This is a genomic window from Salmonella sp. GDC200615, assembly GCF_050574145.1.
Taxonomy (GTDB): Bacteria; Pseudomonadota; Gammaproteobacteria; order Enterobacterales; family Enterobacteriaceae; genus Salmonella; species Salmonella enterica.
In genome coordinates, this window is sequence record NZ_CP192247.1 from 1,149,504 (window position 1) to 1,207,174 (window position 57,671).

Annotated in this window: 52 protein-coding genes, 1 tRNA gene, 3 rRNA genes and 3 pseudogenes (1 of these 59 only partly in view); 37 read left to right on the forward strand and 22 right to left on the reverse strand. The window is 52.8% G+C overall.

From position 1 onward, the window contains the following. The first annotated feature begins 80 nt into the window (after positions 1-80). The 4 genes from ACQ29O_RS05350 to tilS all read left to right on the forward strand — a co-directional run bounded on the left by ACQ29O_RS05350 (position 81) and on the right by tilS (position 5,861). Positions 81-1,844, forward strand: coding sequence for a chitinase (locus ACQ29O_RS05350; protein WP_000524172.1), 1,764 nt, complete (start codon positions 81-83; stop codon positions 1,842-1,844). A gap of 75 nt (positions 1,845-1,919) precedes the next feature. Continuing rightward, the gene (ldcC, locus tag ACQ29O_RS05355) at positions 1,920-4,061 is read left to right on the forward strand and encodes a lysine decarboxylase LdcC (protein WP_001021054.1); all 2,142 of its coding nucleotides are present in this window, start codon (positions 1,920-1,922) and stop codon (positions 4,059-4,061) included. A 55-nt stretch (positions 4,062-4,116) separates the two neighbouring features. Beyond that, the gene (locus ACQ29O_RS05360; RefSeq protein ID WP_000901088.1) at positions 4,117-4,506 is read left to right on the forward strand and encodes a VOC family protein; all 390 of its coding nucleotides are present in this window, start codon (positions 4,117-4,119) and stop codon (positions 4,504-4,506) included. Positions 4,507-4,568: 62 nt separating this feature from the next. After that, the gene (gene tilS / locus ACQ29O_RS05365; protein ID WP_000210052.1) at positions 4,569-5,861 is read left to right on the forward strand and encodes a tRNA lysidine(34) synthetase TilS; all 1,293 of its coding nucleotides are present in this window, start codon (positions 4,569-4,571) and stop codon (positions 5,859-5,861) included. Between the two features lie 83 nt (positions 5,862-5,944). On the opposite strand, the gene rof is transcribed toward tilS, so the two are convergent. Together rof and ACQ29O_RS05375 are read right to left on the reverse strand one after the other, a co-directional pair. Then, on the reverse strand, positions 5,945-6,205 hold the full coding sequence (rof, locus tag ACQ29O_RS05370) for a Rho-binding antiterminator (RefSeq protein ID WP_000062330.1): 261 nt from the start codon (positions 6,203-6,205) through the stop codon (positions 5,945-5,947). Beyond that, positions 6,192-6,392: a YaeP family protein gene (locus tag ACQ29O_RS05375; RefSeq protein WP_001518678.1), complete on the reverse strand. Its 201-nt coding sequence runs from the start codon at positions 6,390-6,392 to the stop codon at positions 6,192-6,194. Before ACQ29O_RS05375 ends, rof begins: the two co-directional genes overlap by 14 nt. 197 nt (positions 6,393-6,589) lie before the next feature. Here ACQ29O_RS05375 and ACQ29O_RS05380 point away from each other — a divergent pair, with 197 nt between their 5' ends. Genes ACQ29O_RS05380 through nlpE form a run of 3 tightly spaced genes read left to right on the forward strand, consistent with a single transcriptional unit; the run spans position 6,590 to position 8,287 of the window. Continuing rightward, positions 6,590-7,135, forward strand: a complete 546-nt coding sequence (locus ACQ29O_RS05380) for a YaeQ family protein (RefSeq protein ID WP_001185319.1) — start codon at positions 6,590-6,592, stop codon at positions 7,133-7,135. Beyond that, entirely contained in the window at positions 7,132-7,554 is a 423-nt protein-coding gene (gene arfB / locus ACQ29O_RS05385) for an alternative ribosome rescue aminoacyl-tRNA hydrolase ArfB (protein ID WP_020936836.1), read from the forward strand. The genes ACQ29O_RS05380 and arfB overlap by 4 nt, the downstream gene beginning before the upstream one ends. Before the next feature lie 31 nt (positions 7,555-7,585). Further along, positions 7,586-8,287 (forward strand): envelope stress response activation lipoprotein NlpE, encoded by a 702-nt coding sequence (gene nlpE / locus ACQ29O_RS05390; protein WP_000252576.1) that lies wholly within the window; start codon positions 7,586-7,588, stop codon positions 8,285-8,287. Between the two features lie 73 nt (positions 8,288-8,360). On the opposite strand, the gene proS is transcribed toward nlpE, so the two are convergent. The 6 genes from proS to metN form a co-directional block, all read right to left on the reverse strand. Then, complete coding sequence (gene proS / locus ACQ29O_RS05395; RefSeq protein WP_001260683.1) at positions 8,361-10,079, reverse strand: proline--tRNA ligase; 1,719 nt, start codon at positions 10,077-10,079, stop codon at positions 8,361-8,363. A gap of 110 nt (positions 10,080-10,189) precedes the next feature. Next, a complete protein-coding gene (gene tsaA / locus ACQ29O_RS05400) occupies positions 10,190-10,897 on the reverse strand; it encodes a tRNA (N6-threonylcarbamoyladenosine(37)-N6)-methyltransferase TrmO (protein WP_000093988.1) in 708 nt (235 codons plus the stop codon). Further along, positions 10,894-11,298 carry an Rcs stress response system protein RcsF gene (rcsF, locus tag ACQ29O_RS05405; RefSeq protein WP_001202315.1) on the reverse strand — a complete coding sequence of 135 codons (405 nt, stop codon included), beginning with the start codon at positions 11,296-11,298 and terminating at the stop codon, positions 10,894-10,896. The genes tsaA and rcsF overlap by 4 nt, the downstream gene beginning before the upstream one ends. 118 nt (positions 11,299-11,416) lie before the next feature. Next, a complete protein-coding gene (metQ, locus tag ACQ29O_RS05410; RefSeq protein ID WP_000874215.1) occupies positions 11,417-12,232 on the reverse strand; it encodes a methionine ABC transporter substrate-binding lipoprotein MetQ in 816 nt (271 codons plus the stop codon). Positions 12,233-12,270: 38 nt separating this feature from the next. Beyond that, positions 12,271-12,924, reverse strand: coding sequence for a methionine ABC transporter permease MetI (locus tag ACQ29O_RS05415; protein WP_001287488.1), 654 nt, complete (start codon positions 12,922-12,924; stop codon positions 12,271-12,273). Continuing rightward, positions 12,917-13,948, reverse strand: coding sequence for a methionine ABC transporter ATP-binding protein MetN (gene metN, locus ACQ29O_RS05420; RefSeq protein ID WP_000594025.1), 1,032 nt, complete (start codon positions 13,946-13,948; stop codon positions 12,917-12,919). The genes ACQ29O_RS05415 and metN overlap by 8 nt, the downstream gene beginning before the upstream one ends. A gap of 189 nt (positions 13,949-14,137) precedes the next feature. Between metN and gmhB the strand changes: the two genes are divergently transcribed. From gmhB to ACQ29O_RS05455, 7 genes are all read left to right on the forward strand, one after another. Next, the gene (gmhB, locus tag ACQ29O_RS05425) at positions 14,138-14,704 is read left to right on the forward strand and encodes a D-glycero-beta-D-manno-heptose 1,7-bisphosphate 7-phosphatase (protein WP_001140158.1); all 567 of its coding nucleotides are present in this window, start codon (positions 14,138-14,140) and stop codon (positions 14,702-14,704) included. A gap of 370 nt (positions 14,705-15,074) precedes the next feature. After that, positions 15,075-16,616: ribosomal RNA gene (locus ACQ29O_RS05430) — 16S ribosomal RNA — on the forward strand. An 85-nt stretch (positions 16,617-16,701) separates the two neighbouring features. After that, positions 16,702-16,777, forward strand: a tRNA-Glu gene (locus ACQ29O_RS05435). Between the two features lie 193 nt (positions 16,778-16,970). After that, positions 16,971-19,959, forward strand: a 23S ribosomal RNA gene (locus ACQ29O_RS05440). 196 nt (positions 19,960-20,155) lie between these two features. Beyond that, positions 20,156-20,271: ribosomal RNA gene (rrf, locus tag ACQ29O_RS05445) — 5S ribosomal RNA — on the forward strand. The 16S, 23S and 5S rRNA genes sit together here with 1 tRNA gene alongside, the layout of an rRNA operon. A 208-nt stretch (positions 20,272-20,479) precedes the next feature. After that, positions 20,480-20,935, forward strand: coding sequence for a DUF4385 domain-containing protein (locus ACQ29O_RS05450; protein ID WP_000985653.1), 456 nt, complete (start codon positions 20,480-20,482; stop codon positions 20,933-20,935). Between the two features lie 103 nt (positions 20,936-21,038). Continuing rightward, positions 21,039-22,340 (forward strand): MFS transporter, encoded by a 1,302-nt coding sequence (locus ACQ29O_RS05455; protein ID WP_000807816.1) that lies wholly within the window; start codon positions 21,039-21,041, stop codon positions 22,338-22,340. On the opposite strand, the gene ACQ29O_RS05460 is transcribed toward ACQ29O_RS05455, so the two are convergent. The 5 genes and pseudogenes from ACQ29O_RS05460 to trxC all read right to left on the reverse strand — a co-directional run bounded on the left by ACQ29O_RS05460 (position 22,337) and on the right by trxC (position 28,060). Continuing rightward, positions 22,337-22,660: a YfiM family lipoprotein gene (locus tag ACQ29O_RS05460; protein WP_001264474.1), complete on the reverse strand. Its 324-nt coding sequence runs from the start codon at positions 22,658-22,660 to the stop codon at positions 22,337-22,339. The genes ACQ29O_RS05455 and ACQ29O_RS05460 overlap by 4 nt on opposite strands. A 44-nt stretch (positions 22,661-22,704) precedes the next feature. Then, positions 22,705-24,060: a CDP-diacylglycerol--serine O-phosphatidyltransferase gene (gene pssA, locus ACQ29O_RS05465; RefSeq protein WP_000949289.1), complete on the reverse strand. Its 1,356-nt coding sequence runs from the start codon at positions 24,058-24,060 to the stop codon at positions 22,705-22,707. Between the two features lie 114 nt (positions 24,061-24,174). Continuing rightward, positions 24,175-26,835 carry a protein lysine acetyltransferase gene (gene pat / locus ACQ29O_RS05470; RefSeq protein ID WP_020936838.1) on the reverse strand — a complete coding sequence of 887 codons (2,661 nt, stop codon included), beginning with the start codon at positions 26,833-26,835 and terminating at the stop codon, positions 24,175-24,177. Positions 26,836-26,888: 53 nt separating this feature from the next. Continuing rightward, positions 26,889-27,569, reverse strand: a complete 681-nt coding sequence (gene tapT / locus ACQ29O_RS05475) for a tRNA-uridine aminocarboxypropyltransferase (protein WP_000183650.1) — start codon at positions 27,567-27,569, stop codon at positions 26,889-26,891. A 72-nt stretch (positions 27,570-27,641) separates the two neighbouring features. Beyond that, a pseudogene (gene trxC / locus ACQ29O_RS05480) lies at positions 27,642-28,060 on the reverse strand (thioredoxin TrxC). A 203-nt stretch (positions 28,061-28,263) separates the two neighbouring features. On the opposite strand from trxC, the gene ACQ29O_RS05485 reads away from it, so the two are divergent. Beyond that, positions 28,264-29,301 carry a tRNA/rRNA methyltransferase gene (locus ACQ29O_RS05485; RefSeq protein ID WP_000997369.1) on the forward strand — a complete coding sequence of 346 codons (1,038 nt, stop codon included), beginning with the start codon at positions 28,264-28,266 and terminating at the stop codon, positions 29,299-29,301. Positions 29,302-29,416: 115 nt separating this feature from the next. Here ACQ29O_RS05485 and ung read toward each other — a convergent pair whose 3' ends face one another. Continuing rightward, positions 29,417-30,106 (reverse strand): uracil-DNA glycosylase, encoded by a 690-nt coding sequence (gene ung / locus ACQ29O_RS05490; protein WP_000179978.1) that lies wholly within the window; start codon positions 30,104-30,106, stop codon positions 29,417-29,419. Positions 30,107-30,424: 318 nt separating this feature from the next. Here ung and grcA point away from each other — a divergent pair, with 318 nt between their 5' ends. Further along, a complete protein-coding gene (gene grcA, locus ACQ29O_RS05495; protein WP_000627811.1) occupies positions 30,425-30,808 on the forward strand; it encodes an autonomous glycyl radical cofactor GrcA in 384 nt (127 codons plus the stop codon). 61 nt (positions 30,809-30,869) lie between these two features. Here grcA and eamB read toward each other — a convergent pair. After that, positions 30,870-31,457 (reverse strand): annotated as a pseudogene (eamB, locus tag ACQ29O_RS05500) (cysteine/O-acetylserine transporter). Between the two features lie 102 nt (positions 31,458-31,559). Between eamB and ACQ29O_RS05505 the strand changes: the two are divergent. After that, complete coding sequence (locus tag ACQ29O_RS05505; protein ID WP_001675040.1) at positions 31,560-32,459, forward strand: LysR family transcriptional regulator; 900 nt, start codon at positions 31,560-31,562, stop codon at positions 32,457-32,459. 17 nt (positions 32,460-32,476) lie between these two features. Here ACQ29O_RS05505 and srmB read toward each other — a convergent pair whose 3' ends face one another. Further along, positions 32,477-33,811 carry an ATP-dependent RNA helicase SrmB gene (gene srmB / locus ACQ29O_RS05510; protein WP_000219174.1) on the reverse strand — a complete coding sequence of 445 codons (1,335 nt, stop codon included), beginning with the start codon at positions 33,809-33,811 and terminating at the stop codon, positions 32,477-32,479. A gap of 129 nt (positions 33,812-33,940) precedes the next feature. On the opposite strand from srmB, the gene trmN reads away from it, so the two are divergent. After that, entirely contained in the window at positions 33,941-34,678 is a 738-nt protein-coding gene (trmN, locus tag ACQ29O_RS05515) for a tRNA(1)(Val) (adenine(37)-N(6))-methyltransferase TrmN (protein ID WP_000083345.1), read from the forward strand. Here the strand turns inward: trmN and nadB are convergent. Next, positions 34,663-36,285, reverse strand: a complete 1,623-nt coding sequence (gene nadB / locus ACQ29O_RS05520; protein WP_000989172.1) for an L-aspartate oxidase — start codon at positions 36,283-36,285, stop codon at positions 34,663-34,665. The two genes, trmN and nadB, sit on opposite strands and share 16 nt — an antisense overlap. Before the next feature lie 264 nt (positions 36,286-36,549). Between nadB and rseD the strand changes: the two genes are divergently transcribed. From rseD to acpS, 12 genes are all read left to right on the forward strand, one after another. Continuing rightward, the gene (gene rseD, locus ACQ29O_RS05525; RefSeq protein ID WP_122038272.1) at positions 36,550-36,714 is read left to right on the forward strand and encodes a rpoE leader peptide RseD; all 165 of its coding nucleotides are present in this window, start codon (positions 36,550-36,552) and stop codon (positions 36,712-36,714) included. Further along, positions 36,711-37,286 (forward strand): RNA polymerase sigma factor RpoE, encoded by a 576-nt coding sequence (gene rpoE, locus ACQ29O_RS05530; protein WP_000003307.1) that lies wholly within the window; start codon positions 36,711-36,713, stop codon positions 37,284-37,286. Before rseD ends, rpoE begins: the two co-directional genes overlap by 4 nt. Positions 37,287-37,317: 31 nt before the next feature. Next, entirely contained in the window at positions 37,318-37,968 is a 651-nt protein-coding gene (gene rseA, locus ACQ29O_RS05535; RefSeq protein ID WP_001168374.1) for an anti-sigma-E factor RseA, read from the forward strand. Continuing rightward, positions 37,968-38,927, forward strand: coding sequence for a sigma-E factor regulatory protein RseB (gene rseB / locus ACQ29O_RS05540; RefSeq protein ID WP_000812016.1), 960 nt, complete (start codon positions 37,968-37,970; stop codon positions 38,925-38,927). The genes rseA and rseB overlap by 1 nt, the downstream gene beginning before the upstream one ends. Next, entirely contained in the window at positions 38,920-39,399 is a 480-nt protein-coding gene (gene rseC, locus ACQ29O_RS05545) for a SoxR-reducing system protein RseC (protein WP_000589049.1), read from the forward strand. The genes rseB and rseC overlap by 8 nt, the downstream gene beginning before the upstream one ends. 250 nt (positions 39,400-39,649) lie before the next feature. Continuing rightward, positions 39,650-41,449 (forward strand): translation elongation factor 4, encoded by a 1,800-nt coding sequence (gene lepA / locus ACQ29O_RS05550; protein ID WP_000790154.1) that lies wholly within the window; start codon positions 39,650-39,652, stop codon positions 41,447-41,449. Positions 41,450-41,465: 16 nt separating this feature from the next. Beyond that, positions 41,466-42,440, forward strand: a complete 975-nt coding sequence (gene lepB, locus ACQ29O_RS05555; RefSeq protein ID WP_000002559.1) for a signal peptidase I — start codon at positions 41,466-41,468, stop codon at positions 42,438-42,440. A gap of 273 nt (positions 42,441-42,713) precedes the next feature. Continuing rightward, entirely contained in the window at positions 42,714-43,394 is a 681-nt protein-coding gene (gene rnc, locus ACQ29O_RS05560; RefSeq protein WP_001747286.1) for a ribonuclease III, read from the forward strand. Continuing rightward, complete coding sequence (era, locus tag ACQ29O_RS05565; protein ID WP_020936840.1) at positions 43,391-44,296, forward strand: GTPase Era; 906 nt, start codon at positions 43,391-43,393, stop codon at positions 44,294-44,296. The genes rnc and era overlap by 4 nt, the downstream gene beginning before the upstream one ends. Positions 44,297-44,307: 11 nt before the next feature. Continuing rightward, positions 44,308-45,036: a DNA repair protein RecO gene (recO, locus tag ACQ29O_RS05570; RefSeq protein WP_000399381.1), complete on the forward strand. Its 729-nt coding sequence runs from the start codon at positions 44,308-44,310 to the stop codon at positions 45,034-45,036. Between the two features lie 11 nt (positions 45,037-45,047). Further along, positions 45,048-45,779, forward strand: a complete 732-nt coding sequence (pdxJ, locus tag ACQ29O_RS05575; protein WP_000818972.1) for a pyridoxine 5'-phosphate synthase — start codon at positions 45,048-45,050, stop codon at positions 45,777-45,779. Further along, positions 45,779-46,159 carry a holo-ACP synthase gene (gene acpS / locus ACQ29O_RS05580; RefSeq protein ID WP_000986049.1) on the forward strand — a complete coding sequence of 127 codons (381 nt, stop codon included), beginning with the start codon at positions 45,779-45,781 and terminating at the stop codon, positions 46,157-46,159. Before pdxJ ends, acpS begins: the two co-directional genes overlap by 1 nt. A gap of 111 nt (positions 46,160-46,270) precedes the next feature. Here the strand turns inward: acpS and ACQ29O_RS05585 are convergent, their stop codons facing one another. Together ACQ29O_RS05585 and ACQ29O_RS05590 are read right to left on the reverse strand one after the other, a co-directional pair. Further along, complete coding sequence (locus ACQ29O_RS05585; RefSeq protein ID WP_001196291.1) at positions 46,271-46,531, reverse strand: YfhL family 4Fe-4S dicluster ferredoxin; 261 nt, start codon at positions 46,529-46,531, stop codon at positions 46,271-46,273. Positions 46,532-46,568: 37 nt separating this feature from the next. Continuing rightward, positions 46,569-47,495, reverse strand: coding sequence for a LysR family transcriptional regulator (locus tag ACQ29O_RS05590; protein ID WP_001747287.1), 927 nt, complete (start codon positions 47,493-47,495; stop codon positions 46,569-46,571). 115 nt (positions 47,496-47,610) lie between these two features. Here ACQ29O_RS05590 and ACQ29O_RS05595 point away from each other — a divergent pair, with 115 nt between their 5' ends. Both ACQ29O_RS05595 and ACQ29O_RS05600 read left to right on the forward strand, forming a co-directional pair. Continuing rightward, entirely contained in the window at positions 47,611-48,807 is a 1,197-nt protein-coding gene (locus ACQ29O_RS05595) for an L-lactate MFS transporter (RefSeq protein WP_001276372.1), read from the forward strand. 21 nt (positions 48,808-48,828) lie between these two features. Further along, on the forward strand, positions 48,829-49,746 hold the full coding sequence (locus tag ACQ29O_RS05600; RefSeq protein ID WP_000684029.1) for an oxidoreductase: 918 nt from the start codon (positions 48,829-48,831) through the stop codon (positions 49,744-49,746). A gap of 38 nt (positions 49,747-49,784) precedes the next feature. Here the strand turns inward: ACQ29O_RS05600 and ACQ29O_RS05605 are convergent. Then, a pseudogene (locus ACQ29O_RS05605) lies at positions 49,785-50,632 on the reverse strand (MurR/RpiR family transcriptional regulator). A 115-nt stretch (positions 50,633-50,747) separates the two neighbouring features. On the opposite strand from ACQ29O_RS05605, the gene murQ reads away from it, so the two are divergent. Genes murQ through tadA form a run of 4 tightly spaced genes read left to right on the forward strand, consistent with a single transcriptional unit; the run spans position 50,748 to position 54,228 of the window. Continuing rightward, positions 50,748-51,641, forward strand: coding sequence for an N-acetylmuramic acid 6-phosphate etherase (murQ, locus tag ACQ29O_RS05610; RefSeq protein WP_001048537.1), 894 nt, complete (start codon positions 50,748-50,750; stop codon positions 51,639-51,641). A gap of 10 nt (positions 51,642-51,651) precedes the next feature. Next, positions 51,652-52,983: a PTS transporter subunit EIIC gene (locus ACQ29O_RS05615; RefSeq protein ID WP_000361650.1), complete on the forward strand. Its 1,332-nt coding sequence runs from the start codon at positions 51,652-51,654 to the stop codon at positions 52,981-52,983. A gap of 33 nt (positions 52,984-53,016) precedes the next feature. Beyond that, positions 53,017-53,652, forward strand: coding sequence for a phosphatidylglycerophosphatase C (yfhb, locus tag ACQ29O_RS05620; RefSeq protein WP_000253558.1), 636 nt, complete (start codon positions 53,017-53,019; stop codon positions 53,650-53,652). A 24-nt stretch (positions 53,653-53,676) separates the two neighbouring features. Next, positions 53,677-54,228 (forward strand): tRNA adenosine(34) deaminase TadA, encoded by a 552-nt coding sequence (gene tadA, locus ACQ29O_RS05625; protein ID WP_001134563.1) that lies wholly within the window; start codon positions 53,677-53,679, stop codon positions 54,226-54,228. Positions 54,229-54,278: 50 nt separating this feature from the next. On the opposite strand, the gene mltF is transcribed toward tadA, so the two are convergent. Both mltF and ACQ29O_RS05635 read right to left on the reverse strand, forming a co-directional pair. Further along, positions 54,279-55,823: a membrane-bound lytic murein transglycosylase MltF gene (mltF, locus tag ACQ29O_RS05630; protein ID WP_020936841.1), complete on the reverse strand. Its 1,545-nt coding sequence runs from the start codon at positions 55,821-55,823 to the stop codon at positions 54,279-54,281. Beyond that, a complete protein-coding gene (locus tag ACQ29O_RS05635; RefSeq protein WP_001747289.1) occupies positions 55,824-56,057 on the reverse strand; it encodes a hypothetical protein in 234 nt (77 codons plus the stop codon). A 21-nt stretch (positions 56,058-56,078) separates the two neighbouring features. Between ACQ29O_RS05635 and purL the strand changes: the two genes are divergently transcribed. Beyond that, positions 56,079-57,671, forward strand: partial view of a phosphoribosylformylglycinamidine synthase gene (gene purL, locus ACQ29O_RS05640; protein WP_000970026.1) — the 5' end (the start) only. 2,295 nt of this gene lie beyond the right edge of the window; only the first 1,593 of its 3,888 coding nucleotides appear in the window; its start codon is at positions 56,079-56,081; its stop codon lies off the right edge, out of view.

Sequence of the window (57,671 nt, forward strand, 5' to 3'; positions counted from 1 at the left end):
GGCATGTTCTCCCTGACACTGTATCAACTGCCAGGCGTGTGGCCAGGGCAGGCAGTGAACTACCCTTCAAGGAGAAAATTATGGGATTGCAAAAAACACTGGCGCTCAGCGCCGTAGCGGCAGGGATCATGTTGAGCTTATCCGGTGCGCAGGCCGCGCCGCTGCTTAGCAGTAGTGAGCCAATGACCATTAACGCCAGCGATCTGGCGGCGAAAGAGAAAGCGCTGACGGATTTTCCGTTAATGGAGGCCGTGAAATCCTCTATTCAGACGTTGGATAACAGCGCGGTTGAACAAATTGAACCGGGGCGCGCCGCTAACCCGGCAAACGTAAAACGCGTTGAAAGTATTCTGAAAGAGGCCGACTGGGATTATCTGTTCCCGATGCGCGCGCCGGAATACACTTACTCTAACTTCCTGAAAGCGATAGGTAAATTCCCGGCGGTTTGTGGTACCTACACCGATGGACGCGATAGCGACGCTATCTGCCGTAAAACCCTGGCTACTATGTTTGCGCATTTTGCCCAGGAGACGGGCGGTCACGAAAGCTGGCGTGACATTCCGGAATGGCGTCAGGCGCTGGTCTATCTGCGCGAAGTCGGCTGGACAGAAGGGCAGAAAGGCGGCTACAACGGCGAATGTAACCCGGATGTATGGCAGGGCCAGACCTGGCCGTGCGGTAAAGATAAGGACGGCGATTTCCTCAGCTATTTTGGTCGCGGGGCAAAACAGCTTTCTTATAACTACAACTATGGGCCTTTCTCTGACGCGATGTATGGCGACGTTCGCCCTCTGCTGGATAAACCCGAGCTGGTGGCGGATACCTGGATGAACCTGGCGAGCGCCGTCTTCTTCTTTGTGTATCCGCAGCCGCCGAAGCCGTCTATGCTACATGTGATTGACGGTACCTGGCAGCCAAACGATCGCGATAAAGCAAACGTCCTGGTATCAGGTTTCGGCGTCACCATTCAAATCATCAATGGCGGCGTGGAGTGCGGCGGCGCAGATGAGAATGCGCAGTCGCTTAACCGTATCGCCTACTACAAAGAGTTTGCCAACTACCTGAAAGTGCCGGTGCCGGCGGACGAAGTGTTGGGCTGTAAAAAGATGAAGCAGTTCGATGAAGGCGGCGCTGGCGCGTTACCGATCTATTGGGAACAAGACTGGGGCTGGAGCGCCGATACTGCGGACGGTAAAACCTATTCCTGCCAGTTAGTGGGATATCAGACGCCGTATACCGCCTTTAAAGAGGGCGACTACACGAAATGTGTACAGCATTATTTCAACGTTAATGTCGTCGATGATAACGGAACCACTGAACCGGATGTCACGCCAACTCCGGCGCCAGTGACGGATGAAAACGTGGCGCCAGTCGCGCGCATTGCCGGGCCGGTCGGGGCGGTGGAAGCTGGTAGCCCGGTTTCACTCAGCGCGGAAGGATCGACCGACGCGAATGGCGACAAGCTCACCTATACCTGGATGTCGCAGGATGGCAAAACGCTGAGCGGCCAGGATAAAGCCGTTGTGATTTTCAACGCGCCGGATGTCACTCAGAACACCCAGTATGTGGTGAATCTGACCGTTAGCGACGGTACGCTCTCCAGCACTGCGGTTTATACGCTGAATGTGAAAGCGAAGGCCGCCGCTGCGGATGACGAAGATAAGACCACCAGCTATCCTGCCTGGAGCAGCAGCCAGAAATGGAATCCGGGCGACATCGTCAACAGTAATGGCGCATTGTACCAGTGCAAACCGTTCCCGGAAGGCTCATGGTGTAATGTTGCGCCTGCCTACTATGAGCCCGGCGTAGGGATTGCCTGGGCCGATGCATGGAACGCATTGTAATAAGATAAATCCTGTCGGTGCTTTGCATCGGCAGGATTGTTACTATGCTTATCTCAGGTTTTTTCAGGAGAAAGCATGAACATCATCGCCATTATGGGGCCGCACGGGGTTTATTATAAAGATGAACCCATCAAGGAGCTTGAGCGTGCATTACAATCCCTGGGATTTCAAATTATCTGGCCGCAAAATAGCGTTGACTTGTTGAAGTTTATTGAACATAACCCGCGCATCTGCGGCGTTATTTTTGACTGGGATGAATACAGTCTCGACCTTTGTAGCGAAATCAACCAGCTAAATGAATACCTTCCTCTCTACGCCTTTATCAATACCAACTCCACGCTGGACGTTAGCGTTCACGATATGCGCATGGCGCTGTGGTTTTTTGAGTATGCGTTGGGGCTGGCTGAAGATATCGCGACGCGCATTCATCAATATACAAACGAATATCTCGATAATATTACGCCGCCGTTTACCAAAGCGCTGTTTACCTACGCCAAAGAAGGAAAATATACCTTTTGTACGCCGGGTCATATGGCGGGAACGGCGTATCAGAAAAGCCCGCCAGGCTGCCTGTTTTATGACTTTTTTGGCGGCAATACCTTAAAAGCTGATGTGTCGATTTCGGTGACTGAACTGGGATCGCTGCTGGATCACACCGGGCCGCATCTGGAAGCGGAAGAGTATATCGCCCGTACTTTTGGCGCCGAGCAGAGCTATATGGTGACGAACGGTACGTCGACCTCGAATAAAATTGTCGGTATGTATGCCGCGCCTGCGGGAAGTACGCTACTCATTGATCGTAATTGTCATAAATCGCTGGCGCATTTGCTGATGATGAGCGATGTGGTGCCTCTCTGGTTGAAGCCGACGCGCAATGCGCTCGGCATTCTCGGCGGTATTCCCCGAAGGGAATTTACCCGTGCAAGCATCGAAAGCAAGATAGAGGAGACCCCTCAGGCGCAATGGCCGGTTCATGCGGTTATCACCAATTCGACTTACGATGGTCTGCTGTATAACACTAACTGGATCAAGCAGATGCTGGACGTTCCCTCGATCCATTTTGATTCCGCCTGGGTACCCTATACCCATTTCCATCCGATCTACCAGGGGAAAAGCGGGATGAGCGGCGATCGGGTGCCTGGAAAAGTGATTTTCGAAACGCAATCCACCCATAAAATGCTGGCGGCTTTTTCGCAGGCGTCGCTTATTCATATCAAAGGGGAATATGACGAAGAGACGTTTAACGAAGCGTTTATGATGCACACTTCTACATCGCCGAGCTATCCCATTGTCGCCTCTATCGAGACCGCGGCGGCGATGCTGCGCGGCAATCCAGGGAAAAGATTGATTAATCGTTCGGTGGAACGGGCGCTCCATTTTCGTAAAGAAGTACAGCGGTTACGTGAAGAGTCCGATAGCTGGTTCTTTGATATCTGGCAGCCGGAAGAGGTTGATGAGGCCGAATGCTGGCCGGTCACGCCGGGAGAAACCTGGCATGGCTTCACCGATGCTGATGACGATCATATGTTCCTCGATCCGGTTAAGGTGACAATCCTGACGCCGGGGATGGATGAACAGGGCAACATGAGCGAAGAGGGGATACCCGCCGCGCTGGTGGCGAAGTTCCTTGATGAGCGAGGCGTGGTGGTGGAAAAAACCGGGCCGTATAATCTGCTGTTTTTGTTCAGCATAGGGATTGATAAGACCCGTGCGATGGGGCTGCTGCGCGGACTGACGGAATTTAAACGCGCCTACGATCTTAACCTGCGCGTCAAAAATATGTTGCCGGATCTGTATGCGGAAGATCCGGATTTTTATCGCAATATGCGCATTCAGGATCTGGCGCAGGGGATCCATAAACTGATCCGCCAGCACGATCTTCCGGGGCTGATGCTGCGGGCGTTCGAGGTTTTACCGGAGATGATCATGACCCCGCACCAGGCCTGGCAGCGTCAGATCAAAGGCGAGGTGGAAACCGTGGCGCTCGATCAACTGCCAGGGCGCGTTTCCGCGAATATGATCCTGCCTTATCCGCCAGGCGTTCCGCTGTTGATGCCCGGCGAGAGGATCACGCAACAGAGTCGGGCCGTGCTCGATTTTCTGCTGATGCTCTGCTCGATTGGCCAGCATTATCCCGGTTTTGAAACGGATATTCACGGCGCGAAACGGAATGAAGACGGGGTGTACCAGGTACGAGTCTTAAAACACGCCTGTTAGCTTGCCTGACGGGAATGTGACGAGTAACGTACTGATAATCAATAAAGGAGACGCTATGCTGGGATTAAAACAGGTTCATCACATCGCGATCATTGCGACAGACTATGCGGTGAGCAAGGCGTTTTATTGCGATATTCTGGGGTTCGATCTGTTAAGCGAAGTCTGGCGGGAAGAGCGTGACTCGTGGAAGGGCGATTTGGCGCTAAACGGGCAGTATGTGATTGAGCTTTTCTCTTTTCCCTTCCCTCCGGCGCGTCCAAGCCGACCTGAAGCCTGTGGCCTGCGCCATCTGGCTTTCAGCGTGGAAAATGTGGAAAACGCCGTTGCGCATCTGGAAAAGCATCAGGTTAAGTGCGAACCGATACGCATCGATCCGTATACCGGGAAGCGCTTTACTTTTTTCAACGATCCGGACGGTTTACCGCTTGAGCTGTATGAGCAGTAAGGCTTGTCATTAAGACGCTCGCCAGGTAACGTTGCCGGGCTAAGTCACTATAAGCATGGATCATGACCACTCTCACGTTGAATACCTCGTTACTCTCTTCTCGCCGTATTCTGGCTGCCTTTAGCGGCGGCCTGGATTCTACGGTGCTTCTGCATCAACTGGTGTTGTGGCGAGAACGCCATCCTGACGTCACGCTGCGTGCTATCCATATTCATCACGGTTTAAGCCCTCATGCTGATAGCTGGGTGCGGCATTGCGAAACCGTATGCGAACGCTGGCAGGTTCCGCTGGTAGTGGAACGGGTGACGCTGGCGGATAATGGCCTGGGTATCGAGGCCCATGCGCGTGAAGCGCGCTACCGGGCGTTCGCACAGACGCTATTGCCTGGCGAAGTGCTGGCAACCGCGCAGCACCTTGACGATCAGTGTGAAACATTCCTGCTGGCGTTAAAGCGCGGCAGCGGTCCGGCCGGACTTTCCGCGATGGGAGAGTGCTCGCCTTTTGCCGGAACTCTGCTTCTTCGCCCGCTGTTGAGAGAAACGCGGAAGACGCTGGAACAGTGGGCTGTGCGTCATGGCTTATGCTGGATTGAAGATGAAAGCAATCAGGATGACGCCTACGATCGCAATTTTTTACGCCTGCGCGCGCTTCCGCTCTTGCAGCAGCGCTGGCCGCATTTTCCTGCGTCGGTAGCCCGTAGCGCGACGCTCTGCGCCGAGCAAGAAAGGCTGCTGGACGAGCTTCTGGCCAGCGATCTTACGGACTGTACCACGGCGGAGGGAACATTGCGGCTCTCTCCATTAATGTCGATGAGCGATGTACGGCGGGCGGCGATTTTGCGTCGCTGGCTGGCGATGCGTAATGCGCCGATGCCCTCTCGCGACGCGCTGGAACGTATCTGGCAGGAGGTGGCGCTGGCGCGCGACGATGCCTCTCCCTGTTTACGCTTTGGCGATCACGAGATTCGCCGTTATCAGTCGCAACTGTGGTGGATTAAATCCGTGGCCGGACAACACGAAACGACGGTCGCCTGGCCCGTCTGGCAAACACCGCTGGCGCTGCCTGCCGGCTTAGGGACGGTACAGCTCGTTCCTGGCGGCGAACTGCGCCGACCGCGAGAGGAAGAATCCGTCAGCATTCGGTTTAAAGCGCCAGGCGTATTACATATTGTTGGGCGTAACGGTGGACGTAAGTTAAAGAAAATCTGGCAGGAGCAGGGGATCCCGCCCTGGCGACGAGATACCACGCCGTTGTTGTTTTACGGCGAAACGCTGATTGCGGCTGCGGGTGTTTTTGTGACGCGTGAGGGAGCAGCAGAAGATAAAGAAGGGGTGAGTCTGGTTTGGCATGCCTGATGGCGCTGCGCTTATCAGGCCTGCGTATCGCATGGAACGTAGGCCTGATAAGGTGCTTGCACCACCATCCGGCAACAAAATACTCAGGATTCGCTAACTACCACGGTACCAATTTCCGGGTGGCTGAAACTGGCGATTTTATCGAGACGAAGTTCACAAGACTCGCCGGAAACTTCGGCAAGCAGATATTCTACGTTTTTACGTAAGATCAAATCGTTCGCTTTTGCCTGCAAAACCTCGCCATCTTTTAACGTTAGCGTCAGTATTAAATGATGCATGCAGGCAAGCTCAAGACTATCGTAGTCATCGCAATTAATGGGTTGATACGTTTCATTCATTGACATAATCGCTCACCAGTAAGTTCGCGGCAGCATAAGCTGCCTTTTCCCTGACCGACTCTGAAAGGGCGCTATCTGCCGCCACTTCATTAAGCACTTTCAATACACAACCCAGCGCATCCGGGACATACCCTAAGTCTCCGCTGGCGATTTCCGCATACCGCTTGCGTACTAACTCACAATATTTTTCCACACGCCCTCCTGTCAGCATTCTGACTTAACCGTGGATGCAAGTCTAAGCCTACGAAGTTAAATCTTGTTTAGCAAGGTGACTATACCATACTCATTTGCGCAATATCAGCGCCTGACGCGAGTGGATAAAAGATTCGTTAACAGCCTTTTAGTGCGGTTTTCGCTACAATGGGCGCCTGATTCGAAAGGAGTTTTCTCATGGCGCTTAAAGCGACAATTTATAAAGCCGTCGTCAATGTGGCTGACCTTGATCGCAACCGGTTTCTGGATGCGGCATTGACGCTGGCGCGTCACCCTTCTGAAACGCAGGAGCGCATGATGCTGCGCCTGTTGGCATGGATAAAATATGCTGATGAACGGTTGCAGTTTACACGCGGCCTCAGCGCGGAAGATGAGCCGGAGGCTTGGCTGCGTAACGATCATCTGGGCATCGATCTCTGGATTGAGCTGGGGCTGCCGGATGAGCGCCGTATTAAGAAAGCCTGTACTCAGGCGAGCGACGTCGCGCTCTTTGCTTATAACTCCCGGGCGGCGCAAATCTGGTGGCAGCAGCATCAAAGCAAGTGCGCGCAGTTCGCTAACCTGTCCGTCTGGTATCTGGATGACGGGCAACTGGCGCAGCTCAGTGAATTTGCCGATCGTACCATGACGCTACAGGCGACGATTCAGGACGGCGCAATCTGGCTTTCTGATGCTCGGAATAATCTGGAAATACAGCTAACCGCCTGGCAACAGCCCTCATGATTGCCATCTCCCAGACGGTCTCCATAGCCGATAATGAGCTGGAAATTACGGCCATTCGCGCGCAGGGCGCGGGTGGTCAGCACGTAAATAAGACCTCTAGCGCGATTCATTTGCGCTTTGACATTCGGGCCTCTGGCCTGCCAGAGTATTATAAACAGCGTTTGCTGACGGCCAGCCACCATCTGATAAGCGATGATGGCGTCATTATCATTAAGGCGCAGGAGTTCCGGAGCCAGGAGCTCAACCGGGAAGCGGCTATCGCCAGGCTGGTTGCCGTCATAAAAGAATTAACCGCGGAGCAGAAAAGCCGTCGCGCAACCCGTCCGACGCGTGCCTCGAAAGAGCGCCGCTTGTCCTCAAAGGCGCAAAAATCTTCTGTAAAGGCGCTTCGCGGCAAAGTTCGTCGTCCACTGGATTGACGGGCAGGAATAGCAATTTCATAAGGATTTTATGGTGAGAACAGCAATATTGTCAGTAGCGGCAGCCTGTACGCTATTTGCATTGATAGGGTGTAATAACCGTGCGGAAGTTGACGCCCTGCAACCTGCGCAGGCGGCGGAATTAAAACCCATGCAGCAAAGCTGGCGCGGCGTGCTGCCCTGTGCGGATTGTGAAGGTATTGAAACGTCGCTGTTTCTGGAAAAAGACGGCACATGGGTGATGAACGAGCGCTATCAGGGCGTGCGCGAAGAACCTTCCTCTTTTGCGTCATACGGTACCTGGGCGCGGACGGCAGATAAACTGGTGTTAACCGACAGCAATGGCGAGAAATCGTATTATCGCGCGAAAGGCAATGCGCTGGAGATGCTCGACAGAGAAGGCAATCCGGTGGCTTCGCAGCTTAATTATACGCTTGTGCCTGTTACCGCCAGCCTGCCGGTAACGCCAATGCCGTTGCGTGGTATGTATGTATACAGGGCCGATGCGGCGACCTTTACCGATTGTGCGACCGGAAAACGGTTGCCGGTCGCCAGTAACGCCCAGCTTGAGCGCGGCTATTTGACGGCGAAAGGTGAAGCGGAAAAACCGGTGCTGCTGACGGTAGAAGGGCATTTTGTGTTTGCCGCGAACCCGGACACGGGCGAGCCGGTAAAAATGCTAATAGCCGATAAAAATGCGAAGTTTGCGCCGGGTAAAGATTGCACTCACTAATAAAAGGCCTCGCAGGGTGCGAGGCCTTTACATATCTGCCGGGTGGCGCCGGGCAATCCCAACAAAATGTCGTTTAGCCTTTAATCGCCTTGACCAGATAATCAACGATATCGCCGGTTTTAATCAGCGATTTTTCACCGCTGCGACGGTATTTATACTCAATATCGTCGTTATCCAGGTTGCGATCGCCAATCACGATAGTATGTGGAATACCAATCAGCTCCATATCGGCAAACATCACGCCCGGGCGCTCTTTACGGTCGTCCATCAGCACTTCAATGCCCTGCGCGCGCAATTCGCTGTACAGCTTTTCCGCCAGCTCCTGCACACGGAAGGATTTGTGCATATTCATCGGCAGAATAGCGACCTGGAAAGGCGCAATGGCGTCAGGCCATACAATGCCGCGCTCGTCAAAGTTCTGCTCGATAGCTGCGGCAACGACACGTGTTACGCCGATACCGTAGCAGCCCATTGTCAGGATCTGGTTACGGCCATCTTCACCCTGAACGGAGGCTTTCAGCGCTTCTGAGTACTTGGTACCTAACTGGAAGATGTGACCCACTTCGATACCGCGTTTGATAAGCAACGTTCCCTGACCATCCGGACTCGGATCGCCGGCGACTACGTTACGGATGTCGGCAACAACAGGCGTCGCCACATCGCGATCCCAGTTAATACCAAAGTAGTGTTTACCGTCGATGTTGGCGCCAGCGGCAAAATCGCTCATGGCGGCAACGGTACGATCGATGATGACCGGAATCGGCATATTGACCGGGCCGAGGGAGCCAGGGCCGGCATTAATTACGGCGCGAATCTCTTCTTCGGTAGCGAAGGTCAGCGGGCTGGCAACGTGCGGCAGTTTTTCCGCTTTAACTTCATTCAGTTCATGATCGCCGCGAACCAGCAGAGCCACCAGCGGAGACTTGCTGTCTTTCACCGCTTTCACCAGCAGCGTTTTTACCGTTTTTTCAATTGGCAGGTTGAATTGTTCCACCAGCTCCGCGATGGTTTTGGCATTTGGCGTATCGACCAGAGTCATTTCCTGCGTCGCCGCTGCGCGCGGTGTTTGCGGCGCGATAGCTTCTGCCAGTTCAATGTTAGCCGCGTAATCAGAAACATCAGAGAAAACGATATCGTCTTCGCCGCTTTGCGCCAGCACCTGGAATTCATGCGAGGCGTTGCCGCCGATAGAACCGGTATCGGCCTGTACCGCGCGGAAATCCAGCCCCATACGGCTGAAGATACGGCTATACGCGGCGTACATGGCGTCATAGGTTTCCTGCAACGACTCCTGAGAGGTGTGGAAAGAGTAAGCATCTTTCATCAGGAATTCGCGCGAACGCATCACGCCAAAGCGCGGACGCACTTCATCACGGAATTTGGTCTGGATTTGGAAGAAGTTCAGCGGCAACTGCTTATAAGAGCTGAGTTCATTACGCACCAGATCGGTGATAACTTCTTCGTGGGTCGGGCCGAGTACGAACGGACGCTCGCCACGGTCGACAAAACGCAGCAGTTCCGGACCGTACTGTTCCCAACGACCACTCTCTTGCCACAGGTCGGCTGGCTGAACGACTGGCATCGACACCTCGATAGCACCGGCGTTGTTCATCTCTTCACGCACGATGTTTTCGACTTTTTTCAGGACGCGCAGGCCGGTCGGCAGCCAGGTATATAACCCGGAGGCGAGCTTGCGGATCATCCCGGCGCGCAGCATCAGCTGGTGGCTGATAACCTCGGCGTCGGCAGGTGTCTCCTTCAGAGTGGAGAGCAGGTATTGGCTAGTACGCATGTTGTTACGGTTCCAGTTGAACGATCGAACAGGCTCAATGTGAGCCTGATACAAAAAAAGTGATTTAGTTTACCAGCGTGCAAGAGATGTCAAAAGAGAAGGGCGTGAAATTACCGTGGTTCCAGCGCAAACACTTCAAATCCGGTGTTAACTACACGCCAGCGCACGTTAAAATCATGCAGCCAGACGGCATAGGTTTTGCCCGTCTCTTCACCCTTACGATAAGCCGGGCGAGGATCTTGCGCCAGCACATCGCAAATAAATGTCCGTAGCTGCGGATAACGCCTTTCCAGCGTCGTAAGCTGTTGAGCCACCTCAGCGGTAAAACTCACGGGCATTTCAGCTATTGGCGCCTGTTGCGCATAGCTGGCGGCGGCGTCCGGTAAGGCCTCGGCAAACGGTAAATACGGTTTAATATCCACGACCGGCGTGCCATCCACCAGATCCAGACTGCCTAATTTCAGAATTACGCTCTCTTTCCGGCACTCGATACCTTTTAGCGCAACGAGCGACATGCCAATCGGATTGGGGCGGAACGTGGAGCGCGTGGCAAAAACGCCCATTCTGGCGTTACCGCCAAGACGGGGCGGACGAACTGTTGGCCGCCAGCCGCCGTCCATCGTCTGATGAAAAACGAAAAGTACCCACAAATGGCTGAACGCCTCCAGGCCGCGAACGGCATCGGCCTGGTTGTAAGGCGCTATCAGATGCAGTTCGCCGCAGGCGCTTTTGACCAGACCAGGCTGGCGCGGAACGGCGAATTTTTCTTTATAGGGGGAGCGAATAACGCCGATTTGTTCAAACTGAAAGCTGCTCATTTCGCCGAAATATTCAGGGCGGACCCGATACAAACCGCCTGACGGTAGCAGCCTGGCGTGCCGCTGGTAATTTCACAGCTGTGTAGCAGGACGGCGTTGGCTTTCATTTTAGATGCATTAATCTGCATACGCTTGCGCGCAGTTGGAATGTTAGGCGGAGAGTCTTGATTTGTCGCCTGGCAGGATTCGCCGCTAACTTCGCCAAGATCGCGGAAAGGTTTGCCGACTAAGTCTTCAGCATTGGTGTAAATCCTGACGGGAGCGGCACGCGGCGCTTTAGGTTTCTCCGGCTCCGCTTTTGGCGGGGTTGCGGTGCTTTGAACGGGTTCAACAGGGGATCTGCTTAGCATGGAACAACCGCCCAGCATGAGTGCCAATAAACAGATCGGTAAAGCACGCATAATATTTCCTCAATGAATGTTCTAATTGCCAGATATTGAATCAGGAGCTTGCATAAATGACAAGACGGGCAATAGCCCGTCCTGAATAATATTACAGATTGTGGAATCAGCCTAAAACTTACCAGCCTTTCACCGCACCGCCATTAAAAACTTTATTTGCGGCTTCGTACACTTCATCAGACTGGTAAGCCTGAACGAATTTTTTCACATTCTCGGCGTCTTTGTTATCTTCACGCGTCACGATCAGGTTAACGTACGGAGAATCTTTATCTTCAACGAAGATACCGTCTTTCGCTGGCGTCAGGCCAATCTGGCTGGCATAAGTCGTATTGATGACCGCTAACGCGATCTGAGCGTCATCCAGCGAACGCGGCAACTGCGGCGCTTCCAGCTCAACAATTTTCAGATTTTTCGGGTTTTCGACGATATCCAGCGAGGTAGGAAGCAGACCGACGCCGTCTTTCAGTTTAATTAGCCCTACTTTTTGCAGCAGCAGCAGGGAACGACCAAGGTTGGTCGGGTCGTTAGGCACAGCGACCTGGGAACCGTCCTTGAGCTCATCCAGAGATTTGATTTTTTTGGAATATCCTGCAATGGGATAGACAAAAGTCTTACCAACGGAAACCAGTTTGTAACCGCGATCTTTGATTTGCTGATCCAGATACGGTTTGTGCTGGAAGGCATTGGCATCGATATCGCCTTTGCTCAGCGCTTCATTAGGCAGAACATAATCATTAAAGGTCACCAATTCCACGTCCAGGCCGTATTTTTCTTTCGCGACTTTCTGCGCGACTTCGGCAACTTGCTGCTCTGCGCCAACGATTACGCCGACTTTAATATGATTCGGATCTTTTTCATCCTGACCGCAACCCGCAAGTGCCAGAGAACCAATCAGAGCACCCACTGCCGCAAAGGTTTTGAATTTGAACGCCATGCTTATTTCCTTAATGAGTATTTGTGTTGTGTTTAACGTTACTTATGCGTGACAGCCCTGACGATGCGATCGCCGGATAACTGAATTAAATAAACCAGAACGACAAGTAATACCAGCACCGTATTCATCACGGTAGCATTGTATCCAATATAACCGTACTGATAGCCGATTTGACCGAGGCCGCCTGCGCCGACAGCGCCGCCCATTGCGGAGTAACCGACCAGGGTGATCAGTGTAATGGTTGCCGCATTCACCAGACCAGGCAGCGCTTCCGGTAAAAGGATTTTACGTACAATTTGCAGCGGCGTGGCGCCCATCGCTCGCGAGGCTTCAATCAGCCCGGCAGGGATCTCTAACAACGCATTTTCCACCATACGGGCGATAAAAGGCGCGGCGCCGACGGTCAGCGGTACAATCGCGGCCTGCAAACCAATGGAGGTGCCGACAATTATTTGGGTAAAAGGAATCATCCACACCAACAGGATGATAAAGGGAATCGAGCGGAAAATATTGACCACCGCAGAGAGGGTGCGATACAGCCTGGCGTTCTCCATAATCTGCCCCGGGCGCGTAACATACAGCAATACGCCGACCGGCAGGCCAATCACGAAACCGAAGAAACCGGAGACAAAGGTCATCGCCAGCGTTTCCCAGACGCCACGAACCAGTAACCACATCATTGCCTCAGACATAACCCAGTACCTCTACTTTCACATGGTGATCCTGCAGCCAGGCAATTGCGGCTTGCGTCTCTTCTTGTGTGCCGTGCATTTCCGTTAGCATAATGCCGAACTTCACACCGCCCGCGTAATCCATCTGCGCGCTAATAATATTATTGTTCACGGTGAAACGACGCGCGGTTTCAGAAAGCAGCGGGGCATCCACAGACTGTCCGGTGAACTCCATGCGCAGCATCGGCACGCTGTCAGTTTCCGGCGACGCTTTCAAACGCGCCTGGTAATCTTCCGGAATGTCCAGATGCAGAGTGGACTGAATAAACTTCTGCGCCAGCGGTGTTTTAGGATGCGAGAAGACTTCGCTGACCGTATCCTGCTCAATAAGCTCGCCATTACTGATGACGGCAACGCAGTCGCAGATACGTTTTACGACATCCATTTCATGAGTGATAAGCAGAATCGTCAACCCCAAACGACGGTTGATATCTTTCAGCAATTCCAGAATCGAACGGGTCGTTGCGGGATCAAGCGCGCTGGTGGCTTCATCGCACAGCAACACTTTTGGATTACTGGCTAACGCGCGGGCAATCGCGACACGCTGTTTCTGACCGCCGGAAAGATTTGCCGGATAGCTGTCGTGCTTGTCGCCAAGACCGACTAAATCCAGCAGCTCTGTGACACGGCGTTTGATCTCTTCCTTTGGTGTGTTATCCAGTTCCAGCGGCAACGCGACGTTGCCAAGCACGGTACGGGAAGAGAGCAGGTTAAAATGTTGGAAAATCATGCCGATTTGACGGCGAGCTTTGGTCAACTCAGACTCTGAAAGCGTTGTCAGCTCCTGACCGCCGACCTGAACGCTACCTTCGGTTGGGCGTTCAAGTAAGTTAACGCAGCGGATAAGCGTACTTTTACCGGCGCCGGAGGCGCCAATGACGCCATAAATCTGCCCGGCAGGCACGTGCAGGCTGACATTATTTAGCGCCTGAATGGTGCGCGTCCCCTGCTGGAACACTTTGGTAATATTCGAAAGTTTAATCATTGGTTATTTATTATCGTAATTAAGTTAGCCGTGGCATTTTCGTCTGTCTAATACGGTCAACGCCGTCAACAGAATGGATGTTAAGGCATCCAGACGTCTAAATCAATCAGGCTTTATACGATGAGCACTTTCTTGCCTGCTGAAACATGCGATACTAGCGCCACTTGCTTTACTCAGGAGCTATAAAAGGTGGCAAAGTCTGTACCCGCAATTTTTCTCGACCGTGACGGCACCATTAATGTGGATCACGGCTACGTACATGAAATCGATGCATTTGAGTTTATAGACGGCGTTATTGACGCGATGCGCGAGCTAAAAAAAATGGGCTATGCGTTGGTGGTGGTGACGAACCAGTCCGGAATCGCGCGCGGCAAATTCACTGAGGCGCAGTTTGAAACGTTAACCGAATGGATGGACTGGTCGTTGGCGGATCGCGATGTTGATTTGGACGGCATCTATTATTGTCCTCACCATCCGCAGGGCAGTATAGAAGAGTTCCGTCAGGTATGTGATTGCCGCAAGCCGCATCCAGGAATGCTTATCTCGGCGCGTGATTTCCTGCATATCGATATGGCGGCTTCTTATATGGTGGGAGACAAGCTGGAAGATATGCAGGCGGCTGCGGCGGCAAATGTCGGGACAAAAGTGCTGGTGCGTACGGGCAAACCGGTCACGGCAGAAGCAGAAAACGCGGCGGACTGGGTGTTAAACAGCCTTGCCGACCTGCCATCGGCGATAAAAAAGCAGCAAAAATAAGCGTTATGGATAAAAGATGAGCGGTTAAAACAAAAATGCATTTTTCCGCTTGTCTTCCTGAACCGACTCCCTATAATGCGCCTCCATCGACACGGCGGATGTGAATCACTTCACACAAACAGCCGGTCGGTTGAAGAGAAAAATCCTGAAATTCAGGGTTGACTCTGAAAGAGGAAAGCGTAATATACGCCACCTCGCGACGGTGAGCTGTAAGCCGCGTCGCACCTGCTCTTTAACAATTTATCAGACAATCTGTGTGGGCACTCGAAGATACGGATTCTTGACGTCCTCGGACGAAAAATGAATACCAAGTCTCAAGAGTGAACACGTAATTCATTACGAAGTTTAATTCATTGAGCATCAAACTTTTAAATTGAAGAGTTTGATCATGGCTCAGATTGAACGCTGGCGGCAGGCCTAACACATGCAAGTCGAACGGTAACAGGAAGCAGCTTGCTGCTTTGCTGACGAGTGGCGGACGGGTGAGTAATGTCTGGGAAACTGCCTGATGGAGGGGGATAACTACTGGAAACGGTGGCTAATACCGCATAACGTCGCAAGACCAAAGAGGGGGACCTTCGGGCCTCTTGCCATCAGATGTGCCCAGATGGGATTAGCTTGTTGGTGAGGTAACGGCTCACCAAGGCGACGATCCCTAGCTGGTCTGAGAGGATGACCAGCCACACTGGAACTGAGACACGGTCCAGACTCCTACGGGAGGCAGCAGTGGGGAATATTGCACAATGGGCGCAAGCCTGATGCAGCCATGCCGCGTGTATGAAGAAGGCCTTCGGGTTGTAAAGTACTTTCAGCGGGGAGGAAGGTGTTGTGGTTAATAACCGCAGCAATTGACGTTACCCGCAGAAGAAGCACCGGCTAACTCCGTGCCAGCAGCCGCGGTAATACGGAGGGTGCAAGCGTTAATCGGAATTACTGGGCGTAAAGCGCACGCAGGCGGTCTGTCAAGTCGGATGTGAAATCCCCGGGCTCAACCTGGGAACTGCATTCGAAACTGGCAGGCTTGAGTCTTGTAGAGGGGGGTAGAATTCCAGGTGTAGCGGTGAAATGCGTAGAGATCTGGAGGAATACCGGTGGCGAAGGCGGCCCCCTGGACAAAGACTGACGCTCAGGTGCGAAAGCGTGGGGAGCAAACAGGATTAGATACCCTGGTAGTCCACGCCGTAAACGATGTCTACTTGGAGGTTGTGCCCTTGAGGCGTGGCTTCCGGAGCTAACGCGTTAAGTAGACCGCCTGGGGAGTACGGCCGCAAGGTTAAAACTCAAATGAATTGACGGGGGCCCGCACAAGCGGTGGAGCATGTGGTTTAATTCGATGCAACGCGAAGAACCTTACCTGGTCTTGACATCCACAGAAGAATCCAGAGATGGATTTGTGCCTTCGGGAACTGTGAGACAGGTGCTGCATGGCTGTCGTCAGCTCGTGTTGTGAAATGTTGGGTTAAGTCCCGCAACGAGCGCAACCCTTATCCTTTGTTGCCAGCGATTAGGTCGGGAACTCAAAGGAGACTGCCAGTGATAAACTGGAGGAAGGTGGGGATGACGTCAAGTCATCATGGCCCTTACGACCAGGGCTACACACGTGCTACAATGGCGCATACAAAGAGAAGCGACCTCGCGAGAGCAAGCGGACCTCATAAAGTGCGTCGTAGTCCGGATTGGAGTCTGCAACTCGACTCCATGAAGTCGGAATCGCTAGTAATCGTGGATCAGAATGCCACGGTGAATACGTTCCCGGGCCTTGTACACACCGCCCGTCACACCATGGGAGTGGGTTGCAAAAGAAGTAGGTAGCTTAACCTTCGGGAGGGCGCTTACCACTTTGTGATTCATGACTGGGGTGAAGTCGTAACAAGGTAACCGTAGGGGAACCTGCGGTTGGATCACCTCCTTACCTGAAAGAAGCGTACTTTGCAGTGCTCACACAGATTGTCTGATGAAAAGTAAATAGCAAGGCGTCTTGCGAAGCAGACTGATACGTCCCCTTCGTCTAGAGGCCCAGGACACCGCCCTTTCACGGCGGTAACAGGGGTTCGAATCCCCTAGGGGACGCCACTTGCTGGTTTGTGAGTGAAAGTCACCTGCCTTAATATCTCAAAACTGACTTACGAGTCACGTTTGAGATATTTGCTCTTTAAAAATCTGGATCAAGCTGAAAATTGAAACACAGAACAACGAAAGTTGTTCGTGAGTCTCTCAAATTTTCGCAACACGATGATGAATCGTAAGAAACATCTTCGGGTTGTGAGGTTAAGCGACTAAGCGTACACGGTGGATGCCCTGGCAGTCAGAGGCGATGAAGGGCGTGCTAATCTGCGATAAGCGCCGGTAAGGTGATATGAACCGTTATAACCGGCGATACCCGAATGGGGAAACCCAGTGTGATTCGTCACACTATCATTAACTGAATCCATAGGTTAATGAGGCGAACCGGGGGAACTGAAACATCTAAGTACCCCGAGGAAAAGAAATCAACCGAGATTCCCCCAGTAGCGGCGAGCGAACGGGGAGGAGCCCAGAGCCTGAATCAGCATGTGTGTTAGTGGAAGCGTCTGGAAAGGCGCGCGATACAGGGTGACAGCCCCGTACACAAAAGCGCATGTGCTGTGAGCTCGATGAGTAGGGCGGGACACGTGGTATCCTGTCTGAATATGGGGGGACCATCCTCCAAGGCTAAATACTCCTGACTGACCGATAGTGAACCAGTACCGTGAGGGAAAGGCGAAAAGAACCCCGGCGAGGGGAGTGAAAAAGAACCTGAAACCGTGTACGTACAAGCAGTGGGAGCACAGGTTTACCTGTGTGACTGCGTACCTTTTGTATAATGGGTCAGCGACTTATATTCTGTAGCAAGGTTAACCGAATAGGGGAGCCGGAGGGAAACCGAGTCTTAACCGGGCGTTAAGTTGCAGGGTATAGACCCGAAACCCGGTGATCTAGCCATGGGCAGGTTGAAGGTTGGGTAACACTAACTGGAGGACCGAACCGACTAATGTTGAAAAATTAGCGGATGACCTGTGGCTGGGGGTGAAAGGCCAATCAAACCGGGAGATAGCTGGTTCTCCCCGAAAGCTATTTAGGTAGCGCCTCGTGAATTCATCTCCGGGGGTAGAGCACTGTTTCGGCTAGGGGGCCATCCCGGCTTACCAACCCGATGCAAACTGCGAATACCGGAGAATGTTATCACGGGAGACACACGGCGGGTGCTAACGTCCGTCGTGAAGAGGGAAACAACCCAGACCGCCAGCTAAGGTCCCAAAGTCATGGTTAAGTGGGAAACGATGTGGGAAGGCCCAGACAGCCAGGATGTTGGCTTAGAAGCAGCCATCATTTAAAGAAAGCGTAATAGCTCACTGGTCGAGTCGGCCTGCGCGGAAGATGTAACGGGGCTAAACCATGCACCGAAGCTGCGGCAGCGAACGTATCACTTAAAGCGATTCAGCGGGTTACGATTGACGGAGCGAAGCGACGTCAAAGCGTATACAAAGTCGAGTCGGTTTAAGGATACGTTCGTTGGGTAGGGGAGCGTTCTGTAAGCCTGCGAAGGTGGCCTGTGAGGGTTGCTGGAGGTATCAGAAGTGCGAATGCTGACATAAGTAACGATAAAGCGGGTGAAAAGCCCGCTCGCCGGAAGACCAAGGGTTCCTGTCCAACGTTAATCGGGGCAGGGTGAGTCGACCCCTAAGGCGAGGCCGAAAGGCGTAGTCGATGGGAAACGGGTTAATATTCCCGTACTTGGTGTTACTGCGAAGGGGGGACGGAGAAGGCTATGTTGGCCGGGCGACGGTTGTCCCGGTTTAAGCGTGTAGGTGTGTGTTCCAGGTAAATCCGGTTCACTTTAACACTGAGGCGTGATGACGAGGCACTACGGTGCTGAAGTAACAAATGCCCTGCTTCCAGGAAAAGCCTCTAAGCATCAGGTAACATCAAATCGTACCCCAAACCGACACAGGTGGTCAGGTAGAGAATACCAAGGCGCTTGAGAGAACTCGGGTGAAGGAACTAGGCAAAATGGTGCCGTAACTTCGGGAGAAGGCACGCTGACACGTAGGTGAAGTGATTTACTCACGGAGCTGAAGTCAGTCGAAGATACCAGCTGGCTGCAACTGTTTATTAAAAACACAGCACTGTGCAAACACGAAAGTGGACGTATACGGTGTGACGCCTGCCCGGTGCCGGAAGGTTAATTGATGGGGTCAGCGCAAGCGAAGCTCCTGATCGAAGCCCCGGTAAACGGCGGCCGTAACTATAACGGTCCTAAGGTAGCGAAATTCCTTGTCGGGTAAGTTCCGACCTGCACGAATGGCGTAATGATGGCCAGGCTGTCTCCACCCGAGACTCAGTGAAATTGAACTCGCTGTGAAGATGCAGTGTACCCGCGGCAAGACGGAAAGACCCCGTGAACCTTTACTATAGCTTGACACTGAACATTGAGCCTTGATGTGTAGGATAGGTGGGAGGCTTTGAAGTGTGGACGCCAGTCTGCATGGAGCCGACCTTGAAATACCACCCTTTAATGTTTGATGTTCTAACGTGGACCCGTTACCCGGGTTACGGACAGTGTCTGGTGGGTAGTTTGACTGGGGCGGTCTCCTCCTAAAGAGTAACGGAGGAGCACGAAGGTTGGCTAATCCTGGTCGGACATCAGGAGGTTAGTGCAATGGCATAAGCCAGCTTGACTGCGAGCGTGACGGCGCGAGCAGGTGCGAAAGCAGGTCATAGTGATCCGGTGGTTCTGAATGGAAGGGCCATCGCTCAACGGATAAAAGGTACTCCGGGGATAACAGGCTGATACCGCCCAAGAGTTCATATCGACGGCGGTGTTTGGCACCTCGATGTCGGCTCATCACATCCTGGGGCTGAAGCAGGTCCCAAGGGTATGGCTGTTCGCCATTTAAAGTGGTACGCGAGCTGGGTTTAGAACGTCGTGAGACAGTTCGGTCCCTATCTGCCGTGGGCGCTGGAGAACTGAGGGGGGCTGCTCCTAGTACGAGAGGACCGGAGTGGACGCATCACTGGTGTTCGGGTTGTCATGCCAATGGCACTGCCCGGTAGCTAAATGCGGAAGAGATAAGTGCTGAAAGCATCTAAGCACGAAACTTGCCCCGAGATGAGTTCTCCCTGAGACTTAGAGTCTCCTGAAGGAACGTTGAAGACGACGACGTTGATAGGCCGGGTGTGTAAGCGCAGCGATGCGTTGAGCTAACCGGTACTAATGAACCGTGAGGCTTAACCTTACAACGCCGAAGATGTTTTGGCGGATGAGAGACGATTTTCAGCAGTGATTCAGAGTTGAGTACGCAATAATTTGCGCAGCAGCAAGGCGGCAAGCGAAGGAAAGGAAGGAGCATACAGAAGTATGTGACTGAGTTTACGAGCGCAGGCAACGCCGCTGATGCGATAAAGAATTGCGTACAGAGCACAAAGAATTTGCCTGGCGGCAGTAGCGCGGTGGTCCCACCTGACCCCATGCCGAACTCAGAAGTGAAACGCCGTAGCGCCGATGGTAGTGTGGGGTCTCCCCATGCGAGAGTAGGGAACTGCCAGGCATCAAATAAAACGAAGGGCCCTGTCGGAAGACAGGGCCTTTTGTTTTTGTCTGTTTCTGCCGGATGGCGGCTCCGCCTTATCCGGCCTACAGGAATTATCCCGCCTACGAAGCTGGTGTTCTTGTAGAACCGACAAGAGTACATCCCACCCAATCGTTAACGATGAACTATCCTTTACACGTGCTTATATAAGCAGTGAGGATTTTCATTGGCTATCAAACCTTTTAACTACCAGCAGGACTTTTCCAGCATTGACTTCCGCCAGCAGCCTGAATTGTATCAGGTTGGACGAGGCGAGCAGGGGGTGCTACTGGTTGAACCCTACAAAAGCGAAATTCTTCCTTTCTGGCGCTATAAAGATGAAGCATCGGCGATGAAATCCGCAGAACAGATCTACCAGTTGTTCGAAGCTTACCGGCAGCAGGATGATTTCGTTGGTATGGACATGGCGCGTAAATTTATTCAGATGGGATACACCCGCGCCAGGCGATACGCTAACTATAAAGGCGGTAAAAAGTATGCAGAAGACGGCAGCCTGAATACACGGGGTAATGATCCTATTAAGGCCGCGGCGGCAACGGTTTTCAAAGGTTGGTGGGATAAAATCCGTCAGGACGAAGACTATCTGAAACGGAAACGCCAGCATCAGGCACGGTGGGGATAAAAATTAGCAAACAAATAATTAACACTTTATTTACTTTTGGGTCTCGCGTAATCTGAATCTCCAAAATAAAAGGCCGATTAAGCCTGGCAACAAGGAGAACAGTATGGCAGAAATTATTCAGCGTATAGATAAAAATAACGCTGAGGCTCCGGAGATGCGGCGACGCATATGGGCTATCGTGGGGGCCTCTTCCGGAAACTTAGTGGAATGGTTTGATTTCTACGTCTACTCTTTCTGCTCGCTCTATTTTGCACATATCTTCTTTCCTTCTGGTAATACCACTACTCAGCTTTTGCAAACGGCAGGCGTCTTTGCCGCCGGTTTTTTAATGCGGCCTATCGGTGGTTGGCTGTTTGGACGCATTGCCGATCGACGCGGGCGCAAAGCCTCAATGTTGATTTCGGTGTGCATGATGTGCATGGGGTCGCTGGTGATTGCCTGCTTACCTGGTTACGATACCATCGGCACCTGGGCACCGGCGCTGCTACTTATTGCAAGGTTATTTCAGGGGCTCTCGGTAGGGGGAGAGTATGGGACCAGCGCGACATATATGAGTGAAGTTGCGCTTGAAGGTCGTAAGGGATTTTTCGCGTCGTTTCAGTACGTTACGCTTATCGGTGGCCAACTACTGGCATTGCTGGTCGTTGTGATTTTGCAGCAGGTTCTGGAGGATGCTGAGCTTCGTGCCTGGGGATGGCGTATTCCCTTTGCGCTGGGCGCCGTGCTGGCGGTTGTGGCGTTATGGCTACGTCGCCAGCTGGATGAAACCTCGAAGCATGAGACTCGCGCATTAAAAGAAGCCGGTTCGTTGAAAGGTTTGTGGCGTAATCGCAAAGCCTTTTTGATGGTGCTTGGTTTCACCGCGGCAGGCTCGCTGTGCTTTTATACCTTCACCACCTATATGCAGAAATATCTGGTAAATACAGCAGGTATGCATGCCAATGTCGCCAGCGGCATTATGACGGTCGCGCTGTGTGTTTTCATGTTTGTGCAGCCGTTATTCGGCACGTTATCCGATAAGATTGGCAGGCGCACCTCTATGCTATGTTTTGGCGCACTCGCGACGCTTTTCACCGTTCCAATTCTCTCCGCGTTGCAGAATGTGACGTCGCCTTATGCCGCATTTGCTTTAGTGATGTGCGCGCTATTGATTGTGAGTTTCTATACCTCGATTAGCGGGATCCTGAAAGCAGAGATGTTTCCGGCGCAGGTTCGCGCCCTGGGCGTCGGTTTATCTTACGCGGTAGCAAACGCGTTATTTGGCGGCTCTGCGGAATATGTCGCGCTGTCGCTAAAATCTGTCGGTATGGAGAGTTCGTTCTTCTGGTATGTTACCGCGATGGCCGTTCTGGCTTTCCTGGTTTCGTTGATGTTGCACCGTAAAGGAAAGGGCTTACGCCTTTAGTATCGCGCCATTTGCCAGATAGCGTAACCGGTTGTCGCGCCAGCGACATCCCAGACAAAATCTTTCCAGCTCCAGCTGCTGCCTTCCGGGCGGCTGTCCCAGAGTTCTTTTGAGGCTCCGAGACTCAAAGAAAACATCAGCCCTATCGCTGCGCTGCGGTCAGGGCTTACTCCCTGGTGACGCGCATACTCATTACCGGCTGCCGATAGCATCGCTGATGCCATAAAATGCTGGGCTTTATCCTGACCGCTCCAGTGGTCGTTAGCCAGATGGCTGCACCCGGAGAGAAACAACACCGTAAAAGGAATCAACACGCGCACCAGTTCACTCCTAAGAGAAAACCCCGTACAGGACGGGGCTTCGATTACAGGATACGGCTAATTAATCTGTCGATGCGGATCCGGCGCAGACGGCGAATCAATTTACGCACTTTTATCGGATAGTCGGCAATGCTCTGCAGGTCACGATAATGTTTTACGATGGTTGTGTGCGTTCGGATAAGTTCCAGCTCTTTTTCCCGCTGAGGGGCAAGCTCCTGCTTAGGATCGTGGATCAGAATGGCGTTTTCCAGATCCAGACGCCAGGCGCGGGGATTCAGATTGTTGCCGGTGAGTAGCATCCATTTATCATCTACCCACATCCCCTTCAAATGATAGGTATTGTCGTCATCTTTCCACAGACGCACCACAAGCTGATCGGTATTGACGTAATACTGTAAACGGCTCAGGAAGCGGCGCAGGTTAATCTCATAGAGATAGGGCAACGCGCCAATGATCTTGAACGGTTCATCTTCCGGAATGTAAAAATCATTCGCGGTTTTATCGCCAACAATGATTTCGACTTTCTTTCCGTCGCGCAGTAGCTGAATAATATTCCGCACCAGCACCGCTGGTAGATTGAAATAAGGGGTACAAATGGTGAGCTTATGCTCCGCACAGGGCATGAGATGGAAAATGGTTTTGTTCAGCAGACTGGATTTGCCAAGCCCGACCAGCGGCGTAACGGAGAGTTGCTCGTCATTAGCGTCACCCTGAAAATGATATGACGCATCACGCAGCTCCTGACGGTATAAGCGGATATCGTTTTTAATCTCCGGGCTTTTCGGCCGCTGGGTATTATCCAGACGATTCACACCACGGCCATTCATCAGATTTTGCGTCACCCAGTCAAACATGATGTCTGCCATTTGCCGATTGCGAATCAGCTGGTAGCGATCGTAGCGATATTTGTCATGCTGATGGAGATAGACATCGTTCAGGCTGGCGCCGCTGTACAGGACGCTATCATCAATGATAAAGCCTTTAAAATGCAGTACGCCAAGCGCTTCTCGCGTATTAATCGGTACGCCGTAAACCGGGACATCAATGCCGGGGTTTTCCTGCGCCAGTCGGCAATACCAGTCTGCATTGGTATTCGAGTCCGCTGCGCCAATACGCCCGCGTTGCGCGCGATGCCAGTCGACCAGCACCCTCACGTCCAGTTCAGGACGCTGCCGTTTAGCCGCATAGAGCGCGTCGAGTATACCTTTACCCCCATCGTCCTGTTCCAGATACAGGGCAACGATACAAATACGCTGCGTCGCGCTGGCGATTTTCTCCAGCAGTGTCTCCCGAAAAGTAGCAGGAGTATAAAAGAAATCTACATCATCAACTGACTGAGAAATCTTAGGGAGTTGGGCAAGGTGTTGTTGATGTTTATTACGCTTAAATTTTGACAACATCACAGTGCATTTCTTCTCTGTTCATTGAAGGGTCCTCTGTGCTATGCAGACGACATAAGCGAGCAATAATAACATCAGTACCCGTTAAAGTGGTCAACATTTCCAGTACATTACTCACGATTCATCACATTTGGCCAGATTCAGCGTCAATCCCACGATGCCCTCTTCGAGCTGAATATCGACCTGAAATCCCAGTTTTCTGGCCAGCGCGACCATGCCGCGATTGTTTGGCATCGTAATACCGTTCAGCCGCTTCAATCCGTGATCGCGAGTATAGGCAATCAATTTCTCCATTAAACGGCGTCCTAAACCCAACCCTTTGAGATCTGAACGTACCAATACGGCAAATTCGGTATCTACGTTGTCAGGATCGGAGATCGCGCGCGTTACGCCGAGGATCTCTTCAGCATTGTCCATCCGCCTCACGGCCACAAAGGCCATTTCTCGATCGTAGTCGATCTGCGTCATGTTGGCTAAATCTTCATGGGTGAATTCGTTGATCTCGCTGAAATAACGGTAGTAAAGATCCTCTTTGGTGACCTGTGCGATGAATTGTCGCAGTTGGGGCTCATCTTCCGGCAGGATAGGACGGAACAGGCAGCGATCGCCATTTTTCATCTCCACCCACTCTTCAAGCTGGTGGGGATAGGGGCGTACCGCAAGTCGACTTTCGTTATCGCCATCAAACGGGGCAATATCCAGCGTCACATCCAGCGCGGTAAACTCACTGGCGGAAGCCAGCAGCGGATGGATATCCAGACGCTGAATTTCCGGGCAGTCGACAATCAGGTTTGAAACCTGGACCAGCAATTGGCTTAAACCGACAATATCCAGCGGACGCAGCGCGCTACGGGCGCGAATTTTCCGCTGTTTAATGCCCTGAATCACCAGATAGCGCGCCAGGTTCATGTTGAGCGGCGGCAGCGCGACGACAGCCTGCTCTTCCGGACGCCACTCTACGCCGCCTTCACCCAACATAATCAAAGGACCAAACACCGGATCGTGCTCGACCACCACACGAAGCTCCTGCGCGCCGGCGCGGTTAGCCATGCTTTGTACCAGCAAACCGTGAATCCGCGCTTGCGGCCAGGCCATCTTTACACGATCAAAAATGGCGTTCGCGGCCTGTTGTACCTCGCTTGCGGTCCGCAGGTAAAGCATGACCCCCTGAACTTCAGATTTATGCGGAATGTCGGGCGAGCGCAGCTTGAGAGCTACCGGATAGCCTATCTGTTCGGCGATATGCACCGCTTCAGCGCTGTCGCTGGCAATCCAGGTTGGGAGCGTGTGCAGCCCATAGGCGTGTAAAATCGGCTGTACTTCATGGGTATCCAGTGAGGCGGCGCCTTCCGCAATCGCCCGCTGTAACAGATTATGCGCCTCAGCGGTATTGGACGTCAGGTTACTCGGCAACGCTGGCGTTTCTCGCAGTTGCTTCTGGTTACGCCGGTATTCCACCATATGCATAAACGCGGTAATCGTGCCTTCCGGCGTACGGTAGGTTGGTAATCCGGCTTCGCTGAATAGCCGTCTTGCCTCCTGAGACGAGAACTCGCCGCACCAGTTTGTCAGCAGTGTAACAAGCTTGCCTCTGGGGTGGCGCTTAATCGTCTCGATCAGGGCATGGGCGCTTTCCGTACCCGGCGCGGCAGCGCTGGGAGAGTGGATAACCATAAGCGCGTCAAAATCCTGACTGGCGAGCAGGATATCCAGCGTTTTGACGTAATGTTCGCTGCTGGCGTCATCACACAGATCCAGCGGATTGGAAATATCAATGTGCGCGGGAAGCGCCTGCCGTAGTTGCAGGCAGGTCTCTTCGCTCAACGTCGCCAGCTTGCCGTTACGCGACCACAACTCATCTAACGCCAGCGCGGCAGGCGCGGCGCCATTGCTGATGATCATCAGTCTGTCGCCGCGTAGCGGACGCATATGGCTCAGTGTTTCGACGGCGGAAAAAAGCTCGTGCGTATCCTGGACTCGCAGCAGGCCTGCGCGCTGGATGGCCGCATCCCACGCAGGGTCCATTCCCGCGCTGGTATTAAGTAAACGCTGGGCTGCCGGGCTTCGGCCGCTTTTAATCACCAGAATCGGTTTGTTACGTGAAGCGCTACGGGCGGCGGAAACAAAACGGCGGGCGTCGCTTAACTGTTCCAGATAGAGCAAAATCGCGCTGGTCTTGCTGTCGCGCGCCAGATAGTCCAGTAGTTCATCGACATCAATATCCAGGCTATCGCCCGGCGCGATAAAGTAGGAAAAGCCCATTTCACGCTGTTGCGCCCAGTCAAGAATAGTATTGGAAACGGCGGCAGACTGGGAAATAAAAGCGAGCTTGCCCTGTTTAATCGGGACGGGAGAAAAGCTGGCATTCAGCCCTTGCCACGGCGCGAGGAGCCCAAGACTGTTTGGACCCAGCAGACGCATTTTATAATGCCGGGCACAGGCAAGAAGTTCTTCATGTTGCGACGTGGGAGCAGAAAGGATAATGCACGTTTTACACCCTTTCGCGCCAAGCGCGTCCAGTAATGCCAGGTTACGGCTGGCGTTAGTGCATAAAATAGCCAGATCGGGGGTGAAAGGGAGACTGGCGATATCCGGCCAGGCCATGACGCCTAAAACGGCTTTCCAGGCGGGCGTCACGGGAAGGACGGGGCCATTGAATCCGCCCGCCAACAAGTTACGCATCATCAGGTAACCCGCGCGGTGGGGCTTCATTGATGCGCCAATCACCGCGATCGATTTTGGCCGCAGTAGCGCTTCCAGTCCTTGCTGGCTCATACCGGTTTCCCTTACACAGAAGTGACCGGATAATTTTAAACGCTTTCGCTATTTTATGCTGTGACGTTTCCCGGATGTTGCGTTTTTCCTGCCAGATAGCGCGTTTTAAAACGGGTGAAATGTTCACCTAAACTGGTTGCCGCCTCGGTATCTCCCGCCAGATCTAACAACGCTATCGCGACTTCGGCGGTACAATATTGCCCTTCGGCATGGATTTCACGCAGACGATAAGCTGAAAGACGCGATAAATCGACGTAAATGACCGGCAGATGATCCAGATAAGGGCTTTTACGAAACATTTTACGTGCTTCGGGCCAGGTGCCGTCCAGCATAATAAACAGCGGCGGTTTCCCGGCGGGCGGGGTGGAAATGACCTCGCGCGCTTCGCCGGCGTAGGACGCAGGAAAGACCACTATCGGTTGATAATCCGGATGCTGTACCAACTCCAGCAACGCCTGTGGCGGCTCGGTACGCGACCACTGAAACGCCGCGGTATCCGGCAAAATATCGGCTATCAGCCGGCCGGTATTGCTGGGTTTCATCGGTTCAGTGTCAAACATGACCAGACAAAAACGGCTTTTCGCCTGAGAAGGCGTTAACGTATCACACAGGCAAGATTTTAGCGGCAGCAGGCAGCGTTGACAGCGGCGAACCCGATTGCCTCTGGCAAGAAAAGGGCGAGTAGCGCGCGCAAGCCGTTCGGAGCGTAACTGAAGGACAGCGTTATTGGTCATAGAAAGCGTTTGCGGAGAAAAACGCTATTGTGGCAGAGGTGAAAACGGGGCACAAGATGCGCCCCGTGGCGTTTACAGCGCTTCGTTCAGCCAGCTGTCGAAAGGCGCTTTAGGCACTGCGCCATTAAGCATATCGACCACCTGTCCATGTTTAAAAATCATAATCGTCGGGATGCTGCGGATACCGAAACGGGCGCTGAGTTCCCGTTCCGCCTGGTATTCACTTTGACGAAACGGACTTTACCGCTGCGCTCTTCTGCGACATCCTCGAAGATTGGCGCAAAGTTACGGCAAGGGCTGCACCAGGGGGCCCAAAAGTCGATCACCACTGGAAGATCGTCCTTCAACAGTTTGTCCAGCGTTTCGCCGGTCGCATTAATGACTTCTCCGTCAAACAACTCATGACCGCAGCGTCCACATTTTGCCGCATCCTGAAGCCGATCGTCGGGGATGCGGTTAATGGCCTGACAATGGGTACAAACGGTGTTCATAGCTAACCTCTGAATACGTCGGAAGACGTCCCGCTACGCGCGGGATGTTTCTATAATGTTACATATTATCGAGGAGTCTGTGCTAAACAACAATGTGTTTTATTCAATGAGTACAATAGTCGCAAGCTTTTAAACGAAATCATGGCTAACCGGATGCACATCGGGTAATCTTCGCGCTTCGCGCAGCGCTGGTGGAGAAAAGCATGAACGATGAATTAAAAAACAAAAGCGGCAAAGTCAAAGTGATGTATGTCCGTAGTGATGATGACTCTGATAAACGCACCCATAACCCGCGTACCGGGAAAGGGGGAGGCCGCCCAGCAAAGTCTCGCACTGACGGTGGACGTCGCCCCGCCCGTGATGAGCGAAATAATCAGAGCCGTGACCGTAAACATGAAACTTCGCCGTGGCGCACCGTGTCCCGCGCGCCAGGCGATGAAACGCCTGAGAAAGTCGATCATGGTGGTATTAGCGGTAAAAGTTTTATTGACCCTGAAGTTTTGCGTCGCCAGCGTGCGGAAGAGACGCGCGTCTACGGTGAAAACGCCTGCCAGGCGCTATTCCAGAGCCGTCCTGACGCCATCGTGCGCGCATGGTTTATCCAAAGCGTAACGCCGCGTTTTAAAGAGGCGCTGCGCTGGATGGCGGCGAATCGTAAAGCCTACCATGTGGTGGATGAAGCCGAACTGGCAAAAGCTTCCGGGACTGAGCACCACGGTGGCGTGTGTTTCCTGATTAAAAAGCGTAACGGTACGACCGTTAAGCAATGGGTAAAGCAGGCGGCGGATCAAGACTGCGTGCTGGCGTTGGAAGATGTCGCTAACCCGCATAATCTGGGCGGCATGATGCGTAGCTGCGCGCACTTCGGCGTGAAAGGCGTGGTGGTACAGGATGCGGCGTTGCTGGAGTCCGGTGCGGCGATTCGTACTGCGGAAGGCGGGGCGGAGCATGTCCAGCCGATTACTGGTGAAAGCATTGTTGACGTACTGGATGATTTTCGTCAGGCGGGGTACACCGTGGTGACGACGTCCAGCGATCGCGGTCAGGCGCTCTTTAGTACGACCCTGCCGGAAAAGATGGTGCTGGTCTTAGGCCGTGAATATGACTACCTGCCGGAAGCGGCGCGCGAACCCGACGATCTGTGCGTGAAAATTAACGGCACCGGGAGCGTGGAAAGCCTGAATGTGTCGGTTGCGACAGGCGTGCTGCTCGCCGAGTGGTGGCGACAGAATAAAGCGTAAGGGCTGCAGCCCGGTGACGCAACGCGCGCCGGGCCGATTATGTACTTCCTACCGCCCGGTCAGACAAGGCGCTTTCGCGCTGTTATCCGGGCGATAAAACGGCGAGCCGCCAACGTTATTCACTCTCAGCCGGTAATACTGGCGTCCAGTCGATAGTTTTCTCGCCGTGTTGTTCCAGCCATTGGTTCGTTAGCGCAAAATGGTTACAGCCAAAAAATCCGCGGTGCGCAGAGAGTGGCGAGGGATGCGGAGCTTTCAGAATATGGTGGCGCTGTGGATCAATAATCGCGCCTTTTTTCTGGGCGTGCGAGCCCCACAGCAAGAAGACGACCCCTTCGCGGTGTTGGTTAATCAGGCTTATCACTTTATCCGTAAAGGTTTCCCACCCCAGGCTGGCATGAGAGTGCGCCTGGCCTGCCCGTACCGTGAGCACCGTATTCAGTAACAGTACGCCCTGGCGCGCCCAGCTTTCCAGATAACCGTGCGCTGGGCGAACAAAGCCGGGAATGGAGGCTTCCAGCTCTTTGTACATATTCACTAATGACGGCGGGGGAGCGATCCCAGGGCGCACGGAAAACGCCAGACCATGTGCCTGGCCGGGGCCGTGGTAAGGATCTTGTCCCAGGATCACCACCTTAACGTCGCCCAGTTCCGTGAAGCGAAAGGCGTTAAACACATCTTTTTGCGGCGGGTAGACCGTGATACCCGACTGACGCTCGCCAGCAACAGTGTGAAGCGTATTGATAAAGTAAGGTTGCTGTTTCTCATCAGCCAGCACATCGTGCCAGGTTAACTCAGTCGCCATCTCGCTCTCCTGCGAATTTCCAGTTCCCTTAGCTTAACTGCTTCTTTCTGCAGTGCAAAATCCTGCGTGCTACAAAAACGGTTACCTACAAAAGATAGTTGAAAATTTATGTAAAAAGTTTATAGGTCTGAATGGTGTAAGTTGATGTAAAACAATAAATTCCCTTCATCACCCTTTTTATGGTGTGGTTTTTATTGATTTAAATCAAAGAATGAAGGGTGATCGAAGGGTATATATACACTCAAGCAACAATGGTTTTACCAATTGGCCGGGATTAGGCCGACCGAAATCAAATAATTTTGCCTGGGGAGGCATCACATGATTACAGGTATCCAGATTACTAAAGCCGCTAACGACGACCTGCTGAATTCCTTCTGGCTGCTGGACAGCGAAAAAGGCGAAGCGCGCTGCATCGTTGCAAAATCCGGCTTTGCTGAAGATGAAGTTGTGGCTGTCAGCAAACTGGGCGAGATTGAATACCGGGAAATTCCGATGGAAGTTAAACCGGAAGTACGCGTTGAAGGCGGTCAGCATCTGAACGTTAACGTTCTGCGTCGTGAAACTCTGGAAGACGCGGTTAAGCATCCGGAAAAATACCCGCAGCTGACTATTCGTGTTTCTGGTTATGCGGTGCGTTTTAACTCCCTGACGCCGGAACAGCAGCGCGACGTTATCGCTCGTACCTTTACCGAAAGCCTGTAAGGCTTATCCGGTAATAACAAGCGGAAGAGGCCGGGCCTTTTCCGCTTTTGTTTTATTTGGGTCAGTAAAAAATCCGCACCGCGCAGTACACCAGCAGTAACGCCAGAATGATATTTAACTGGCGACCATAATGGCGAAACGCCCGCTGAAACAGATGTCCCGCCAGCGCCCAGCACACATTACCGAACGTGCCGATCAATGCCAGCAATATACTGACGCCGATGACCCAGTTCAGCGCCTGCGTTTGCGGTAAAACAAATGTAGACAGAGCGGTAATGCCGTACAGAATAATTTTGACGTTCACAAACTGCAGGCCAAAGCTTACCCAAAAGCCAACCGGCTTTGGTCTGACCTTCTCATCCGCCGCTGGACTGGTGGCAATTTTCTACGCCAGCCACAGGATATACGCAGCCCCTACCCAACTGAGCAAATGAATGATTGCCGGATCGATAACCGCAAGGGAAAACGCGATCCCGGCGCACAGCAGCATGACGACCAAAAATCCCAGACTCATACCTGCCAGTACACGAATACTCTGCCGAAAACCATGTGCAGTTGCTGCGCTAAGCGCGAGAATATTGTTTGGGCCGGGGGTAAGGGCGGTGATTAATGTATAAGTCCAGAAAGCGCTTAAAAGCATCGGTGTCACTTGTCATCTCCTCTGTTTTAGCAGACAGTACCCGATATGAAATATTTAAAAAAATGAATGTTTTTTAATTCTGAATTCGAGATTTTCGATAGGTTGGTGGTTATGGATCTGCGTCGGTTTATTACGCTGAAAACGGTAGTGGAAGAGGGCTCGTTTCTGCGGGCTTCGCAAAAGCTGTGCTGCACTCAGTCGACGGTAACTTTTCATATTCAACAGCTTGAACGTGAGTTTTCCCTGCAACTGTTCGAGAAAATAGGGCGCCGAATGTGCCTGACCACTGAGGGGAAAAAGCTGATGCCGCATATCCATGAACTGACGCGTGTGATGGAGTTGATTCGTGAAGCCGCAAGGCAGGATGCAGAACCCGGCGGAGAGCTGCGCGTGGCGACAGGTGAAACCTTACTGGCGTACAAAATGCCGCAGGTTCTACAACGTTTTAAGCTGCGAGCGCCGAATGTCAAATTGTCGCTACAGTCGCTGAATTGCTATGTGATACGTGATGCGTTGCTGAATGACGAGGTCGATCTGGGCGTTTTTTATCGCGTAGGTAATGATGACGCGCTCACGATGCAGCAACTGGGGGAGCAGTCGCTGGCGCTGGTGGCCTCTCCACTGCTACAGGATGCTGATTTTACGCAGCCAGATCAGCATATCCCCTGCAGCTTCATCATCAATGAACCGCAATGTGTCTTCCGCCAGCTATTTGAAAGTACGCTACGGCAGAGGCGGATTACGCTGGAAAACACCATTGAACTGTGGAGTATTGAAAGTATTAAACAGTGTGTGGCTGCTAACCTGGGCATCAGCTTTTTACCACGTTTTACCGTTGAACGAGAACTTAGTACCGGTCAGTTGAAAGAGCTGCCGTTTGGCGCGCCGTCGCTATCGATCATGGCGCTGTGCGCCCATCATGCCGGGAAAGCGGTCAGCCCGGCAATGCAGATATTTATACAGTGTATGGAGGCGTGTTTTACCGTGGAAGATAAAAAAATGCCGGGTTAACGAACCCGGCATTATCATCACTCTTCGCTGGATTGCTCCTGCATTTTTGTACCGCTTGGCTTGCGGCGCTTACCGATATTTTTTGTATCGCGGTGACGTTTCTTCACGCGCGGCTTCTCTTTTTCTTTCTCTTTTTTCTTCTCGGCGCGTTTCGCCAGCACTTTTTTCGACGGTTTGCCGGTCAGCTTTTCGCTGGGCGCACGCGTGGTCGGGCGAAGCTCATCAATGACGCGCGCTTTTAGCGGCTCTTCGATGTAGCGACCGATTTTCAGCAGCAACAGATGGTCGTGGGCTTCTACCAGCGAGATTGCAGTGCCTTTGCGGCCAGCACGGCCTGTACGACCAATGCGATGCAGATAGGTATCGCCACTGCGCGGCATGTCGAAGTTAATGACGTGGCTGACGTCAGGAATATCAATCCCACGTGCCGCGACGTCGGTCGCGACCAGCACGTTAACGCGACCGTCGGTGAGACGCTTAATACCTTCGTTACGTTTGATCTGCGCCATCTCACCTTCAAGATAGCAATTGTTGATCCCTGCCAGACGCAGCGTTTCGGCCAGTTCATGGACGCGTTCACGTTTACGTACAAACACGATAGAACGGGTTGCATCGTCTTGTTTTAGCAGGTGCTTCAACAGCGCAACTTTATGTTCGAAATTGTCGGCACGGTAGTACCACTGGTGAATTTTCTTACGCTCGCGGGTTGACGGATTGGCGGAAACCTCAACCGGGTCTTCCAGCAGGCGCTCGGCAAAATCTTTAATCGCATCGCCTTCCAGCGTGGCGGAGAACAGCATCGTCTGTTTACGCCAGCGGGTCTCACCAGCGATATGTTCAATGTCCTGAGCGAAGCCCATGTCGAGCATCCGGTCAGCTTCGTCAAGGATCAGTGTTTCAACCGCCCGGCAGTCAAAGTTCTCTTCTTTTATATATTGCAGCAGACGGCCCGTCGTGGCGACCACGATATCCTGGTTTTCGCTAAACACTTCAGCATGGTTCATATAGGCCACGCCGCCGGTAATCGTGGCGATATCCAGATGAGTATGCTTAGCCAGTTCACGAGCGTGATCGGCAACCTGCATTGCCAGTTCGCGGGTTGGCGTCAGGATCAGAATGCGCGGCGGCCCCGATTTTTTACGCGGAAAGTCGAGCAGGTGCTGCAACGCCGGCAGCAGATATGCCGCCGTTTTACCGGTGCCTGTCGGCGCAGAACCGAGTACATCACGGCCATCGAGCGCAGGCGGAATGGCGGCAGCCTGAATGGCGGTCGGGCGAGTGAAACCTTTATCCTGGAGGGCATCCAGCAGGCTTTCGTCGAGTTCAAGTTCGGAAAAAGTCGTTACAGTCATGTTCTACCTCTGTGTGGGGCGCTGATTATAGACGTTACGGCCGCAATCTTCATCTGTTTGTATGGATATCCCTTCTCAGGTATTGTTTTCACTCGGCGCTGTCGCCGTTTTTTGCAAGGTTGTTTTTACATGTCTCAGTCTGGCTCCGTTCTTCGTCGTAACGGATTTACGTTTAAACAGTTTTTTGTCGCACACGATCGGTGTGCGATGAAAGTGGGAACTGACGGTATTTTACTCGGGGCGTGGGCGCCGGTCGCGGATGTAAAGCGAATTCTGGATATCGGTACTGGAAGCGGTCTGCTGGCGTTAATGCTGGCGCAGCGGACGGATGACAATGTGCCTATTGACGCCGTGGAACTGGATGCCGGGGCTGCCATGCAAGCGCAGGAAAACGTGGCTCACTCTCCCTGGCCGCATCGAATAACGGTGCATACTGACGATATTCAGAGTTGGGCGCCTCGCCAGACGGTACGCTTTGATCTTATTATCAGCAACCCGCCTTATTACGAACCCGGTGTGGAATGCGCCACGCCGCAGCGGGAGCAGGCGCGTTACACCGCTACGCTGGATCACCAGACGTTATTGGCTATTGCGGCGGATTGTATTACCGAAGATGGCTTTTTTTGCGTAGTCTTGCCGGAACAAATAGGTAACGCTTTTACGCAGCAAGCGCTCAACATGGGATGGCATTTGCGGCTACGTACTGACGTTGCGGAAAACGAAGCGCGCTTGCCGCACCGGGTTTTGCTCGCATTCTCCCCGCAAGCCGGGGAGTGCTTTAGCGACAGATTAGTAATTCGCGGGTCAGACCAGCATTATTCTGAAAGTTATACGGCGCTGACCCAGGCATTTTATCTGTTTATGTGAGGCGTTAATGGCGAAAGGATCGATGGGCCTGATTCAGCCAGTTGTTGCGGATAATCCAGCGTAAAGTGCAGCCCCCGGCTCTCTTTACGCATCATCGCGCAACGCACAATCAGTTCGGCCACTTGCACCAGATTGCGCAGCTCCAGTAAATTATTCGAGACGCGAAAGTTGGCGTAATATTCGTCAATCTCTTGTTGCAACATAGTAATACGCCGTAGGGCGCGCTCCAGCCGTTTCGTCGTGCGCACAATCCCCACATAGTCCCACATCAGCAGACGCAGTTCGTGCCAGTTATGCTGAATCACCACCCGCTCATCGGCGTTCTCCACGCGGCTTTCATCCCAGGCGGGAAGGACGTCAACGCTGTGGACAGAAGGCATTCGCCTGTCGATATCCATTGCTGCGGACCAGCCGTACACTAAGCATTCCAGCAACGAGTTGGACGCCATACGGTTAGCGCCGTGCAGGCCGGTGTAACTGACTTCGCCAATGGCATATAAGCCGTCTACATCGGTACGACCATAATCATCGACGACCACGCCGCCGCAGGTATAGTGCGCGGCAGGAACAATGGGAATCGGTTCTTTGGTTAAATCCATCCCCAAATCGAGCAGTTTCGCATAGATCATCGGGAAGTGCTGGCGGACAAAATCGTCAGGCTTGTGGCTGATATCGAGAAACATACAGTCTGCGCCGAGTCGTTTCATCTCATGGTCAATAGCGCGGGCGACAATATCGCGCGGCGCCAGTTCCCCGCGTTCGTCAACGTCCGGCATAAACCGTGAACCGTCCGGACGTTTAAGGTATGCGCCTTCGCCGCGCAGCGCTTCGGTAAGGAGAAAATTACGCGCCTGCGGGTGATAAAGGGCGGTGGGATGAAACTGGTTAAATTCCAGATTAGCGACCCGACAGCCTGCGCGCCAGGCCATCGCGATACCGTCGCCGGAGGAAATATCCGGGTTAGTGGTATATTGATAAACCTTTGAGGCGCCGCCGGTCGCCAGCACCACCGACTTCGCATGACAGGTTTCAACCCACTCTTTATTGCGATTCCAGATCCAGGCGCCGACGACCCGGCGAGGCCCCGGCAGACCCATTTTATCGGAGATAATTAAATCAACGGCGTTGCTGCGTTCCAGCACCTGAATATTAGGATGATTTTGCGCCCGACTGACCAACGTGGTTTCGACTTCCTTTCCGGTAGCGTCGGCGGCATGAAGGATACGGAGATGGCTATGGCCGCCTTCACGCGTGAGATGATAGCTCTCCTTGCCGTTTGGCTGGACATGCGTATCAAACAGGACGCCCTGATCGATAAGCCACTGCACACAGGTACGGGCGTTGCTGGCGACAAACTCCACCGCGTGGCGATCGCAAATTCCGGCGCCAGCAATTAGCGTATCTTCAACATGCGACGCAATACTGTCGGTTTCATCAAACACGGCGGCAATACCGCCCTGCGCATAAAACGTGGAGCCCTCGCTCACCGGCCCTTTACTCAGGACGATAACCTTATGCTTTTCAGCCAGACGCAGCGCCAGAGAGAGCCCGGCCGCGCCGCTGCCGATAATTAACACATCACAGGACAGTTCAGGAGTTGTCATCATGGTTTTTTGTTTAATTTACTAAACACGGTTGCGGCAGATTAGCACTATATGGCGCTAAAAAGCACGTGATGATTTCGCTGGTGTTGTGCTTATTAAACATAAAATAAAAATACGGCGAGAGATAAACGGCAAAAAATATTTTATAGGGCAGGGTGTTAGCGTCGGATTTTGTAGTGAAATAAAGATGCTGTTAGGTTACTCTGCAAACGACGAAATGGGCATTTCTGTACAGATAGTGCGTTGTTCAGCATCTGTAGACTTATAATGGAAGATAAGACCTGTCTACAACATGACAAACAAAAACAAATGCGTAACGGAACTTTACGAAACATAGACACTCCAACCTGTTGCTTGCTCATAGTGCGGCTTATGGAGTGGCGTTTCGAAAGCGCGTGGAAATTTGGTTTGGGGAGACATTACCTCGGATGAGCGAGCAGTTAACGGACCAGGTCCTGGTTGAACGGGTCCAGAAGGGAGATCAGAAAGCCTTTAACTTACTGGTAGTGCGCTACCAGCATAAAGTGGCGAGTCTGGTTTCCCGCTATGTGCCATCGGGCGACGTTCCCGATGTCGTACAGGAATCATTTATTAAGGCCTATCGCGCGCTGGATTCTTTCCGGGGGGATAGTGCTTTTTATACCTGGTTGTATCGTATTGCGGTCAATACTGCGAAGAACTACCTGGTTGCGCAGGGGCGTCGTCCGCCTTCCAGTGATGTAGACGCGATTGAAGCAGAAAACTTTGAAAGCGGCGGCGCGCTGAAAGAAATTTCGAACCCTGAGAACTTAATGTTGTCAGAAGAACTGAGACAGATAGTTTTCCGAACTATTGAGTCCCTCCCGGAAGATTTACGTATGGCAATCACCTTACGGGAGCTGGATGGCCTGAGCTATGAAGAGATAGCGGCTATCATGGATTGTCCGGTGGGGACGGTGCGTTCACGTATCTTCCGGGCGCGGGAAGCTATTGATAATAAAGTTCAACCGCTTATCAGGCGTTGACGATAGCGGGATACTGGAAAAGGTATTAGGCATGCAGAAAGAAAAACTTTCCGCTTTGATGGATGGCGAAACGTTGGATAGTGAGCTGCTCAAAGCGCTTACGCACGATCCGGAAATGCAGAAAACCTGGGAGAGTTATCACCTGATCCGCGATTCAATGCGGGGGGATACGCCTGACGTTCTCCATTTCGATATATCCGCTCGCGTGATGGCCGCTATTGAAAACGAGCCAGTACGTCAGGTGTCGCCATTAATCCCTGAGGCCCAACCCGCTCCGCAGCAATGGCAGAAAATGCCGTTCTGGAAAAAAGTGCGTCCGTGGGCGGCGCAGCTTACCCAAATGGGCGTGGCGGCGTGCGTTTCACTTGCAGTTATCGTCGGTGTCCAGCACTATAATGGGCAATCTGAAACATCCCAACAACCTGAAACGCCGGTTTTCAATACCCTGCCTATGATGGGGAAAGCCAGCCCGGTAAGTCTGGGAGTGCCTTCTGAAGCAGCGCCTGTCGGCAGTCAGCAACAGCAGGTACAGGAGCAGCGTCGTCGCATTAATGCCATGTTGCAGGACTATGAACTGCAGCGCCGACTGCACTCCGAACAGCTTCAGTTTGAGCAGGCGCAAACCCAGCAAGCCGCGGTACAGGTGCCAGGAATCCAAACTTTAGGAACGCAATCGCAGTAATGAAGCAACTTTGGTTTGCCATGTCCCTTGTGGCGGCTAGCCTGTTCTTCTCAGCAAACGCCTCGGCCGACCCTGCGTCCGGGGCGTTATTGCAGCAGATGAACATCGCCAGTCAGTCACTGAATTACGAGCTGTCATTCGTCAGCATCACGAAACAAGGCGTTGAATCTCTGCGTTATCGACACGCACGCCTGGATGGTCGCCCGCTTGCGCAATTGCTACAGTTGGACGGTCCCCGCCGGGAGGTCGTACAGCGTGGTAATGAAATCAGTTATTTTGAACCGGGCCTTGAGCCGTTCACCCTGAACGGTGATTATATTGTCGATTCTCTGCCTTCCCTGATTTACACCGACTTCAAGCGCCTGGCGCCATACTACGACTTTATTTCTGTCGGACGCACCCGTATCGCAGACAGATTGTGCGAAGTTATCCGCGTTGTGGCGCGCGATGGTACGCGTTACAGCTATATTGTCTGGATGGACATGGACACCAAACTACCGATGCGCGTTGATCTGCTGGATCGCGATGGCGAGACGCTGGAGCAGTTCCGCGTTATTGCGTTCACGGTGAGTCAGGATATCGGCAGCAACATGCAGGCGCTGGCGAAGGCGAATCTGCCGCCGCTGCTTTCTGTTCCCGGTGGCGAAAAAACGAAATTTAACTGGTGTCCATCCTGGGTGCCGCAAGGCTTTAGCGAAGTTTCCAGCAGCCGTCGTCCGTTGCCGACGATGGATAACCTGCCTATCGAATCGCGGCTTTATTCTGACGGTCTGTTTAGCTTTTCCGTCAATGTGAACCGGGCGACGCAAAACAGCAGCGATCAGATGCTGCGCACCGGGCGCCGAACGGTTTATAGCAGCGTTCGCGACAACGCGGAAATCACCATTGTCGGCGAGCTTCCGCCGCAAACGGCGAAGCGCATTGCCGACAGTATCAAATTCAGGGCAGTACATGATTAAAGAGTGGGCAACCGTTATCTCCTGGCAGAATGGTCAGGCGGTGGTGAGCTGCGACGTTAAAGCGTCATGCAGCAGCTGCGCCTCCCGTGCGGGATGCGGCAGTCGCGTGCTGAATAAATTAGGGCCGCAAACCACCCATACCATTGTTGTGCCAAGCGCGGAGCCGCTGGCGCCGGGGCAGAAAGTCGAGTTGGGCATCGCCGAAAAAAGCCTTTTAGGTTCGGCGTTGCTGGTCTATATGTCGCCTTTAGCGGGGCTATTTCTTTGTGCGGCGCTTTTTCAGATGCTGTTTGGATCTGACCTTGCCGCATTAAGCGGGGCCGTGCTGGGCGGCGTGGGCGGTTTTCTGGTTGCCCGCGGCTATTCCCGAAAACTGGCGGAGCGCGACGCCTGGCAGCCGGTGATTTTAAACGTTGCCCTTCCGCCGGACCTTGTTCGCGTCGAAACTACCTCAATCGAAACGCGCCAGTAAACGTTTTGCCCAACGGTACACCTGCCGCGTTGGGTTGTTGTCCCGATAAACATGCGCTTTTCCTGCGTTGCGGTGTTTTACAGGAAAAAGCGAGGCGTTTTCCAGTTCCCGTTCTCCTTACACTATGAACATTTCCTCGCCTTAGCGTTGTAGTGTAGAATGCGGCGTTTCAGTTAAAACAGACGTTAAGCTCAGAACAGCGACCTCTAAAGTCTGGTCAACCAGGCGTAAGGCATAATAATTTATCTCTATGAAGAACATACGTAACTTTTCGATCATTGCTCACATTGACCACGGTAAATCGACGCTGTCTGACCGTATTATCCAAATCTGCGGTGGCCTGTCTGACCGTGAAATGGAAGCTCAGGTACTTGATTCGATGGATCTTGAGCGTGAGCGCGGTATTACTATTAAAGCCCAGAGTGTGACGCTGGATTTTAAAGCGTCTGATGGTGAAACTTATCAACTGAACTTTATCGACACGCCGGGACACGTTGACTTTTCCTATGAAGTTTCCCGTTCGTTAGCCGCCTGCGAGGGCGCGCTGCTGGTGGTGGATGCCGGCCAGGGCGTAGAAGCGCAAACGTTGGCGAACTGCTACACCGCGATGGAAATGGATCTTGAAGTGGTGCCGGTGCTTAACAAGATTGACCTGCCGGCCGCCGATCCGGAGCGTGTGGCGGAAGAAATCGAAGACATTGTCGGTATCGATGCGACGGACGCGGTACGCTGCTCCGCCAAAACGGGTGTCGGCGTGACGGATGTTCTGGAACGCCTGGTGCGCGATATCCCGCCGCCGCAAGGCGATCCGGACGGCCCGCTGCAGGCGCTGATTATTGACTCCTGGTTCGATAACTACCTGGGCGTGGTATCGCTGGTGCGTATTAAAAACGGCACCATGCGTAAAGGCGACAAAATTAAAGTGATGAGCACCGGGCAGACCTACAACGCTGACCGCCTGGGGATCTTCACGCCAAAACAGGTTGATCGTACCGAGCTGAAGTGCGGCGAAGTAGGCTGGCTGGTCTGCGCCATTAAAGATATCCTCGGCGCGCCGGTTGGCGATACCTTAACCTCAGCGCGTAACCCAGCGGAAAAAGCGTTGCCGGGCTTTAAAAAGGTGAAACCGCAGGTCTATGCAGGTCTGTTCCCGGTCAGCTCCGACGATTATGAAAGTTTCCGCGACGCGCTCGGCAAGCTGAGCCTGAACGATGCCTCACTGTTTTATGAACCGGAAAGCTCCTCGGCGCTGGGCTTTGGTTTCCGCTGCGGCTTCCTCGGCCTGTTGCACATGGAGATCATTCAGGAGCGTCTGGAACGCGAATACGATCTGGATCTGATCACCACTGCGCCGACCGTGGTTTATGAAGTAGAAACAACGGCGAAAGAGACTATCTATGTTGATAGCCCCTCCAAGCTGCCGCCGTTGAATAACATTTATGAACTGCGCGAGCCTATCGCCGAGTGTCATATGCTGTTACCACAAGCCTATTTAGGTAACGTTATTACGCTGTGTATTGAGAAACGCGGCGTACAAACTAACATGGTGTATCACGGTAACCAGGTCGCGTTGACCTATGAAATCCCGATGGCGGAAGTGGTGCTCGACTTCTTTGACCGTCTGAAATCAACGTCGCGCGGCTATGCGTCTCTGGATTATAACTTCAAGCGCTTCCAGGCTTCCGATATGGTGCGTGTTGATGTGTTAATCAACAACGAGCGTGTCGATGCGCTGGCGCTGATCACGCACCGTGATAACTCGCAAAGCCGTGGTCGCGAGCTGGTGGAGAAGATGAAAGATTTGATTCCACGCCAGCAGTTTGATATCGCGATTCAGGCGGCGATTGGTACGCATATTATTGCCCGTTCGACGGTAAAACAGTTACGTAAAAACGTGCTGGCGAAGTGCTACGGCGGTGATATCAGTCGTAAGAAAAAACTGCTGCAGAAACAGAAAGAAGGTAAGAAACGCATGAAGCAGATCGGTAACGTCGAGCTGCCTCAGGAGGCGTTCCTCGCCATTCTGCATGTCGGTAAAGACAATAAATAATCTCTAAGGAGTTGGCATGGCGAACATGTTTGCCCTGATTCTGGTGATAGCCACACTGGTGACGGGCATTTTATGGTGCGTTGATAAGTTTGTTTTCGCGCCAAAACGTCGGGCGCGCCAGGCTGCCGCGCAAACGGCGTCGGGAGATGCGCTGGATAACGCTACGCTCAATAAAGTGGCGCCTAAGCCGGGCTGGCTGGAGACCGGGGCGTCGGTTTTCCCGGTTCTGGCGATCGTTCTGATCGTTCGTTCATTTCTTTATGAACCCTTTCAGATCCCGTCAGGCTCAATGATGCCGACACTGCTTATCGGCGATTTTATTCTGGTGGAAAAATTTGCCTACGGCATTAAAGATCCGATCTACCAGAAAACCCTGATTGAAACCGGTCATCCAAAGCGCGGGGATATTGTGGTATTTAAATATCCGGAAGATCCTAAGTTAGATTACATCAAACGCGCAGTCGGTTTGCCGGGCGATAAAATCACTTATGATCCGGTTGCGAAAGAGGTGACGATTCAGCCTGGCTGTAGCTCCGGTCAGGCGTGCGAAAATGCGCTGCCGGTTACCTACTCTAACGTTGAGCCGAGCGATTTTGTACAGACCTTTGCCCGCCGTAACGGCGGAGAAGCGACCAGCGGTTTCTTTGAGGTTCCGCTAAACGAGACGAAAGAAAACGGCATTCGCCTGACCGAACGTAAAGAGACGTTAGGCGATGTGACGCACCGCATTCTGATGGTGCCGATAGCCCAGGATCAGTTGGGCATGTATTACCAACAGCCAGGACAACCGCTGGCGACCTGGGTTGTACCACCGGGACAATATTTCATGATGGGCGACAACCGCGATAACAGCGCGGATAGCCGTTACTGGGGATTTGTTCCGGAAGCGAATCTGGTCGGTAAAGCGGTCGCTATCTGGATGAGCTTTGACAAGCAGGAAGGGGAGTGGCCGACAGGCGTACGCCTGAGTCGTATCGGCGGTATTCACTAACTGTGATGAAATGATCGTTCACGCTGCCGTCTTTTTAGCGGCAGCGTGAATTATTTCCTGGATAAATTCCCTAAGACTAACGACATCCCCTGTCGTTGTGTATAGAATATTCCCCCGAAGTTTTAGGTTGGCGCCGTTTGGTCGCCACGGCACACGAAACAGCGTTGGTTATAGACAACCTTCTTTCCGCTGCAGCGATGCGGCAGGACAGATGACGTGTATCAGGTCTGTTTCGTGTGCTGGATTGTTGACGCATTCATTTATTGGTATCGCATGAACCCCATCGTAATTAATCGGCTTCAACGGAAGCTGGGCTACACTTTTAATCATCAGGAGCTGTTGCAGCAGGCATTAACTCACCGCAGCGCCAGCAGTAAACATAACGAACGCTTGGAATTTTTAGGCGATTCAATCCTGAGCTTCGTTATCGCTAACGCGCTTTATCACCGTTTTCCACGGGTGGATGAGGGAGATATGAGCCGTATGCGCGCCACGTTGGTACGTGGTAATACGCTGGCGGAATTAGCCCGTGAATTTGATTTAGGCGAGTGCCTGCGTTTAGGGCCGGGCGAATTAAAAAGCGGCGGATTCCGTCGAGAGTCCATTCTGGCGGACACCGTGGAAGCGTTAATCGGCGGAGTATTTCTCGATAGCAATATCCAGACCGTCGAGCAGTTAATCCTTAACTGGTATAAAACCCGTCTGGATGAGATAAGCCCGGGCGATAAACAAAAAGATCCTAAAACGCGCTTGCAGGAGTATTTGCAGGGTCGCCATCTGCCGCTGCCATCTTACCTGGTTGTGCAGGTACGCGGCGAGGCGCACGATCAGGAATTTACTATCCACTGCCAGGTCAGCGGCCTGAGCGAACCGGTGGTTGGCACGGGTTCCAGCCGTCGTAAGGCGGAGCAGGCTGCCGCCGGACAGGTGCTGAAAAAACTGGAGTTGGAATGAGCACTGACAAAACTTACTGCGGATTTATTGCCATCGTCGGACGTCCGAACGTTGGCAAATCCACCTTGCTGAACAAACTGCTTGGGCAGAAGATTTCGATCACTTCCCGTAAAGCGCAGACCACGCGCCACCGCATTGTCGGTATTCATACCGAAGGCCCGTATCAGGCAATTTATGTCGATACCCCGGGACTGCATATGGAAGAAAAGCGCGCCATTAACCGTTTGATGAATAAGGCGGCGAGCAGTTCGATTGGCGACGTTGAGCTGGTGATTTTCGTTGTGGAAGGCACCCGTTGGACGCCGGACGACGAAATGGTCCTGAACAAACTGCGCGATGGCAAAGCGCTGGTTATTCTCGCCGTTAACAAGGTGGATAACGTGCAGGAAAAAGCCGATTTGCTGCCGCACCTCCAGTTCCTGGCAAGCCAGATGAACTTTCTTGATATCGTACCCATCTCTGCTGAAACGGGTATGAACGTCGATACCATTGCCGGTATCGTGCGTAAACATTTACCGGAAGCGATTCATCACTTCCCGGAAGATTACATCACCGATCGCTCTCAGCGCTTTATGGCGTCTGAAATCATTCGTGAAAAGCTGATGCGTTTTCTCGGCGCCGAGCTGCCGTATTCCGTTACCGTTGAGATTGAACGTTTTGTTACCAACGAACGCGGCGGCTATGATATCAACGGGCTGATCCTCGTCGAGCGCGAAGGGCAGAAGAAGATGGTGATTGGCAACAAAGGCGCCAAAATCAAAACCATTGGTATTGAAGCGCGTAAAGACATGCAGGAGATGTTTGAGGCGCCGGTACACCTAGAACTGTGGGTGAAAGTGAAATCCGGCTGGGCCGATGACGAACGCGCTCTGCGCAGTCTCGGTTACGTAGACGATCTGTGAGTTAACACAGCGTGGAAGGGTGGCAGCGCGCATTTGTCCTGCACAGTCGCCCCTGGAGCGAAACCAGCCTGATGCTGGACGTCTTCACGGAAGAATCGGGGCGCGTGCGCCTTGTCGCCAAAGGCGCGCGATCTAAACGTTCCAATCTGAAAGGCGCGTTGCAGCCTTTTACGCCGTTATTGCTACGCTACAGCGGACGCGGCGAGGTGAAAACCCTGCGCAGTGCCGAGGCAGTTTCTTTGGCGCTGCCGTTAAGCGGTATTACGCTCTATAGCGGCCTGTACATCAACGAACTCCTCTCTCGCGTACTGGAATATGAAACGCGCTTCTCCGAACTCTTTTTTGATTATCTGAACTGTATTCAGGCGCTGGCGGGAACCACCGGCTCGCCTGAACCGGCGTTGCGACGTTTCGAACTGGCGTTGCTGGGTCATCTGGGGTATGGCGTCAATTTCACCCACTGTGCAGGCAGCGGCGAACGGGTGGATGACACCATGACCTACCGTTACCGCGAAGAAAAAGGCTTTTTCGCCAGCGTCGTCATCGATAACAACACCTTTACCGGACGGCACCTGAAAGCGTTGGAGGAGCGGGAATTTCCGGATGTAGATACCCTGCGTGCCGCTAAACGCTTTACCCGTATGGCATTAAAGCCGTATCTTGGGGGAAAACCGTTAAAAAGCCGGGAGCTGTTCCGGCAATTTATGCCCAAACGCACAGTAAAAATGAAGAAAGATTAACGAGGATTGTCATGGCTGAATTACTGTTAGGCGTCAATATTGACCACATTGCCACGTTACGTAATGCGCGCGGCACCGACTATCCGGATCCGGTACAGGCGGCGTTTATTGCTGAACAGGCAGGCGCGGACGGCATTACCGTACACCTGCGCGAAGATCGTCGCCACATTACCGATCGCGATGTGCGCATTCTGCGTCAGACGCTGCATACGCGTATGAATCTGGAGATGGCGGTGACCGAAGAGATGCTGGCGATCGCCGTAGAAACCAGGCCGCATTTCTGTTGTCTGGTGCCGGAAAAACGCCAGGAAGTCACCACCGAAGGCGGTCTGGATGTGGCCGGACAGCGCGATAAAATGCGTGATGCCTGTGCGCGCCTGGCGGCGGCTGGCATCCAGGTTTCGCTCTTTATCGATGCCGATGAAACGCAAATCAACGCGGCGGCGGAAGTCGGCGCGCCGTTTATCGAAATCCATACCGGCTGCTACGCCAACGCAGAAACCGATGCGGAACAGGCAAAAGAGCTGGCGCGTATCGCCAGCGCCGCGACCCTGGCGGCCCGTCTGGGGCTAAAAGTAAATGCGGGTCATGGTCTGACCTACCATAACGTCAAAGCTATTGCCGCACTGCCGGAAATGCACGAGCTCAATATCGGTCATGCCATTATTGGTCGGGCGGTGATGACGGGGCTGAAAGAGGCGGTGGCTGAAATGAAACGTTTGATGCTGGAAGCGCGCGGCTAATGGCGATTCTCGGCCTGGGAACGGATATTGTAGAGATTGCCCGCATTGAGGTAGTGATCTCCCGTTCCGGCGAACGTCTGGCAAGGCGTGTGCTCAGTGACAACGAGTGGGCTATCTGGGAGACGCATCAGCAGCCGGTGCGTTTTCTCGCCAAGCGTTTTGCGGTCAAAGAGGCGGCAGCGAAAGCTTTTGGCACCGGCATCCGCAACGGTCTGGCGTTCAATCAGTTCGAAGTGTTTAACGATGAGCTGGGAAAACCACGTTTGCGGCTGTGGGGCGAGGCGTTAACGCTGGCGGAAAAACTCGGTGTGGCGCATATGCATGTCACGTTGGCCGATGAACGCCATTACGCCTGCGCTACGGTCATTCTGGAAAGTTAGATTTGCCGGATGGCGGCGTAAACACGTTATCTGACCTACAGGCCGATATATTGTCGGCCTGATAAGCATAGCGCCATCAGACATTGTTGCGTTGGAAATGCGTTAACCCGCTTACAGTTTATCTGCGTGATGCATCAGAACAAACTTATCCCACAACTGTTCTTCGGTTTCGACATGGGCGGGATCCTGCAAAATCGTATTGGGGATCGGGCAGACTTTCTGACAGGTCGGCGTTTCGTAATGGCCTACACACTCGGTGCATTTGTCGCTGTTAATCTCATAAATGCTGTCGCCCATTGAAATCGCCTCATTCGGGCACTCCGGCTCGCACATATCGCAATTGATACATTTTTTGGTGATTAACAGCGCCATCAGGAAATTCTCAGAAACAACACAAATCGGGCGGGCATTATACGCCTATTTTCTGCTCGGGCCAGCTCTTTTCTGGCGCTGATTTGTTATCTACCGTGTAAAAATTTTTGATCTGCTTGAGCAGGCAGATGGTTGCGTTATCCAGTGAAAGGTCATTACTGTGCACCAGCATGACAGGAATAAAGAATGCGGGGATGCCCAGTGAAACCAGGCGAACATTTTTGGGTGTCGATAAATGGGTTAGCGAGCGGGTAATAAATGAGATGCCAATCTGCGCTTCGGCATACTCAAGGCATGAGTAGTGGTTATCCAGTTCGCAGATGACGTTAGGAACGACTTTGCGGTTATTAAATTCTGTGGTGATGATCCCTCTTAATAGCAGAGAGTCATTAAGCACGATAATGGGCTGGTCGTTTAAATCTTTTAAATGCAGACGTTCGCGTGTCGCCAGAGGATGAGAAAGTGGGATTGCAGCGATAATTTCATCTTCAAACAGCATGGTCGAGCTTAGCTGGGCAGGGAGCGCTGTTCGATAAACAATGCCAATATCAACGGCGCTATCCGTCAGCTTTTTAATGGTTTGCTCAGTTGAGAACTCTTTAACATTTAAAGATATTTCCGGATGGTGCGCCATAAAGTTGCGAAAAGCGGGCAGGACCAGGTAACTGCCTGACACCCCGATTGAAATAGTATCGCGCTGTTGGTCCTGATAGGGAAGAAGTTCATTTTCGGCATTTTTTAAATCCAGCATTATTTTGTTAGCGTGTCGTTGCAAAATAATGCCTGCTTTTGTTAATTTAATTCCTCTACCTTTTCGCTTAAATAATATTGTTTTAAGTGATGACTCAAGTTGTTTGATTTGCTGACTTAATGATGGCTGAGTGATAAACAGGCGACTGGCTGCCCGACCATAATGTAATTCATCACACAATATCAGGAAGGAGTGTAGTTGTTTGATATTCATTAAAATTTAATGCCAATCGATTGGGTTTTGTTATAACGATTATAAAAAATACCAAATTGTTTGCCTATTTTGCTTTTTTTAAACTGTGATCAGTGCATTTTAAAAAGGGAAAATTATGTCGGCATCAATCAACCGCTGGGGAATGCTTGCCGCTCACGTGTGCATCAATTTTGTGCTCGGGGGCGTCTACGCATTTAGCTATTTCAAAACACCACTCATGGCGCAATATCACTGGGATCCGGCTACGCTGGCGTTAGCATTCTCTATCAATATGGGGATCATTCCTTTACCGATGATTTGGGGCGGGAGAATGATCGACAATGGTAAAGGAAAGCGGGCGATAGTTATCGGTGGTATCCTGTTTTCTTTAGGTTTTATCTTGTCCGGGTTTGTGGATAATTTGCCCATGCTGTTTTTAACCTACGGCGTCATTGCCGGGTTGGGATCGGGCCTGGCTTTTACGGGTAATCTTAATAATATTCTGAAATTTTTCCCTGACCGTCGCGGTCTTGCCAGCGGTATCGTACTGGCGGGTGTTGGCGTCGGGACGCTACTTTGCACCCGCCTGGCCGAATATTTTATGGCGCAAACTCACGATGTTAGTCGGGCGTTGTTATATCTGGGTATTGTTTATCTGGTGGTTATTTTTATCGTCCAGTTCTTTATTCGTAGCGCGCCAGCAAAAGATAGCGGAGGAATTAAAGCGTCGCCACTGGATAAAGACTATCGGCACATGCTGAAAGATCTGCGCTTCTGGCTGCTGTTTATGATTCTGGCGCTGGGCGTGTTCTCTGGGATGGTAATTAGCTCAAGCTCTGCGCAAATTGGTATGACGCAGTACGGTTTACTGTCCGGTGCATTAGTCGTTAGCCTGGTCTCGATATTTAACTCGATCGGTCGCCTGTTCTGGGGAGGGTTAACCGATAAATTAGGCGGCTATAATACTCTGGTTATTGTTTACCTCTTTACCTGCTTGTGTATGCTGCTGTTATTTTTCTTCAATGGCAATACTTCGGTATTTTATTTCAGCGCTCTGGGCGTGGGCTTTGCTTATGCCGGTATATTAGTTATCTTCCCTGGTTTGACCAGCCAGAATTTTGGTATGCGTAACCAGGGGCTAAACTACGGCTTTATGTATTTTGGTTTTGCCGTCGGTGCGGTTATTGCTCCTTATGTAACGTCCGCTATTTCAAAATATACCGGAAGCTACAATACAGTATTTATTTTGACAACGGTGCTATTGCTTATTGGAGTCGTGTTGACCCTGATAACGAAAAAATATGTCGCAACGGTTTTAGCCAAAATTCATTAATCAGATAATAAGGAAATAAAAATGAAAATTGCAATCGCAGGTGCAGGCGCTATGGGGTGTCGTTTTGGCTATATGCTGCTGGAGGCCGGGCACGACGTGACGCTTATCGATAGCTGGCAGGAGCATGTCGACGCTATTCGTAGCAAGGGGTTGTTTGTCGAAACGGAAACGACTCAGAAGTATTACCCCATCCCTGCTATGTTGGCTGATGAATCCCAGGGGGAGTTTGAGCTGGTTATTCTGTTTACCAAAGCCATGCAGCTGGATAGCATGTTACTGCGTATTAAGCCGCTGCTGCCAGCCGCGAAGGTCGTGATGATTTTATCTAACGGCCTGGGAAATATTGAAACGCTGGAGAAATATGTCGATCGGCAGAAAATCTATGCGGGTGTGACGTTATGGTCCAGCGAACTGGAGGGGGCTGGGCATATTATGGCCACCGGTACCGGAACGATTGAACTGCAGCCGATTGCCAGCCAGGATTCGGCTCAAGAGGCTAAGGTCATTGCCACTCTTAATAGCGCGGGATTGAATGCTGAAATAAGCCCTGACGTATTATTATCGATCTGGAAGAAAGCAGCCTTTAATAGCGTAATGAATACCTATTGCGCGCTACTGGATTGTAATGTCGGCGGATTTGGTCAGCGGCCTGGTGCTTTAGATTTAGCGCAAGCGGTAGTTGATGAGTTTGTATTGGTTGCTGCCAGCCAGAATATTCCGTTGACTGAGCAAATGGTGATGAATACGGTGAAGAAAGTGTTCGATCCGCGTGAGAGCGGCCACCACTATCCTTCTATGCATCAGGATTTACATAAAGGCCGACTGACTGAAATCGACTATTTAAATGGTGCGATTGCGCGAATCGGCGCTCAGAACAATATTGCCGTACCGGTTAACACACTCCTGACGCAATTGATTCACGCGAAAGAAGCGCAATAAACTTGATGGCTCTTCTGCATGAGGCGGAAGAGCCATTTTCAAACCAGTTTTTTTACCAGCGCCTCGCTATGGCGAATACGCTCCGGCGCCCGCCTAAATCCTGTTGTACCAGCGCCATAAACAGTAAGTCGGTCAACATCATTTGCGCATGTGTCGAGGAGATAGCGGCGCTGCGCGTCGCCTGCTCTTCGGCAATCGTATACAGACAGCGGGTGGCGCGCTGCTGCAAGGCGTTGGGAGAAAAACCGGTAATGGCCAGGATCTTCGCGCCTGCGCGTAATGTTTCGTCCGCCGCCAGGTTCAGCTCGCGCCGTTCCCCGGAATAAGAGATCGCCAGCAGCAGATCCTCCGGCGCCAGCGCCTGCACTGTTGCCAGCAGGGCGTGCATATCGCGCTCAACCACCGCGTTAATGCCAATCTTCAGTAGCTTCCAGGCAAAATTTTGCGCCACCAGCCCAGAGGCGCCAATCCCGGTGATCACAATACGGCGGGCGTGGCGCAGCATCGTGACGCTTTCTAACAGCTTTTCTTCACTGTTAACGTCCAGCGTGGCGTGCATCGCCGCCACATTCTCTTTAATTAATTTTTCCCCGACCAGGCGCATCGGATCGTCGCCGCGAATCTGGTTATGAACGGGAACGGAATGCGGATTAGGATTGCTGGCCAACGCTTCGCTGATAGCCAGTTTCAATGCAGGAAACCCTTTAAACCCCAGTTTTTGCGCGAATTTGACTACGCTGGATTGGCTGACGCCCGCTTCGGCCGCCAGTTGCTGCGAGCTCAGATGTCGCGCTGTATCCGGTTGCGCGAGCAGATAATCCGCCAGTTTCCTGTCGCTTTGCGCGAGATCCGGATAACGCTGGCGAATACGAATCAAACAGTTCATGGGCAGCTCCTGCGAAACGTGATGGCGACGACAAAACGAAATTTCACTCGCCTGGGGGAATATTCTATTCCATCATGGACGCTTATTATGAATTAAAAATTCCAGAGGGACAAAAATGAATCTTGGTACCTTAGTGTCTGAAACCCGTAACCCGCAAACGATGGATCTGGATGCGTTGCCTACTCCTGAATTAGTTAAGCGTTTTAATGAACAGGATACGCGGGTAGCGGAAGCGGTAAAAGCCACTCTGCCTGACGTTGCGCGTGCGGTGGATGCCGCTGTGGCGGCGCTGAAGTCTGGCGGACGTATCATCTATATGGGCGCGGGAACCAGTGGTCGGCTTGGCGTACTGGATGCCTCAGAATGCCCCCCGACGTTTGGCGTTCCGCACGGTCTGGTCGTCGGGCTGATTGCCGGTGGGCCGGGCGCGTTGCTGAAGGCGGTCGAAGGCGCGGAAGACAGCCAACAGGCAGGCGAAGACGATCTTGTCGCGCTAAATCTGCAAGAACAGGATCTGGTCGTGGGGCTCGCGGCGTCGGGTCGTACACCCTATGTGATTGGCGGCCTGCGCTATGCGCGACAGTCCGGTTGTACCACTGTTGCCGTCTCCTGTAATCCAGATTCGCCTATTGCGCGGGAGGCTAATATCGCCATTTCGCCCGTTGTCGGGCCGGAAGCGCTTACCGGCTCCACGCGGCTGAAATCCGGCACCGCGCAGAAAATGGTACTCAATATGATTTCTACCGGCGCGATGGTGAAGTTCGGCAAGGTCTATCAAAACCTGATGGTGGATATGAAAGCCACCAACGTCAAACTGGTCGATCGCGCGTGTCGGATGGTCGTTGAAGCGACCGGGATAGGTCGTGAAGAGGCGGAAACGTTGCTGAAACAGACCGATTTTGAGGTTAAGCCCGCCATTTTGATGGCGCTTACGGGGCTGGATGCTGCAGCCGCCAGGGAAAAACTCGCCGCTCATCAGGGCTTTTTAAGGGCGGCGTTAGAACACTAAAGAGGTGTGTATGGATAAGACGGCAGCGCTCGCCAGCGACATTTTACGTGGTATCGGCGGAGAGCAAAATATTCTGCGCCTGGAAAACTGTATGACGCGAGTCAGGGTGGAGGTACAGGACGACAGCCAACTGGATATTCCGCGCTTAAAAGCGTTGCCTGGCATCAGTGGATACGTAAAGCAAGGGGAGCAACATCAGCTGATCGTTGGATCGGGGAAGGCTGCACAGGTGGTTGATGCGATGCGCGTGCAGATTGCCGCAGGTGGTGTAAAGCCGGATGACGCTATGGCGCGTACCAAATCCGAGGCGAAAGCGAAGTATAAAGCGCCGATGAGCGATGCGTTGCGTAAGCTGGCGAATGTTTTTATACCGCTTATCCCCGCCTTTATCGCATCCGGCTTGATTACCGGCATTATCAACATTCTTAAACGTCCGGATATCGTCGGCGATGTTGCCGTCCACTATCCTAACCTGCTGGGCCTGATGGGGATATTTGGTAGCGCGGTGTTCGCTATCATGAACATTCTGGTTGGCGTCAATACCGCGAAAGTCTTTGGCGGATCGCAGGCGTTAGGCGGCGTGATGGCGGGGATCCTTTCCAGCCCGCAACTGGCGCAGATTACGCTCTTTGGCGAGGCGCTTCAGCCGGGACGGGGCGGCGTTATCGCCGTCCTGCTGGTGGTGGCGTTAATGTGCTGGATTGAGCGCCAGTTCCGTAAGCTGCTGCCGGGGTCGCTGGAGTTAATTCTTAACCCTTTATTGACGACTGTTATCACCGGCGCGGTAGCGATTGTCGCTCTGCAACCGCTTGGCGGCTGGATTTCAGACGCTATCGCTCACGGCGCGTCCTGGGCTATCGATCGCGGCGGTTTTCTGGTGGGCGCGGTGCTAGCCGGAACTTTCCTGCCGTTGGTACTGACCGGGCTGCATCAGGGGCTGGTGCCTATTCATGTGGAGCTGGTGCAAGCGCACGGCTATAACGCGCTGTTTCCCATCCTGGCGATGGCGGGCGTTGGTCAGATAGGCGCGGCCATTGCCGTACTGATGAAAACCCGCAATGCGCGGCTCAAAAAGGTGATTAAAGGCGCGCTTCCGGTCGGACTGCTGGGGATTGGCGAGCCGCTGATTTTTGGCGTCACGCTGCCATTGGGTAAGCCATTTATTGGCGCTTGCCTCGGCGGCGCGGTAGGTGGGGCGTTGATCAGCTACTGGAAAGTGGCGACGGTAATTACCTTTGGTATTTCCGGTTTGCCGCTGGCATTAACAATTGTTGCCGGAAAAGTCCTGTTCTATCTGTTAGGCTATTTAATAGCGGTAATTGCCGGGTTTATTTTTACCTAGCTGCTGGGGTTCAATGATCCAGAGGAGTAAGGTTTGGTCAGCCACGAGCGTCGTGTCGTCTTTTTTGATTTGGATGGAACGTTACATCAACAGGATATGTTCGGCAGTTTTCTGCGTTATTTGCTGCGCCGTCAGCCGCTAAATGCGCTGCTCGTACTGCCGCTGTTGCCCATTATCGGTATCGGTTTACTGGTAAAAGGGCGTGCGGCCCGCTGGCCGATGAGTCTGTTATTGTGGGGCTGTACTTTTGGCCATAGCGAAACGCGTTTGCAGGCGCATCAGGCGGATTTTGTCCGTTGGTTTCGCGCTAACGTCACGGCGTTTCCGGTAGTACAGGAGCGTCTGACCACCTATCTATTGAGCTCTGACGCGGATATCTGGCTTATTACCGGTTCTCCGCAATCATTGGTAGAGCAAGTCTATTTTGATACGCCGTGGCTGCCGCGCGTTAACCTCATCGCCAGCCAGATGGCGCGACGGTATGGCGGCTGGGTATTAACCGTGCGCTGTCTGGGCCATGAAAAAGTCGCGCAACTGGAACGTAAAATCGGTACGCCGCTGCGTCTTTATAGCGGCTACAGCGACAGCAAACAGGATAACCCGCTGCTTTATTTTTGCCAGCATCGCTGGCGGGTGACGCCGCACGGCGAGTTGCAGCAGCTCGAATAGTGAAACGCATAGCGTCTGTGTATAATGCCGCCCGCTTTCATTACCGGAGTTACCTCTTTGTCTGATGTCGAATTAGATCACGAATACTGGATGCGCCACGCGCTGACGCTGGCGAAACGCGCCTGGGACGAACGCGAGGTTCCGGTTGGCGCGGTATTGGTGCATAACCATCGCGTCATTGGCGAAGGCTGGAACCGACCCATTGGCCGCCACGATCCTACTGCGCACGCTGAAATAATGGCGCTGCGTCAGGGCGGTCTGGTATTGCAGAATTATCGGTTACTGGATACCACGCTGTATGTCACACTGGAACCCTGTGTGATGTGCGCAGGCGCTATGGTGCATAGCCGCATTGGACGCGTTGTCTTTGGCGCGCGCGATGCAAAAACCGGCGCGGCCGGATCGCTAATTGATGTGCTGCACCATCCGGGAATGAATCACCGGGTCGACATTATTGAAGGGGTGCTGCGCGATGAATGTGCGACGCTGCTCAGTGATTTTTTCCGTATGCGTCGTCAGGAAATTAAAGCCCTGAAGAAAGCCGACCGTGCGGAAGGCGCGGGGCCGGCAGTATAGCGCAATGCCGGATAAGAGGTTGCGCGTCGCCATCCAATAAGACCATCGCGCTATTTTCCTTCTTTCTTCTGCGGCGTAAACAGTAAAGACGGCGAATGCGTCAGGTAGCCTGATGACTGCGATAAAAACGACAGGAAGGGGAAGGGTTCTTTATTCAGCTCCTCCGGCGACACCGCCGGGTAATCCTGCGCCAGTTTCATAGCTTCCGCTTCCTGCTTTTCTTTTTCCTGCAAATACCCCACCAAACTTATCTGGTATTTACGGATATTTTCCACATAAGCATAAGCCTCATGTCCACGCGCGTAACCGTAGGTTAACTTACTGTAATACGGTTTTTGGCTTAATAGCGGCAAACGCTGCTTCACATCGGTCCAGCTATCCGGATTGCCTTTGGTTTTTACCGTCAGCGATCTGGCATCGAGCATGTGCGCATAACCCATATTGTAGGCGGCTAAGGCAAACCAGATACGCTCGTCTTCCGGAACGGTTTCGGGAACTTTAGCCATCATATCTTCAAGATAGCGAGCGCCGCCGCTGATGCTTTGCTCCGCATCGGTACGGTCGGTCAGCCCCAGACTTTGGGCGGTATTTTTAGTCAGCATCATCAGGCCGCGCACGCCGGTTGGCGAGGTCGCCAGCGGGTCCCAGTGTGATTCCTGATAAGAAATCGCCGCCAGCAGGCGCCAGTCTATCTCTTTGGCATATTTTTTAAATAACGGTTCCAGCTCCGGCAGGACGTTATCTACCGCTCGCAGGAAAGAGCGGGTATCAACGTAGTCGAAATCATCGCCATGTCCCAGATATTTCTCTTCGATCCGCGCCAACGACCCGTCTTCATTGATCGAATTGAAAAAATCGAGCAGCGCGGCGGAGAGCGTATTATCGTCGTCCAGTCGGCTAAACCAGGTCACGGGCTGTTCATCCGTGACATCCAGCGCCACGGCCAGCTCGGGATGAACGCGCTGAAACAGACTGATCGCCACTGAATCGGCAATGGTGTAATCCAGTTTGCCGCTGATGACCTCTTCCAGCAGCGTCGTCGAGCCTTTTTTATCATCCACTTTCCAGCTCAGGTCGGGAAACTTTGTCTCTTTTAAACGCTGTAAGTCATTGACCACGACGTGCCCTGGCGCAATGGTAAGCTGATTCTCGTTAACGGTCGCCAGCGAACGTGGGCGATATTGTCCGACCCGGTAGACGAGCTGTTGCGAAACCGAGTAATACATGGGACCGGGCTGATAGTTTTTAACGCGTGCGCTGTCGTAGACCAGCCCTGCCGCGAGCAGGTCGGCATTGCCGTTATCCAGATCGTCAAACAACTGGCTGATATTCTGGCGCACCGTCACTTTCAGCTTCACGCCGAGATAGTTGGCGAACTGCTGCGCCAGTTCATAGTCCAGACCATATTTTTTACCGTTGATAACGGAATAGGTTAATGGCGAGTCGATCGTACTGACGCGCAGTATCCCCCGGGCTTGAATCGCGGCGATATGGTTTTCGGTTTTACCGAACCAGGGGATTGAGGGCCAAAGGGCTGCTGCCAGCAGCAGCGTCAATATGCCGATGAACAGATAATTAATCTTTAATTTTTTCAATTAGTTAATTCTCTGGATCGTGCGTTGCCTCGGGCTGAAAAAGATGTTTTGCTGCAATAGATAAGTCATTAATGAGCGGCATTTTGCGTAACAATGCGCCAGTTGGCAACTTATTCGCAACGATAGCCGCACCGTATGACAAGAAAAAGCGGTGATTTTATTTCTACGCAAACGGTTTCGTCGGCGCGTCAGATTCTTTATAATGACGGCCGTTTCCCCCCTTGCGCACACCAAAGCTTAGAAGACGAGAGACTTATGATGGAAATTCTGCGTGGTTCGCCTGCACTGTCTGCATTCCGTATCAATAAACTGCTGGCGCGCTTTCAGGCTGCCAACCTCCAGGTCCACAATATATACGCTGAGTATGTCCATTTTGCTGACCTGAACGCCCCGTTAAATGATAGCGAGCAGGCGCAGCTTACCCGTCTGTTGCAATACGGCCCGGCGCTTAACAGCCATACGCCGGCGGGTAAACTCCTGTTGGTCACACCGCGTCCTGGTACCATCTCCCCCTGGTCTTCAAAAGCAACGGATATCGCCCACAACTGCGGCCTGCAACAGGTTGATCGGCTGGAGCGCGGCGTAGCGTACTATATCGAGGCTTCGACGTTGACGGCGGAACAGTGGCGACAAGTGGCCGCAGAGCTGCACGACCGTATGATGGAGACGGTGTTCTCTTCTTTAACCGATGCGGAAAAACTGTTTATCCACCATCAGCCTGCGCCGGTTTCCAGTGTCGATCTGCTGGGAGAAGGCCGTCAGGCGTTAATTGACGCCAACCTGCGTCTTGGTCTGGCGCTGGCGGAAGATGAAATCGACTATTTGCAGGAGGCGTTTACCAAACTGGGGCGCAACCCGAACGATATCGAATTGTACATGTTCGCCCAGGCGAACTCCGAGCACTGCCGCCACAAGATTTTTAACGCCGACTGGATTATCGACGGTAAACCGCAGCCGAAGTCGCTGTTTAAAATGATTAAAAACACCTTCGAAACCACGCCGGACTATGTGCTCTCTGCCTATAAAGACAATGCCGCGGTGATGGAAGGATCTGCGGTGGGGCGCTACTTCGCCGACCACAATACTGGCCGTTACGATTTTCATCAGGAGCCCGCGCACATTCTGATGAAGGTCGAAACGCATAACCACCCAACCGCCATCTCTCCGTGGCCGGGGGCGGCGACCGGTTCCGGCGGCGAAATTCGTGATGAAGGCGCCACCGGGCGTGGCGCGAAACCAAAAGCCGGGCTGGTAGGCTTCTCCGTTTCCAACCTGCGTATTCCGGGCTTTGAACAGCCGTGGGAAGAGGATTTTGGCAAGCCGGAACGTATTGTCACCGCGCTGGATATCATGACCGAAGGTCCGCTGGGCGGCGCGGCGTTTAACAACGAATTTGGTCGCCCGGCGCTGACCGGTTACTTCCGTACTTATGAAGAGAAAGTGAACAGCCACAACGGCGAAGAGCTGCGCGGCTACCATAAGCCGATCATGCTGGCGGGCGGGATCGGTAATATTCGCGCCGATCACGTGCAGAAAGGCGAGATCGTCGTGGGCGCGAAGCTGATCGTCCTTGGCGGCCCGGCGATGAATATCGGCCTCGGCGGCGGCGCGGCATCGTCAATGGCTTCCGGCCAGTCTGATGCGGATCTCGATTTTGCCTCTGTTCAGCGCGACAACCCGGAAATGGAACGCCGCTGCCAGGAAGTGATCGACCGCTGCTGGCAGTTGGGCGACGCTAACCCAATCTTGTTTATCCATGATGTGGGCGCGGGCGGTCTCTCCAATGCGATGCCGGAGCTGGTGAGCGACGGCGGGCGCGGCGGGAAATTCGAACTGCGCGACATTCTT

Bases quoted from the DNA above. Each gene is read 5' to 3' on its own strand.
- ACQ29O_RS05350 (WP_000524172.1), top strand. From the start codon at position 81: ATGGGATTGCAAAAAACACTGGCGCTCAGCGCCGTAGCGGCAGGGATC.
- ldcC (WP_001021054.1), top strand. From the start codon at position 1,920: ATGAACATCATCGCCATTATGGGGCCGCACGGGGTTTATTATAAAGAT.
- ACQ29O_RS05360 (WP_000901088.1), top strand. From the start codon at position 4,117: ATGCTGGGATTAAAACAGGTTCATCACATCGCGATCATTGCGACAGAC.
- tilS (WP_000210052.1), top strand. From the start codon at position 4,569: ATGACCACTCTCACGTTGAATACCTCGTTACTCTCTTCTCGCCGTATT.
- rof (WP_000062330.1), bottom strand. From the start codon at position 6,205: ATGTCAATGAATGAAACGTATCAACCCATTAATTGCGATGACTACGAT.
- ACQ29O_RS05380 (WP_001185319.1), top strand. From the start codon at position 6,590: ATGGCGCTTAAAGCGACAATTTATAAAGCCGTCGTCAATGTGGCTGAC.
- arfB (WP_020936836.1), top strand. From the start codon at position 7,132: ATGATTGCCATCTCCCAGACGGTCTCCATAGCCGATAATGAGCTGGAA.
- nlpE (WP_000252576.1), top strand. From the start codon at position 7,586: ATGGTGAGAACAGCAATATTGTCAGTAGCGGCAGCCTGTACGCTATTT.
- proS (WP_001260683.1), bottom strand. From the start codon at position 10,079: ATGCGTACTAGCCAATACCTGCTCTCCACTCTGAAGGAGACACCTGCC.
- tsaA (WP_000093988.1), bottom strand. From the start codon at position 10,897: ATGAGCAGCTTTCAGTTTGAACAAATCGGCGTTATTCGCTCCCCCTAT.
- rcsF (WP_001202315.1), bottom strand. From the start codon at position 11,298: ATGCGTGCTTTACCGATCTGTTTATTGGCACTCATGCTGGGCGGTTGT.
- metQ (WP_000874215.1), bottom strand. From the start codon at position 12,232: ATGGCGTTCAAATTCAAAACCTTTGCGGCAGTGGGTGCTCTGATTGGT.
- ACQ29O_RS05415 (WP_001287488.1), bottom strand. From the start codon at position 12,924: ATGTCTGAGGCAATGATGTGGTTACTGGTTCGTGGCGTCTGGGAAACG.
- metN (WP_000594025.1), bottom strand. From the start codon at position 13,948: ATGATTAAACTTTCGAATATTACCAAAGTGTTCCAGCAGGGGACGCGC.
- ACQ29O_RS05455 (WP_000807816.1), top strand. From the start codon at position 21,039: ATGGCAGAAATTATTCAGCGTATAGATAAAAATAACGCTGAGGCTCCG.
- pssA (WP_000949289.1), bottom strand. From the start codon at position 24,060: ATGTTGTCAAAATTTAAGCGTAATAAACATCAACAACACCTTGCCCAA.
- pat (WP_020936838.1), bottom strand. From the start codon at position 26,835: ATGAGCCAGCAAGGACTGGAAGCGCTACTGCGGCCAAAATCGATCGCG.
- tapT (WP_000183650.1), bottom strand. From the start codon at position 27,569: ATGACCAATAACGCTGTCCTTCAGTTACGCTCCGAACGGCTTGCGCGC.
- ACQ29O_RS05485 (WP_000997369.1), top strand. From the start codon at position 28,264: ATGAACGATGAATTAAAAAACAAAAGCGGCAAAGTCAAAGTGATGTAT.
- ung (WP_000179978.1), bottom strand. From the start codon at position 30,106: ATGGCGACTGAGTTAACCTGGCACGATGTGCTGGCTGATGAGAAACAG.
- grcA (WP_000627811.1), top strand. From the start codon at position 30,425: ATGATTACAGGTATCCAGATTACTAAAGCCGCTAACGACGACCTGCTG.
- ACQ29O_RS05505 (WP_001675040.1), top strand. From the start codon at position 31,560: ATGGATCTGCGTCGGTTTATTACGCTGAAAACGGTAGTGGAAGAGGGC.
- srmB (WP_000219174.1), bottom strand. From the start codon at position 33,811: ATGACTGTAACGACTTTTTCCGAACTTGAACTCGACGAAAGCCTGCTG.
- trmN (WP_000083345.1), top strand. From the start codon at position 33,941: ATGTCTCAGTCTGGCTCCGTTCTTCGTCGTAACGGATTTACGTTTAAA.
- nadB (WP_000989172.1), bottom strand. From the start codon at position 36,285: ATGATGACAACTCCTGAACTGTCCTGTGATGTGTTAATTATCGGCAGC.
- rseD (WP_122038272.1), top strand. From the start codon at position 36,550: ATGGAAGATAAGACCTGTCTACAACATGACAAACAAAAACAAATGCGT.
- rpoE (WP_000003307.1), top strand. From the start codon at position 36,711: ATGAGCGAGCAGTTAACGGACCAGGTCCTGGTTGAACGGGTCCAGAAG.
- rseA (WP_001168374.1), top strand. From the start codon at position 37,318: ATGCAGAAAGAAAAACTTTCCGCTTTGATGGATGGCGAAACGTTGGAT.
- rseB (WP_000812016.1), top strand. From the start codon at position 37,968: ATGAAGCAACTTTGGTTTGCCATGTCCCTTGTGGCGGCTAGCCTGTTC.
- rseC (WP_000589049.1), top strand. From the start codon at position 38,920: ATGATTAAAGAGTGGGCAACCGTTATCTCCTGGCAGAATGGTCAGGCG.
- lepA (WP_000790154.1), top strand. From the start codon at position 39,650: ATGAAGAACATACGTAACTTTTCGATCATTGCTCACATTGACCACGGT.
- lepB (WP_000002559.1), top strand. From the start codon at position 41,466: ATGGCGAACATGTTTGCCCTGATTCTGGTGATAGCCACACTGGTGACG.
- rnc (WP_001747286.1), top strand. From the start codon at position 42,714: ATGAACCCCATCGTAATTAATCGGCTTCAACGGAAGCTGGGCTACACT.
- era (WP_020936840.1), top strand. From the start codon at position 43,391: ATGAGCACTGACAAAACTTACTGCGGATTTATTGCCATCGTCGGACGT.
- pdxJ (WP_000818972.1), top strand. From the start codon at position 45,048: ATGGCTGAATTACTGTTAGGCGTCAATATTGACCACATTGCCACGTTA.
- acpS (WP_000986049.1), top strand. From the start codon at position 45,779: ATGGCGATTCTCGGCCTGGGAACGGATATTGTAGAGATTGCCCGCATT.
- ACQ29O_RS05585 (WP_001196291.1), bottom strand. From the start codon at position 46,531: ATGGCGCTGTTAATCACCAAAAAATGTATCAATTGCGATATGTGCGAG.
- ACQ29O_RS05590 (WP_001747287.1), bottom strand. From the start codon at position 47,495: ATGAATATCAAACAACTACACTCCTTCCTGATATTGTGTGATGAATTA.
- ACQ29O_RS05595 (WP_001276372.1), top strand. From the start codon at position 47,611: ATGTCGGCATCAATCAACCGCTGGGGAATGCTTGCCGCTCACGTGTGC.
- ACQ29O_RS05600 (WP_000684029.1), top strand. From the start codon at position 48,829: ATGAAAATTGCAATCGCAGGTGCAGGCGCTATGGGGTGTCGTTTTGGC.
- murQ (WP_001048537.1), top strand. From the start codon at position 50,748: ATGAATCTTGGTACCTTAGTGTCTGAAACCCGTAACCCGCAAACGATG.
- ACQ29O_RS05615 (WP_000361650.1), top strand. From the start codon at position 51,652: ATGGATAAGACGGCAGCGCTCGCCAGCGACATTTTACGTGGTATCGGC.
- tadA (WP_001134563.1), top strand. From the start codon at position 53,677: ATGCCGCCCGCTTTCATTACCGGAGTTACCTCTTTGTCTGATGTCGAA.